Genomic DNA, 56,088 nt, shown 5'->3' with positions numbered 1-56,088 from the left:
GAGCAAGATTAGCCCGATAAGCGATCCCCTCCAACGGGTTTCGCGTGTATCGAAATGCTCCTGCGCCGAGCCTTGCCTGACCTGCGGCGTCACCTGTTACAGCGAAAAGCGCGCCAGCATCCCATCCAGCTCCACTGCCAGACGCCCCAGCTCCTGGCTGGCATTGCTGGTTTGCGCCGCACCGCTGGCGGTCTGCATGGACAGATCGCGGATGCGTACCAGGTTATGGTCCACTTCACGGGCTACCTGGGCCTGCTGCTCGGCGGCGGTGGCGATCACCAGGTTGCGCTCGTCAATGCCGGCCACCGACCTGGAGATGCTCCCCAGCACATCCTTGGCCACCTGCGCCCGCTGGCGTGTGCGACCGGCCTGGGCGGCGCTTTCGGCCAGGGCCACGACCGTGTCGCCGGTGCCCTGATGAATACCGTCCATCATCTTTTCGATTTCCCGGGTTGACGCATCGGTGCGCTGCGCCAGGCCGCGCACCTCATCGGCCACCACGGCAAACCCGCGCCCCGCGTCACCGGCCCGCGCCGCCTCGATGGCCGCATTGAGCGCCAGCAGGTTGGTCTGGGCGGCCACGCTGCGGATCACCTCCAGCACCTTGCTGATGCCCTGGGTCTCCACCGCCAGGGCCTGGGCACGAAGGCTGGCCTGTTCGACCTGATCGGCGAGGACGCTGATATCGGCCATGGTCTCGTCCAGTTGTTGCTGGCCTTCGCGCACGGCGGTGCTGGAGCTGCGGGACTCGCTGGAGGTCTCCACCGCATTGCGCGCCACTTCCTCCACCACCTGGCTCATCTGGGTGACGGCGGTGGCGGCGTGTTCAATCTCGCCGTATTGCTGGTGCAGGTCCTGGGCGCTGTCATGCATGATCGCGCCCATCTCCTGGGTGGCCGCGTTCAAGCGGCCGACGGCGCCACCGATCTGATTGATCACCGCGTGCAGTTGATCGCGCATATGCCCGAGCATCTGCAGCAGTTGCGCCACTTCGTCCTGGCCATGGGCGACCACCAATTGACTGAGATCGCCGGCGGCCACGGTCTTGGCCACCTGCAAGGCCTGGCGCAGCGGCCGGGTGATGCTCACGCTCAGGCGCCAGGCCTGCAACAGCATCAGCACCAGCGCCACGCCGATGACAATCGGTAGCAACAGCTGGACCTTCTTGAAGGTGCTGGCGGTGTTTTCCAGGGCCTGCGCGGTGGTCTGCTTGTTCAGCTCACGGAGCAGTTGCACCTGCATGTCCATCATCGAACCCTGGTTGGCCAGGTCGTTGTTGGACAGGTTGGTGGCCTCGCTCATTTTCTTCTGCTCGACCAGGTCGATGGCCTGCTTGAACAGGGTGACAAATTGCTGCGAAGCGTCCTGCAGCAACTTGATCGAGTCCCGTTCGGTGCCTTCCGGAACCTTGGCCAGGTACTCGGTAAACCCCTGGCTCACCTCGGCACTGAGCTGTTGCAGGTTGATCTTGCGGTTGGTCAGTTCGGCCGGGTCGTTGGCATACACCAGCAACAGCGCGGCTTCGGTGCGCATCTTGGCCAGGTCGATGGCGATGGCGTCGGCCTGGGCGATACTCGACAGCGGTCCTTGCTCGATCAACTCGCCGTCATGGCGAATGTGCTGCATGGCCGTCAGGCACAACCCGCCCAGGGCGACCAGCAACAGGGCACAGAGCCCGAAGCTGGCCAGCAGGCGCTTGCCGATACTCAGGCGGCGCAGCAGGGCAGGTCGTTGGGAGGGCTTGCGGAGAAAGGCGAAACGAAGGTTCACGGCGTCGGGCTCTTAATGAGGAACTACGCCAGCGGTTGTAACAATATTGCATGATGGCTTTATGACGCTTTTGTGGATGACGGGAATTTCATGTTCGAACGGTGATGGCATTGCCCCTTGCAGACGGAGAACGATCAGACGAGCTACGCTCTAGGGAATTTCCTACCCTATGTCCTGTTATCCCTACCCAAAAATAGGGATGCACCGATGGTGGAGGGGCACGCATGCAGCGATGATTTTTTAACGCCAGTCAGTGCTCACGGCCTCTATTGCGCGATCCGCCTGATTGCGTTTACGCATTTCGGAAGCACTGCGCAGGTGACGGACCAACGATATCCAACCACTCCCGACCAGTGTTGGCGGGGATTGGCAATTGAATGCTCAAGGGGGTGGTGATGGCAGGTCTGATGGATTCCGTGAACAGTCGAACCCAGCTGGTGGGGCAGAATCGCCTCGAATTGCTGTTGTTCCGCTTCGATGAACACCAACTCTATGGCATCAACGTGTTCAAGGTGCGAGAGGTCATGCCCTGTCCGGCGTTGCATATCATGCCCAAGTCCCACCCCGTGGTCTGCGGTGTGGCCAATATTCGCGGCACCTCCATTCCGATCCTGGACCTGGCGCGGGCTACCGGTTTGCCTGGGGTCCAGGACATGGCCTCGGCGTTTGTGATCATTACCGAGTACAACACCAAGACCCAGGGTTTTCTGGTCTCGGCGGTCGAGCATATTGTGAACCTGAACTGGGAGGACATTCATCCGCCACCCAAGGGCAGTGGCTCCGATCATTACCTGACCGCCGTGACCCGGGTCGATAACCGGCTGGTGGAAATCATTGATGTCGAGAAGGTGTTGTCCGAGGTGGCGCCCACCAGCGAAGTCATCTCCCTGGGGGTGATCGATGCCCAGACCAATGCCAAGGCCCCCGAATTCCTGGTACTGACGGTGGACGACTCGGTCGTGGCCCGCAAGCAGGTCAGTCGCTGCCTGGAGTCGGTGGGTGTGAAGGTGATAGCGCTCAACGATGGTCGCCAGGCCCTGGACTACCTGCATGGCATGCTCGACGAGGGAAAGTCGCCGGCGGACGATCTGCTGATGATGATCTCCGATATAGAAATGCCGGAGATGGACGGTTATACCCTGACGGCGGAGGTGAGAAATGATCCTCGGCTGCAGAAGCTGCATATTGTTTTGCACACGTCCTTATCCGGCATTTTCAACCAGGCGATGATCAAGAAAGTCGGGGCGGACGACTTTTTGGCCAAGTTTCGCCCCGATGACCTGGCCAGTCGCGTGGTTGAGCGTATACAGGCGGTCGGGAAGGGCTGATCGTCTGTCGTTGCTCAATGCAGGAGGAGGCCGTGGGCCTTGTGCGGGTGAGGCACCACTTATACTTGGCCGCTAAAGCCAGGTATTCACCACCCGCCGATCCAGCTCCTCCCACTCCGCCATGCCCAGCACCCGGGTGGTGTTCAAACCGCGCAAATAACCGCGCAACTGATTGGCTGTGGCCTGGAGAAGCTCGGGGTCGGCCGGGCTTTCGGCCAGCAGTACGGATTCGTACTGGACCAGGTAATCGGCCACCCGCTCACGGAAATCGGGCAAAACGGCGTCGCGGATCAGGTCGAATGTTCTCAAGGAGACCTCCTTATGAGTCTTTTATTGTGGTGATGGGGTGTGTCGCTGCCTGCACGGCGGACAACTATTGCTAGACGTAATACTCACCATCACGAAACGCAAGTTCTACTTTGTCGACAATAACCGGAAAATCGCCGCCATCGAACACATTGCTTATTTTCAGGAAGAGATTGATGCGCCCTTCATTTGTGCTTGCCATGGCCTTGGGCTCTTTGTTGCTGGCCGGTTGTGCCTCCGCGCCGAACGACCCGACCCTGACCTTGCAGACCAGCAAGACCCCAGCCCAATACGCCGACTGCGTCGTACCGAAATTGCAGCACAGCGCGTTGAACCCGACCGTCTCGCAGACCCAGCGCAGCTACCGGATCGTAGTGACGAGCAAGGTCTCGGCGGACAACGTGCTGGAAGCCCACAAGGCTGGGACGGGTGGCAAGGTGTTCGTCTACGAGCGGCATTTGCTGGCGTCGAACTTTCTGCCTTCGAGTTTTGAACGTGCGGCTCAGGATTGCATCTGACGTCGGCGAGTAAACGCTTTTTATCGCGCTCCTTTGGTTGGCCGCAACCGACCCATTTTTTTGCCCCGCACCGGATTCGGTTGTGGGGCTTTTTTTGTTATGGGATGAGCAATGTATGGCCTGCTGGTGGTACTCGGTGGACGAAACGCCGGAGGAGGGCGGCAACCTGAAGGCTACCGCCGGCTGCCCAGCCTAAGCCTTTTGGCGAGACAGTATTCTCTGGTTCAGATCATCGACCACCGCTTTGCCCATTTCACAAAGGTAGTGGGACGCCCAAGCATAACGTTCCCCATCCTTCTCCATGGCAGCGTCCAAGGCCAAGTGCTTTGCGCAGTAAAACAGATTGGAGGCGTATTCCATGGCGTCCTTTATCGGAATATCGGGGTTGACTCGGAACAACTCCTGATCCCCCGCGCCGCAGGAGGCAAAGGTAATGACGCCGAGGGTCTTGATCGGGGGATAGTCGTTCATTGGACACCTCCAGCAATTACGAAGGTGTCCGAGGTGTGAAGGTCGAGCGAAGCGAGTACGTGCATGGTAAAGCTCCTACGTCTAAGTGAGAGCCACCGCATTCGTCCCAGGCGATATACGCAGGTTGGAAGCTGGAGGCATAGATCTGGCAGGACCTGAGTCCTCCCACGCACTGATGCCATCAGCAAAGTTGCAGACGAAAAATGCCTGTAATCGTGACCGGTAGCGCCTGTGCGCTATGTCTTCGGGTTTCCAAGCCCGGTCGCCGAATAGGCGGCGACTACCGAAGACTAGTGTTCGGTCTCTACCGCGACAAGGTCAGGATTATTACCGATTGTGGCGAGGAGGCATTTTGGAGGACTGCGACCTCGGCGGGGGGGGCAGGTGGGCGACTATACGAAAGATGGTCATGACGGACTCAAGGCGGTGCATAGGCGTTCAACATAGGTCGGATTGCTGCACTATCCAGACCAGCACAATCAGTAGAATTGCCTTGAATACGGCAGTGGCTAATTAGTAGCATGCGGCCCCTGCTATGGACCCCCGTTCACACCCGAAACCCATTGGCCAATACAGGCCGCACCTCTTCAGAGTTTCCCGTTATGGCTCGCAGGACGCGTACCTTACTGATTATCCTTTTGCTGTTGTCAGCTGCTGCTCTCTGGCTCAATGTCGATTGGTCGAGGCTTGGAAGGTTCTACCATGGTCTCCGTCTGGCACAGGCATCGATGCTCACAGACGAGCAAAACAAGCAGATTCTCCAAGGCTTGAAAAAGGACTTCGGCGAACAGGCGAGTTTCTCTTACGCCGTCAGTAGCGACCACAACGGCACCGTCACCAAGACGGTCCGGGCTATACTGACGTGCAGCTCCATCAATCCTCCGCGCTACCTTGATGCGGTCGTTCACCGGGTGCATGACGCCGGGCTGGGTTGGCCCGACAAGGTCGAATTTGTCTATACCTGCGGCTTTGTCAGGCCACCGTCTTTCGAATTAACGCCTCGGGAAATGTCACAGGCCATGGAGGAGCGGGCTAAAGAGGACTTCACGTGCAGGGATGTTCGTGCCGGGACGTACTCGATACCGGGCACTCAGACACAGCAATCCATGTTTGTGCAGGACGGCGCTGTTGATATGAAGTTTTCCAAGGACGAAGACGGAAGGGTTGTAAAAGCACAATGGACGACAGGGGAGCAATTCATGCAACCCAAGGAGCAGCTCCGGCTGATGCGTTGCATGACCTATGCGTTGCTGCGAACCCTCGCGCCAGAATTGTCGACGCAAGAGGTTCAGACAGAGGCCGACGCCATCTGGCCGGCCAACGGCGATTCGGCCTCGGTGAAGATAGGTCGTTATACGGTCGAATCCAAGTCCAAGCCGTTGGAGATGATCGCCTATCCTGTGCGTTGAGCTTGGTTGGCGTCTATCACGAGCAAGCTTGCTCAAAAGGTATCAGGGAGCGGTTGATGGACGGGAACAACAAGTTTTTCTGGTATGCGCTGTTAGCTGGAACGGTTGCGCTCAGCGGTTGTACTTCACTACTTCAGGGTCAGCAGTATCTCTTCCCCCGGCCGGACGAACCTTCAGCGACGGTTCGTCTTGCATACGAACATGGCACCACCCTGGACGCCATGACCTTCAACGAATCAGGTTGTTACGCGGGCTTCACGCCATTGCCAAACACTGACGGTCTTATCGAAGCGCCGGTAGCCGTGGGCAAAGAGCTGGTATTGACGTACCGACGAGTACTCGCGGATAGCGTGTGTCAAATCCCTTTTTCCTTCACGCCTCAGGAAGGGGCTACTTACATCCTGAAGTCGGGCTTCTGGAGTGAGTCCAGAACGGGCATCCTGCCCATCTTTACCAGAGACCAACATTACTGCGGGCTTGGCGTTATTAAAAAAATCGGGACTCAGGAGAGCGTCGAACCCGTTCAACAGCTGCACATCAAGACGGGTTTTGCGTGTCTTAGGTTCGTCAGACAGGAGCAATAAGCTGGTTGTTTCGGTGGGTCAGTTTTGCATCGGTACTGACAGTTTCCAGGCGAAGGGTGGCAGCTGTACGCAGGCTGGAAACCGGGAAATCAGGACCCCGGCAGACCCGAAGGTCTCCCGCGCACAGCCGCCATGACACAGATAAGCGGGCACAAAAAAACGCCTGCAATCGTAATCCATGGAGGCGTCGAGCGCCTGATTTCTTGCCGGGTTTCCAGGCCCGGTCGCTGAATGAGCAGCGACATTCAAAGGCTAGTGCCCAGCCTTCACAGCGACAAGCCCGGGAGTATTACCGATTGTGGCGAAGGGATTTCATTGACGCAGAGCATCCAAACCCAGCAAACACTGAGGGTAGGGCGCCCAAACCCTTGCAGTGCGCATAGCGGGATAGTACTGTGGTACTGCAAATATAAATGCAAATCCTTCTTACTAATCGGCGCCGCACGATTTTATGGACCACCCCGTCTTGCAATCACCCCCCAAGCCCTACACGACCACCCGTATCTACCTGCATTGGATCTCCGCGCTGGTCATCCTCTGGGCTACGTTGAGCGGCTTTGGTGTGACCTTGCTTCCCGTGCATCACCCCGTTCGCCAGTGGGTGGAAAGCATCAATCCCCAAATAACCACGGTGTTTATTCCGCTCTTTGCCTGGCGCCTGTGGTTATACCTGAGCGTCTCGTCCGAACAGCCGACAGGCCCCCGAGACCTGCAGAAAAGCATCGCCAAGCTGACCCACACCCTGATCTATTTCTGCGTAAGTGGCGTACTGCTGACCGGTGTGGTGATGATGAACCATCCCTTGCTGTTGCTTGGGATCATGCCATTGCCGCAGTTGCTTCACTCGGTGCCAGCCTTGGCAGAGGTTCAGCAACTGCATCATCTGCTCTGCACGATGCTGGTCGCGCTGCTGGCATTGCACCTGGCCGCAGTGGTGCGGCATCAGTTCCGAGGCAACCCGGTGCTGCGCCGGATGCTATGAAGTTCAGCCACTGTGTTGCAGCACATTGATCAACGTACCCAGCGGATCACGCACGAAGAAGCGCCGAACGCCCCAAGGTTCGACGGTCAGCGGGTAGGGGATCTCATAACCCGCACGTTGCGCCCGCTCGAAGACCTCGTCGAGGTTGTCCACTTCGATGGACAGCTGCGGAACCGGCGCGCCGGAACCGCCTTCGCTGGCAATGCTCAGCTGTGCGAGGGCCTGGCTGTCGGAGGCCAGGGTGACGATCCAGCCGTGGTCCATCACCGGGGCGATATCAAACAGCTCGCTATAAAAGGTTGCGACTTCGGCGGGGTGCTGGCTGGTCAGGTTGGCGACGATACGGCGGACGGTCATGAGGGGCTCCAGATGGGGCAGGAGCGTTCAGCATAGTCGGATTGCCAATCTATCCAAACACCCGGCCCCGAGCCGTACGGCTTAACCCTTCAGCGCCGCCTCGATCACCGCGATATCGATCTTTCTCATGCCCATCATGGCCTCGAACGCCCGCTTGGCCGCGGCTCGATCAGGGCTGGCGATCGCTGTCGTCAATACCCGTGGGGTGATCTGCCACGACAGCCCCCACTTGTCCTTGCACCAGCCGCAGGCACTTTCCTCGCCGCCGTTGCCGATAATCGCGTTCCACAGGCGATCCGTTTCGGCTTGATCGTCGGTCGCCACCTGGAACGAAAACGCCTCGCTATGTTTGAACACCGGCCCGCCGTTCAGCCCGAGACAAGGGATGCCCATGACGCTGAATTCGACCGTCAGGACATCGCCCTGTTTGCCCGAAGGATAGTCGCCAGGTGCACGGTGGACGGCGCTCACCGCGCTGTCCGGGAAGGTCTCGGCATAAAACGTCGCGGCCTCCAGGGCGGTGCCGTCGTACCAGAGGCAAATCGTGTTTTTGCCGGTCATCTTGAGTCTCCACGATTGGGGAATGGTCCGTGGATTTTAGTCGATGACAGATTGGAGCGATTGCCGAGCATGCCGTGATGCCCGTTATCGATCAGCTTTCAGGGGAGATGATGGGGTCCTGACCGGCTTCAGCCGCCAGTTTCAATCGGTCAGCTTTACTGATGTACGTGTTTTTGCTCTTGGGTGCCAGTTTGGCACTGGCCTTTTTGGCGTTGGCCTTGAATAACTGCTTCAGCTTTTTTTGACGATTCATATTTTCCTACTCGGCTTGTCAATGCATCAATGGTATCAGCTCCTTGATCGGCTTGAGAAAACAAAACACCCCGCGAAAGCTGACCTTCGCAGGGTGTGGGGGGCTCTCATCAACCTGCATCAGACCCGGCAGGTTCTTCTAGCCAACAATCGAGCGCTTCAAGCTCGCCGTGAATCAGAACTTGTAGGTAAAGCCCAGGCCGTAGCCCCATGCGCTGTTTTGGTACTGGGCGCTGTAGGAGCCTTTCTGCGGGTTGTTCAGGTTGATGTTGACGTCTTCTTCCTTGAGGTAGGAGACGGCGAGGTCGATGGTCAGGTCGTCGGTTGGGCTGTAGCCGGCACCGACGCTGACAACACGGCGATCACCCGTTGGGATGCGCACGGAACGGTCGGTGTTGTTGGTCGGTGCCTGGTCGACCGACAGGCCGCTGCGCAGGACCCATTCCTTGTTGACCCGGTAGGACACGCCAATGGCCGAGGCCCAGGTGTCATGCCAGTTCTGCGGTTCGGTGCTGGTGGTGAGCTGACCGGCGAGCGGGCCGGTCACACCCTGGTTGTTGATGGTGATGTCTTGCAGGCGGCTCCAGCGGGTCCAGGTGGCACCGCCATAGACGGTCCACTGATCATCCAGTTTCTGGGTGATCGAGAAGTCCACGTTCTCTGGCGTGGTGATATCCAGGGAGGTCTTGTAGCGGGCGTTGGGAATAAAGGGCGTGAGGCCGGTGACGCTGGTGTGGCCGTCCAGCGAGTAGCTGACCTTGGAATGGTAGGTCAGGCCCAGGCGAGTGGTGTCGGTCGGTTGGACAATCACGCCGACGTTGTAGCCCACCGCTGTGTCGTCGCCCTTGACGTCGACAAAGCCGTTACCGATCGGCAGTGTGGAGCTCAGCTCGCCGTTGATACGGTTGAAGGTCGGACCGAAACCGATGGAAACCACGTCGTTGATGGCGTAGCTGACCGTCGGTTGCAGGGTCACAACCTTGACCTGGCTCTTCTGGCCGTAGTTGCTGCCGGCAAAGCCGCTTTCATAATCGGTGATCAGGCCGAAAGGTGCGTAGGCCCCCAGACCCACTGCCCAGCCGTTACCCAGCTGTTTGACGAAGAAGGCATTGGGTACGGACGTGAACGGGACCATATCACCGTCGTTGGTGCCGCCCGGGCGACCGCCGCTGGTGTTCTTGATATCGGTCTTGGCATCCAGCACCGCGACGCCGGCAGTGACTTGGTCGCGCTTGAGCAGCGACATGCCGGCCGGGTTACCGTAAAGGGTGCTGGCATCTTCGGCGGAAGAAGAACGACCGGCATAACCGGTGCCCATTCCGCTGATGCTTTGTTCGTTGATGGCAATACCACTGGCGAAAAGTGGGCTGGAAGCGAGGGTAACAGCAAGGCTGAGTGTGGTCTTGAGTATGACTTTTTTCATTATTAGAACTCTGGGGTAATCACGTGCGGCGCAAATTACCAATGTTTCAGTTTTGATGCTATAGGCTGAATGGCTTGAGATAGAGCGGCTTGTAGGGCAATCCGACGAGAAATTGCCAGGTTTTATGGAAAATAGGTGTTTGTGATAACGGTCGATAGAAGTGGCTGATGAGTCATGGCTTTTTCAGGTGCGGGGATCTCTCTGAGACTTTCTCCGCTCGCCACTGAGGATTGGTCGTAATACCTGGACAGATCATCCAGCCTTCACTGGCTTATCTTTGTGCAATGCCTCTCTAGACTGTGGCGTACTTTCATCAGCCAGGAGCTACGCCATGCCAGACCATTCCATCAAAGGTAAAGTGGTGCTTGTCGCCGGTGGCGCCAAGAATCTGGGGGGGCTTATCGCTCGGGACCTGGCGCAACAAGGTGCGAAGGCTGTGGTGGTGCATTACAACAGCGCCGCCAGCCAGCCGGATGCCGAGGCCACTGTGGCGGCGATCAAGGCCTTGGGCGCCGAGGCCGTGGCGTTGCAGGCCGATCTGACCACGGCCGGTGCGGTGGAAAAACTCTTCAAGGATGCGGTGGCGGCGGTGGGGCGGCCGGACATTGCGATCAACACTGTCGGCAAAGTCTTGAAAAAACCGATGTCCGATATCAGTGAGGCCGAGTACGACGAGATGATGGCGGTCAATGCCAAGTCCGCCTTCTTCTTTATCAAGGAGGCGGGTAAACAGCTCAACGACAACGGCAAGATCTGCTCCATCGTCACCTCGTTGCTGGGGGCGTTCACGCCTTTCTATGCGGCTTATGCCGGTGGCAAGGCCCCCGTCGAGCACTTCACCCGGGCCGCGGCGAAGGAGTTGGGCGCACGCGGTATCTCGGTGACGGCGGTAGGCCCGGGCCCCATGGACACCCCGTTCTTTTACCCGGCTGAAGGCCAGGACGCGGTCAACTACCATAAAACCGCAGCGGCTCTGTCGCCGTTCTCCCATACCGGGCTGACGGATATCGCGGATGTGGTGCCGTTCATTCGCCATCTGGTCAGCGACGGCTGGTGGGTCACCGGCCAGACGATCCTGATCAACGGCGGCTACACCACCAAGTGAGTCGATAAAAAACATTGCAACCCCGGCAAGGCGCGTTGACACTTTTTCCCGACACTACCAGGCCACGGGGTTGGACATGAGCGTAAACCAGCACGCGCCTCATCCTTTGCTTCGCCATCGCGACGGCCATCATGCGCGGGTGACCTTCGAAGAACTCATGTTCGATCTGGTGTATGTGTTCGCCGTGACGCAACTCAGTCACGGCTTGCTCAATCATCTGACCGGGGTCGGGGTGATGGAGACCCTGGTCCTGTGGTTCGCCGTGTGGCTGGGCTGGCAGTACACCGGCTGGGTCACCAACTGGTTCGATCCCGAGACGCCGTTGATACGGGGGCTGATCTTTGCCCTGATGATCCCGGCCCTGCTGATGGCCGCCAGTATCCCCGAGGCTTTTGCCGGGCGCGGACCGGTTTTTGCCCTGGCCTATGTCTCGATACAGGTCGGGCGCACGGGCTTTATCGTGTTGCAACTGCCCCGTGAGCATCCCCTGGCGCCCAATTTCAGACGCATGCTCGGCTGGGTGGTGGTGGCCGCAGTGTTCTGGGTGGCCGGTGCCTGTGTGGACGGGCCGCTGCGCATTGGCCTCTGGTTGATCGCCGTGTTGTGCGAGTACATCTCGCCCATGTTCGGTTTTGCCTTCCCCGGCCTGGGACGTTCGCGTACGAGTGACTGGACCATCGAAGGCGGCCATCTGGCCGAGCGCTGCCAGTTGTTCGTGATTGTCGCCCTGGGCGAAACCCTGCTGGCCAGCGGCGCGGTCCTGGGCGAAACCGGGCATTGGGACATGGCTATCCTGCTGGGCCTGGGAGCGACGTTCCTCGGTACCCTGGCGATGTGGTGGTTGTACTTCGGAACCGCCGGCAAGGACGCCACGCAGCGCATCACCAGCGCCGAGGATCCGGGCCGTATCGGCGCCTACTTTCACTATATCCACGCCATTCTGGTGGCGGGGATCATCACCACGGCCGTGGGTAACGATCTGGTGATGCTGCATCCCGACAGGCACCTGTCGATGGTCGATGCCATTACCCTTGTGGCCGGTCCGATGATCTACCTGTTCGGCAGCATTCTGTACAAGCGTGTGGTGTATCGGGTGGTGCCCAAATCCCATCTCGCCGGGCTGCTGTTACTGCTGGCGCTGGTGCCCGTCGCCTATACCACGGACCTGCTGATGATGAGCTGGCTGACCACGGCGGTGATGCTGGTGGTGTGTGTTATTGAAGGACGCGTGGTCAGGCGCTATCGAGCCCGGCACGCCCACGCAACCCTCAAGCATTGACGGCCTATGGACAGAATTGAGCAATACCGGGTCTTTCTTCAGGTGGCCGAGCTGGGCAGTTTCATCCAGGCCGCGCGGGTGTTGAAACTGCCACGGGCGACGGTGTCCGCGGCTGTGCAGAAACTGGAGGCGGATGTCGGCACGCGCCTGCTGCATCGCACCACGCGCAAGGTCAGCCTGACCGCCGACGGCAGCCAGTTGCTGGAGCGTGCACGGCGGGTGCTGCTGGATATCGATGATATCGACCAACTGTTCCAGACCCATCAGCAGCACGTCTTGGGGCGGCTGAGTGTCGATGCACCCAGTCGCATCGCCCGGCGCCTGATCATCCCGGCATTGCCCGACTTGCTGCGTCGCTACCCAGGACTTCAACTCTGTTTGGGCTCCACTGATCGGGCCATCAATCCGATAGAGGAGGGGGTCGATTGCGTGATCCGTTTCGGCACGCCAGAGAGCAGCAGCCTGGTGGTAAAACCCTTGGGGCAGGTGCTACTGGTCAACTGCGCGAGCCCGGGGTATCTGGCCGAATGGGGTGTGCCGGAGCATCCTGATGATCTGGAGGACGGTCATCTGTGTATCGGCTACGCGCCCACCCTCGGTGGCCAGGAGTTACCTTGGGAATACGTCCTCGAGGGTGTCGAACAGTCCCGGGCACTGCCCAGCCAGGTCGTGGTGAACAACGCTGAAAACTATATCGCCAGCTGCTGTGCCGGGCTGGGACTGATCCAGGTACCGTTGTTCGATGTCCGGCATCTGCTGGAGGCCGGGGTTCTGGTTGAAGTCATGCCCGCGTACCGAGCGGCACCCATGACGGTTTCGGTGTTGTATCCTGATCGGCGACAGCGCTCGCGCCGGCTCGGCATGTTTATCGAGTGGTTCGCGACGCTGATCGAGCCTTTTCTAGCGCGATGATCGAAGGCTGCTTCAGCCGGGAATTGACGCCGGCCAGTTTCCGCTCCCCATCACCTATCTCCGAGTGGTCATGCAATGGATGTACAGACGAGTATTCGCAAGGCCACTCAAGATGATGTCGAGCAGATAACAGCCCTGGTGGCCGAAGCCTATTCGTCTTACATCCCGCGAATCGGCAGGAAGCCCGGTCCCGTGCCTTAAGAAAGGTTTTTTACCATTCACTGAAAAGTATCAGTGACTAAAAAGAAATGATCCCCACACGGTCGCGCTGAAGAGATCGCTTCATTGTGTCCCGATTGTTCGGGCCGATTAAGTGGGTTGTCCGTTTCATCGTAGACAAGACTGTGGAAGATATTTGCGCTGCCAGCTCCACCGGTTTCACCCCAGTCCCATTCCTGATACTTGGGAGACGGTCCGGGCAGGTTGCGCACCAGTTCCGTGTAATGACTGCGGGTCAGCTGAAAATGAATCCATTCGGGGCTTATTTGATAATGGGTCGATGCCGCCAGTAGCCCGATCGTCACGGCGGGTGCCGCGACAACAGACATCAACCTTCGCCATCGACGGGCCCATAGATTGGCCACAAGGCCTATGACAAAAGCACACGAGGCGATCAGGGCAGGGATAACGAGCAGGGGGACCAGGAGAAGATAAAGTCCAAAGATCCGGTCCAACTCGTGGCCCAGATAGAAAACAGTGCCGAACACCAGCCAGACGCAGAAGTGGCCCATGGCAAACCCGTTCCGGTTCCTCGACGGAGGAGTCTGCCCGATTTTACTTTCAGCCCGGTTCAAGAAATTCAGCTTCTTTGCTCTTAAAAAAGGCGCATAGAAATACCGGCAAATAGCCAGCATTTCAAATGAATTATGAGCGTTAGGGCATCTATGGCTGCTGATAAGGCTCGCAGTAGATGCCGCCCCCTCCCGCCGCCCCCTTATAAGGGTGTCAAGGCGCTATATCGGCCTTGAACCATTTTTCCGAGAGTTTCTTGACTGTCCCGTCCGCCAAGGCTGCGCTCAAAGCCTGGTTAAACCGGGCCTTCAAGTCCGCATCGGACTTTCTGAACGCCAGCGCCTCACCCGGGCCCCAGATCGGTCCGCCAATCTTCGGGCCGACCATCTGCACCGCCTGGTTCTCGGGATTTTGCAGCGCGGAGGAAAAGAACGTCACGTCGTCAAAGGCAAAATCAATGCGGCCGGCGTTCAGGTCCATCATGTGCTCACCGGACTTCTTGTAGGTCCTGATGGTCGCCACGCCTTTGAAGTTTTTCTCCACGAAGTCCGTGTAGGCCGTTCCCGACTGGATGCCGATGGTCTTGCCTTTGACCAGGGCCTTGAGCTTCTCGATGGCGGCTTGATCCTGGATGGGGTCACCGCTGAGTTTTACCGTCTGCGTGCTTGGCGCGGTTGCGATCATCGCCGGCGTGGCACTGACGAACACACCTTGTGTGGCCGCATAGGGCCGCGAGAAATCGACGATGGCCTGGCGCTCTGGCGTAATAACGATGGCGTCCATCAGCATGTCGAACTTGCCGGCATTCATCCCGGCGATCATGCCGTCCCAGTCCTGGGCCTGGAGCTTGCACTCAAGCTGGATTCTCGCGCACAGGTCCTTCAGCAACTCAGGTTCGAAACCGGAAATCTCGCCGTTCGGCAGGGTGCTGTTCCAAGGTTCATAAGCCCCCTCGGTGGCCACCCGGACGGTGGTCCAATCCTTGGCCGTGGCCATGCCGGTGAACAGCACGCCGCTCAGGGCGCAGCAGGTAAAAAGGGTGCGGGTGGAGCGAGTGATGGCGTGCATGTGTTTCCCCAAAGAGTTCGAAAAGGTTCGGCAGGGGCAAGCAGTGACGGGTGATCTTCTTGTTTGAGTGGTACGGATGGATCAGGCCGTTCGGCCATAGAAGCCCAGCTGTTCCTCGACGCTGAACAGCACGTCGGGTTTTTCGTAGTAGGAGAACACCGCCACCATGCGTTCCCGGGCACCGTGCACGGGGGTGACGCGATGGGCCGTGTTCTTGCCGCGAAACACATTCAGCGTGCCCGCGCGCAAGGTGAGTGTCTGCACCTGCGGATCACGCCCTTCGAGCAACTCGGCGACGCCGGCATAGTTGGGATCATCGGCGCTACGCAAGTCGCTGCGGTACTGGAACTCACCGCCCTCGTCGGGCGCTTGGAGCATCAGCGTGGTGGTGAACTCAGAGCGATCGAAGTGCCAGTTCAAGGTCTCGCCGTGGCGATAGCTCATCACGTTGACGCGGGCCAACGGGTCGGCCATCAGGTGCAATTGCGGCTTTTCCATCACCGCGGCCAGAAAGGCCAGCAGCGGCGGGTACTCGTACACCTCGTTCACCAGGCTGCCCTTGAGTTGATCGGCGCACAGGGTATGGCTGACCGTCTCGACCTGGCGCAGCGCCGGGTGATCCGCCGGCAAACCCTCGATTGTCGGTTTGAAGTAAATATTGTGGGTGCGGCTGTGGGTATGGGATTCACGGCTCATGGTTGGCCGAATGTGCTCAGCCGCCTGACGCACCGCGTCGGCCATGATGAAGCCTTCCAGGTTGAACATGCCGTTGCGCTTCAATTCGGTACGGCACCTATCGACCAGTTCATTCCACCCATTGCTGCCTTCGCGGTCGAGTGGAAAGCGCTCAAGATCCATGACGTTGTTCATGATGACCCTCTCGTTGTAGATGGCCCCAACTTACCCCACGAAAAACTTCGCAACAACGGCACAAATTGTTAGGCTCCCCCTAGTAAAACTTATGGGAAGAGCGCTTATGCAACGCTTACCACCGCTCAATGCCGTGCGTACATTCGAGGTCGCCGCGCGCCTGGGCAGCTTCGTGTTGGCGGGGGCTGAGCTGGGGGTGTCATCCGCGGCCGTCAGCCAGCAAATCCGTCATCTGGAAGACTTCTTCGGCAAGAAGCTGTTCGTCCGCAACGGCAATCGCCTGGCCCTGACCGATGCAGGCTTGGCGATGTACCCGCAAACCTCGCGGGCGTTGAACGAAATTGCCGCGATGACCCTGCGCACCCTGGAAGGCGAGATTCGCACCCGGCTGATTGTCAGCGTGCCGTTTTCCCTGGCGGAATGTTGGCTGGCGCCCAAGCTCATGGAACTTGTGGAGTTCTACCCGCAACTGTCGGTGGATGTCCGTGTGGAGGACGACCCCGTTGACCTCGCCCGACATGACGTGGACCTGCGGGTCAGTTACGGGGACTATCACTATCCTGCGTGTGAGGCCATTCCCTTGTTCCATGACGAAGTGCTGCCGGTGTGCGCGCCGGAGTTGTGGTACCGACATGGGAACAAGGACTTTGACCTCGCGCTTGTTCACGAGAGCCTGTTTATTCATACGCAATGGGGGGCCAATTATGCGTCGCACCCTACGTGGAGCGACTGGTTTGCCGCCGAGCGGTTGGACAATCCGCCGGACCCTGCCCATGGTCGGCGCTCGGGGTTATCGAGTTTGTCGGTGACGTTGGCCAGGTTGGGCATGGGCATTGCGCTGGGGCAGAAGGCGATTGCCCAACGGGAGTTGGAGGCGGGGCGCTTGATCGCGCTTTCCGCTGTTTCGTTGAAGCTTGGGCATGGGTATTGTGCGTTTGTGCCGGGGGCCAAGCGGGGGCGGGGGGATGTCGAGCGATTGTTGGCGTTGTTGGGGAAAAGCTGAACCCTCCGCCCCGACCGAACAACACACTCCGAGACCGGCATCGCCAGTCGCTGCGCTGTTCATGTAAGCTGTTTGCGCTGTAGTAAACGTTGGCAAAAAATGACCCCGGGTTGCTTGGCGGATGCCAGGAGCGTTCTCTGCAGCCCTTTCTGTATTGCGAGGATGTATGCGACGTTGGTTGAGCCGGTACCGTTACGCCATTATTTTCTGGCTGTGCTTTGGCGTTTTCCGCACATCCTTGGCCGATTGGAATCCCATCCCTTCCGGATCCATGCGCCCGACCTTGGTTGAGGGGGATGTGGTGCTGGTGAATCGGGTGGCTTACGACCTCAAGTTGCCTCTCACTGATATCTCCCTGGTCAAGGTTGATAATCCTCGCCGGGGCGATGTCGTGACCTTCACCTCACCCAAGGATGGCATCCGCCTGATCAAGCGGATCGTGGGTATTCCTGGCGACACGCTGGAAATGAGGGATGAGGTGCTGTGGGTCAACGGTACCCCTGCAACCTACCTGAATGCGCAGGACATCATCGAACCTATCGCCTCTGGCCAGTCAGTCCCGGGTATCAAGTTGACTGAGCTCGCGGACAAGAGTCAGCGCTCCGTTCAGTTTATGCCGACGGTACGCGCCTTACGGAATTTCGGTCCTGTTGTGGTGCCTGCCGACCATTACTTCATGTTGGGGGATAACCGTGATGACAGCGCGGACTCAAGGTATATCGGCTTTGTGCCACGCCGGCTATTGATCGGGCATGCGCACCATATCCTGGCATCGGCTGAGATCTTGGATCACTGGATGCCGCGATTTCGCCGATTTGGCTCGCCGATATTGTGATGCTTGGAGGACATGGCGAGACATCAGGCCGTTTAGGTCTTCTCTTTCGGTGAGCTGTTGTAACAGCAATGACCTTAGCCATGAGTCTTACCAAGGCAGTACGGCTACGTTCTCATTTTCGAGAGAGTAGAATTGGTTGGACGGCGGTGCGCTTTTAACAAGATCAAATAATCGCTTTGCCGAGCGGCTGGGTTCCAGTGTGGCTTCCGCGACCCCGATGCCCGTTTTCAATCTGCCAGGATGAACGGCATAGCAGGCAACGCGATCGCCAAATTCGTCCGCTATGCAAAGAGACAGCATGTTCAACGCGGATTTGGAGATTCTATAAGCATAAGAGCAGCCTTTTTTGGAAATGTCGCGGGCTGCGTTGTGCTCCACGGAGCCTCTGCGCGACGAAATGTTTACAATGGTTTTGAGTGAAAAGATGTTCATCAAGCGTGCTGATAATGCAAAAGGGGCTATGCAGTTGACACTTAATGAGTTTTGAATATTTTGTGCGGTTTCACTGAGCAATGACGCTCCCTTGCTGCCCATGCCGGCATTGTTGATCAGCAGGTCGATGTTGTTGATGTTGTTTCTTTTCAGGGTGTGCTCCAGGTCGCTTATTTTTTCTTCGATGTTTTCATCCAGAAAATCTATTTCATGGTGTCGGTCAGCGAGCCCCTGTGCCTCAAGCGTTCGAAGTTTTTCGGCGGACCTGCCAAGCGCTATAACAAAATGCCCTTCAGCCCTGGCCTGCTGGCACAGTGCGCGGCCGTATCCACCCGTGGCGCCGGTAATCAAAACTATCATCTTTCCTCCCTGGTTCTTTTGAGGTATCGCGATGCTTTAGCCGATAGTGCTGCACCCTTTGTGTCAGTAGCAATAGGGGGGGCCTGCAGGCAGGGCTTGTTCAGATGTGGGGAAGGCATACATAGTCTTGGGGCCGCCAGCATCTATGGAGTGGAAAAACAAAATGCTCGCTTCTGGCAACTACTTGAGCCAATTAGTCCTGGCTGTATTGCTCTGCTTGTCCGCGGCGATGGCGCAGGCAGCGGGTATAAGGATCGTTCAGATTCCCTCCGATGCCAGCGGCCCGGCCTTGAAGGCGATTATCTGGACACCCTGCGCGGATGCCGTTCAGGAAGTATCGATGGGACCTTTTGTTTTGAAGGGGCGGCGCGACTGTCCGGTAGTGGGAGAGAAGCTACCCTTGGTGGTGATTTCCCACGGTCACGGCGGCTCCTTCCTTGGCCACCATGACCTTGCCGAGACACTGGCTGATGCCGGCTTTATCGTGGCGGCCATTAATCATCCGGGGGACACCTTTTCCGATATGAGCCACGGCGTCGATTTTTCTCCGTTCGTCGAACGGCCGACCGATATAAAACGCCTGATCGATTACATGCTGGGCGCCGCGCCTGACGCCGCCAGGATTGACCCGCAGCGGATAGGCTTCTTTGGGTTTTCACGTGGTGGCTACACAGGCCTTGTACTGGCCGGCGGCAATCCGGATTTCCTCAACGCCAACGTGCCGTGTCCAGATCCGGCATGGCCCATTTGCCAACAACTGCGTAACAAGGATGTCCCCACGCAGCCGTTGACCCATGACCCACGGATCAAAGCCTTTGTGTTGGCGGATCCGCTCAACGAGTTTCCAAGCCCTGGCAACCTGACGAATGTGAAAGCCCCGATGCAGCTTTGGGCTTCAGAGTTTGGCGGCGATGGCGTGCTGCCTGAAGCCACGCCTGCACTCGCCAAGGCACTGCCCCGGAAACCGGAGTTCCACCGTGTTTCCGGCGCCGCGCATTTTGCCTTTCTTGCCCCGTGTCCTGTGGCGTTGAAACAGGATGCGCCGCAACTCTGTGTCGATGCCAAGGGATTCGAGCGGGTTGCCTTTCACAAGCAGCTTAACGAAAGCGCGCGGGATTTTTTTGCGACGCATCTCCGTTAGCGTATTGATCTCGTCGAGTCCCCCCACTGGAGCGTTTATGACCGATACCCCTTCTGATTACTGGTTACTCGTTGCCAGTGCCGGCGTACGAGGCGGGATCAAGCGCTTGGTCCCGGTCGATTCAAACGCCGAAGCGAGATGAAGCAGCGCTGAGTCGTCATACGCCCGGCCAGCGAAGGTCAGGCCGACCGGCATGCCGATATCCGCCATGACGCCCATCGGCACAGTGACCGTGGGCACACCCAGATGGCGGATGGCGAGGTTGCCGTTGGCGACCCAGATGCCGTTGCTCCAGGCGATATCCGCCGACTGCGGATTGATATCGGCATCCGCCGGACCGACGTCGGCCACCGTCGGGAAGAGCACCGCATCGAGCCCCAGGCGATCCATCCACTCCTCGAGATCGATACGACGGGTCTGTTCAAGCCCACGCAGTCCGTCAGCCAGGGTGCTGATCTCGTTCCAAGGGGTAATGCCACGCTCGGCCATCCGCACATACTCGTCCATGCCGGCGGCCAGGTCGCCTTCGCGGTTGGGCAGGGTGCCGGGGTCGTGGGGGAAAATCTTCGGCCCGTCCACGTCTACCAGACGGTTCAACGCGGGATCGCCGTTGGCCCGCAGGAAGTCATCGAAGGCCCAGGCCGACAGATCCCACAACTCATGGTGCAGGAACTCCTTGGACACCAGGCCCCGGGTGAACACCGTCGGCGTACCGGGACGATCACCTTCGCAATTGGAGACCAGCGGGAAGTCGACTTCCACCACCTCGGCACCGGCCGCTTCGAGGGCCTTGCGCGCGGCTTCCCAGAGATCGATCACGGAAGCCCGGGTGTTGATGCGTTGCCCCGTCGGACCACCGATCCCCGGGGCCTCGCTGGTGCCCGCTTCGGGATCGGCATTGATGAACATACGCGGCACACCGAAGCGTTTGCCGGCGAGTGCATCGGTGCCGGCGGCCAGTGCGCCATAGGACGCGGGACGCACCGAGGCCACGTTCGGAATCGGTACCCAGGGTTGCATTCGCCACAGATCGCCACGGGTATCGGGATCTTCCGCTACCACCACGTCGAGCACTTCGAGCAGGTCGGCCATGGTCCTGGCATAGGGCACGACCACATCCATGGTCGGGGTCAGCGGCCAGTTGCCGCGCACCGAGATCACGCCCCGGGAAGGGGTATAGGCACACAAGCCATTGTTCGAAGCCGGTCCACGTCCGCTCGACCAGGTTTCTTCCGCAAGGCCGAAGGCCGCGAAGCTGGCCGCGGTTGCGGTCCCGGCGCCATTGGATGAGCCCGAGGCGAACGGTGCGGTGAGGTAGCCGGCGTTGTACGGGCTTTCCGCCCGGCCGTAGACCCCGCGCTGCATGCCGCCGTTGGCCATGGGCGGCATATTGGTCTTGCCCAGGCAGATGGCACCGCCGGCGCGTAGCCGTTCGATGGTGAACGCGTCGCGATGGGCGATCAGCTTGGCGAAGGCCGGACTGCCGGAAGCGGCGGTAAGCCCCTTGACCAGATAGCTGTCCTTGGCTGTATAGGGAATGCCATCGAGTGGCCCCAGTGTTTCGCCCTTGGCCCGGCGAGCATCGGAGGCCTGTGCTTCCTTGAGGGCATCGGGGTTGCGAACCACTACCGCGTTGAGGGCGGTAGGCGTGTCGGGGCCGTCGTAGGCGTCGATCCTGGCGAGGTAGGCCTGGACCAGCTCAACCGCCGTGGTCTGGCCGGATTCGAGCGCAGCACGCAGCTGGGCAATGGAAACTTCGGTTACTTCGATCATGTTGTTAGCGCCGACTGCGGAGGGGGCGTGATGGGGATTGGCATTACAGGGGATGCTGGGCCACTCAATCAGCCCGATGGAAAACGCAGTTTAAAATAAAGGCGGCAGGCCACCAACTTTCATTGAAGGTGGCCTGCGCGGCGGGGTTTAGATCCGTGCCAATGCCTGTGCCAGATCCGCCCGCAGGTCTTCGACATCCTCGACACCGACCGACAAGCGCACCAGTCCATCACCGATGCCAAGTTGCGCGCGGGTTTCAGCAGGGATGCTGGCGTGGGTCATGATCGCCGGGTGTTCGATCAGGCTTTCCACGCCGCCCAGGCTCTCGGCCAGGGCGAAGATCTCCACGCTTTCGAGGAAGCGCTTGGCCCCGGCCAGGTCGCTTTTCAGGTCAACCGAAATCATCCCGCCGAAGCCACGCATCTGCCGACGCGCCAGTTCGTGCTGTGGGTGTGACGGCAGGCCCGGGTAGTAGACGCGCGCCACCTGTGGCTGACGCTCCAGCCAGGTCGCCAGGTCCAGGGCGTTGCTGCAATGGCGCTCCATGCGCAGCGACAGGGTCTTCACGCCGCGCAGGGTGAGGAAGGCGTCAAAGGGCCCGGCAATGGCACCCACCGAGTTTTGCAGGAAGCCCAGGCGTTCGGCGAGTTCGGGGTTTTGCCCGACCACCGCGATGCCGCCGATCACGTCGGAGTGGCCGTTGAGGTATTTGGTCGTGGAGTGCACCACGATGTCGAAGCCCAGCTCCAACGGACGCTGGATCCACGGACTGGCAAAGGTGTTGTCAGCGACGCAGATGATGCCGCGATCGCGACAGATGCGGGCGATGGCGGCAAGGTCGGTGAGGCTCAGCAGGGGATTGCTCGGCGTCTCGACCCAGACCATCCGCGTAGTGTCCTGCAGCGCCGCTTCGAAGGCGCCGAGGTCGGTCAGGTCGACGTAGCTGAAGCGATGCCCGGCGCTGCGTTGGCGAACCTTGTCGAACAGGCGGAAGGTGCCGCCGTACAGGTCATTGCCGGAGACCACATGGGTGCCGGCGTCGAGCAGTTCGAGCACGGTGGAAATCGCCGCCAGTCCGGAGGCAAAGGCGAAAGCCTGGGTACCGCCCTCAAGGTCGGCCACGCAGCGCTCCAGGGCAAAGCGTGTCGGGTTGTGCGAGCGACCGTAGTCGAAGCCCTTGTGCACCCCGGGGCTCTCTTGCAGATAGGTGGAGTTGGCGTAGATCGGCGGCATCAGCGCACCGGTGGTCGGGTCCGGCGACTGCCCGGCATGGATGACACGGGTAGCAAAGGCGCGGGGAGCGGCGGACTTGTCGTGCTGACTCATGCAAGGGATCTCCGTAAGTGATTGAGCAGGTCGACGCGGGTAATCAGGCCATGGAAGCCCGAGGCGTCGGCAATAATCGCCACCAGCCCGCGAGCCAGCTCGGCCTGCAGTTCAGCCAGGCTGGCGGTGGGGGCCAGGGTTTGCAGTTTGTTGGTCATAACGCTGGACACGCTCAGACGGAAGTGTGTCGCGTCGTCATGCATACCCAGCAGGATATCCGATTCGTCGATCACGCCCACCAGTTGTTGGCCGTCCACCAGCACCGGCAACTGCGACACGTCCGCCAGGCGCATGCGCTGGAAGGCGGTGAGCAGGGTATCGTCCGGACCGACGCTGATCACCCGGCCATCCTCGAAGCGCCGTGCGATCAGGTCGCGCAGATCGCCGTAGTGCTTGTACTTCAGCAAGCCCTGGTCGTTCATCCACTGGTCGTTGTAGACCTTGGACAGGTAACGGGTGCCGGTGTCGCAGACAAAGGTGACGACGCGCTTGGGTTCGGTTTGCTCGCGACAATAACGCAGCGCCGCGGCCAGCAAGGTGCCGGTCGAGGAGCCGCCGAGAATGCCTTCGGCGCGCAGCAGTTGGCGGGCATGGTCGAAGCTTTCTTCGTCGCTGATCGAATAGGCCTTGCGCACGCTGGACAGGTCGGCAATCGACGGGACGAAGTCTTCGCCGATGCCTTCCACGGCCCAGGAACCCGCGGTGCCGATGGTGCCGCTGCGGCTGTATTCGGCCATGACCGAGCCGACGGGATCGGCCAGGACCATGGCCAGGTCCGGTTGTACGCGTTGGAAGAAACGGGTCAGCCCGGTCAGGGTGCCGGCCGAGCCGACGCCGACGACGATGGCGTCCAAGTCGTGTTGGGTTTGTGCCCAGATCTCTGGCGCTGTACTGGTTTCATGGGCCAGCGGGTTGGCCGGGTTGTTGAATTGATCGGCGAAGAACGCGTCGGGAATATCCCGCGCCAGCCGCGCGGCGACGTCCTGGTAGTATTCGGGATGGCCCTTGCCGACATCGGAGCGGGTGATATGCACCTCGGCGCCCATGGCCTTGAGGTGCAGGACTTTTTCGGTGGACATCTTGTCGGGGACCACCAGCACGACCCGATAGCCCTTGGCCCGGCCGACCAGGGCCAGGCCGAGACCGGTGTTGCCGGCAGTCGCTTCGACGATGGTGCCGCCGGGACGCAGGCGCCCATCGCGCTCGGCCGCATCGATCATTGCCAGGCCGATACGATCCTTGATCGAGCCGCCAGGGTTCTGCGATTCAAGTTTGAGGAACAACGTGCACGGGCCGGTATCGAAGCGGCTGACGCGCACCAGCGGCGTATTGCCGATCAGTTCGAGTACGGCGGGGCGGGAGTTGTTCGGCATGTGTCACCTCGTTACGGGGGCGTTCGTATTGGATGGACAGCAGGCTGGGGCGGCTGGTCGCAGATAAATGTATCGCTTGGAACATAGGCCGGGATTGCCCCGGCCGCAACCTGGAGGCGGCCAATCATGGACAGACTGGTGACGGTGAATGTGTTCACCCGATCGGGTTGTTCAAGGTTTCATCGGGCCAGTGATACGCTCATTGGCCTCCCTGCGGCGTTGAGCGTGCCGCTGGTGATCAGCAGGCTCGGGGATGGCCGCTTTCAATGACGCCCACCTTGCTTGTTGGCCGCGGCCAGTTGCTGAAGCACGGCGATCTGTTCCATCGAGTCACTCTTGAGCGTCTTGACCTGGGCCAGCAATGCCGGATCCGGAGTGGGCTCGCGCGCGATCATCATTGAGCTCAGGCGACACATTTTTCGCATGTCGTCGAAGTAGCGCAGCATGGCTGACTTGACCACGATTTGCGGCGAATTGGCGGGTAGGCGGGCGTTGTCAACGGCGGTATACAGTTTGTTCCATTGCGGGACGACCTCTCGTGAGATGGCGATGGCTATCATCGCTCTTTTGCCTGGCGTATCCGTAGGTTGGCGCAGGAGCGCGGCCATCTCTTTCATGGTTTTTTGCTCGGTCGGCCCAAGGCTGAGAACCAGTGCCCTGAATTGAATCTCTTCACGGGCAGTCTCGCTGGAACGCGCCAACGGGTAAACCGATGCGATCAGGACGGCGAGTACCAGTGCACAGGAAAACAAGGTGCTTTCAAGCGCCACTTTTGTGCGAGCTGTCGGGTTGAGCGAGCTGGCCAGGGTCAAGCCAAGTAACACGCCGCCCAGCAAGCCGCCGAGATGGGCGCCATTGTCGATGCCCGGGTGGGTAAAACCGTAGAGCAGGTTGTACCCGATGAGTACCAGTATGGAGACGCGTTGCTGTACGGCAATCGACTTCGGTAACTCGTGGCGGTATTTCAGTACGAACACCAACAGTCCACCGAACACCCCGAAAATCGCCCCCGACGCCCCCGCACTGTTGATCATCGGATGCCATAGCAAACTGGCAATGCTGCCGGTGACACCGGCAAACAGATACAACATCAGGAATCGCCCGCTCCCGTACAGGCGTTCGGCCAGTCGGCCGATCTGGTACAGCGTGAACATGTTGAGCATCAGGTGGATCAGGCCGAAATGGACGAACACCGATGTGAGCAGGCGCCACCATTGCCCCGTCAGTGTGTCAGGGCCGAAGTTCGTGCCCCATTTGACGGTCATTGCCAAGTTCTGCGCCATGACACCAACACCACCCGCGCACATCGCGAGGTAAACCAGCACGTTGATCGCGATCAGCCCGTAGGTGGCCCATGTGATCGGTGCCAGTGTCCGGATCCGTTCGGAGTAGCTGGACAGGGCTATTTGCTCGGCCTCATGGGCAGGCGTTGCGTGTCCGGGGAGCCATTCGAGGATTTGTTGTGCTGCGTCGCGGCTGGATGCGATCAGGAAGACGTGTTGGATGCCGTCGGGCCCATGAATGTCGAAATAGACATACTTTCTGATGGTTTTGGCATCAAAGATCTGGCTGCGCGGGATGACCCGTTTCGTTTCGGTGGAACGTCGGAACAGCCTGCGACTCGACTTGATGAGTACGACTTCCTCATCGGTGATGCAAAGCTCTCCTTTCCTGAGCATGGAGCGCAGAACAGCACCGCGTTGCCCTCGCTTGGGCCTGACGGCGAACCGGGCCCTGAACGTTCCCATGAGCTTGCTGCCCGGAATATCCGGGAGTTCCGGGGGGAGGGTGAAGACCATTGTTGGCTCGATCCGCTCCATGTTCCTAACCCCGCTCACAAAGGTTGTAGGCCCCGGAGATGATTGCATTCACCGCCCTCCGAGCTTGTTCTTTTGCAAGGACTGGCGGGACACCGAAGTGGCTTGAATAGTAGGTCGCCAGCTCATAGGCCGCGTCACGAATTGACACCTGATGCCCTGCGATAAAGCTCGGTTTGTCGACGTTTTTCCCCGGTTCGCCATTGTTTTCGTTCTCGGCACGGGAGTTGGTATTGAGTGCTTGTGCCTCCCATGCTTCAGTGCGGTGTAAACGAAGGAGAAGCAGTGTTTTGTCAAAGTCACGTTCGAGGCTGAAGCGAATGGTGCCTGGACAGTTGGGTTGTACCGCAACCGCTGCTTTTGTCAGTTGATCCGCCTTCTGCAAGCGTGAGGTCATCGCTTCGCAGTCACTGCGGATCAGTCGACCGTCGATGGCTCCGGCGTAGACCGAGTCCAATACGTCGATCAATCCGGGCCGTCGTACAAACGCCGAACACGGCATCGTCAGCGCATAATCGCTGACCGATGCGACATTCAGAAACGTGGAGAAGTTTTTGTCCGATGACACCACGTCATGTGTGTCTTTGATATCGGACAAAGGCGTTGCCCATGGTTTGTCGTGAATCACTTCGAAAGCCGGAGCAATCAGTTTCTCCACCGCTGTCGCACGATCGGCGTCATTCTCGATGGTCGCGTAGCGATAGATGGCTTCGTACAACAGGGCGGATCCAGGGTTCTGTCGGGTAAGCTCTGCCAGTGCGACATCCGGTGCCTGGAAAAGCGCCGCAATGGCCAGTGTGTTCAGCCGCTCATCGTAGGTGCTGACAAGACACGCGTGCATATCGCCACTCGAACATTGCTTATCGCGGGTCTTTAGCCATTGTCGTTGCAGGGGTTGCTGCTGTGATAGACCCCGACCTGACGCGTCCGTACGGGACGCGGCAAACAGCACGGCCATTGTTCGATCCTGTGTGGATAGCCCTGGATCACTACAGATCAGCTTTTCGATGGCGTTATTCGCCGCCCTACATGAAAAGCTCGGGCCGGGCGTCGCTGGATTCTGTGCAGAATGCGCAATGGGCACTCCTAACGCCGCACTTAGCAGGGGTAGGCCGATAATCAGGCGTGCTATCCGGTTCGCGTATGCTGTAATCAGCAGTCCTTTTTTGCTTTTCAAAACGCGCTTCCTGTCGACTTATTGGTATACGGCAAAATGCTATCAGCAAGGCTCATCCCACATGATGAAAGATGACTGGACTTCATCCTCGAGGGCGGGTACCAAACAGGGACTGTCACCAGAGGAGTTTCAATGAAAGTCCATTTCGTCGTTCACGAAGCATTCGAGTCGCCGGGTGCCTACGAGGCCTGGGTTGAAGAACGTGGCTACGAGGCAAGCTACTCGCGGGTTTATGAGCGTCATGCTTTCCCGGACGTGGATAACATCGATCTGCTGGTGGTGCTGGGCGGTCCTCAGTCACCGGCCACCACCCGGGAAGAGTGTCCGCACTTCGACTCCGCCGCCGAATGTGCGTTGATCGCCAAAGCCGTTACGGCGCAAAAGGCCGTGGTGGGTGTCTGCCTCGGTGCCCAACTGCTTGGCGAGGCCCTGGGGGCCAGGTTCGGTCACAGCCCCGAGAAAGAGATCGGCAAGTACCCGATTACCCTGACCGAGGCGGGGAAGGGCAACGACAAGGTCGCTCATTTCGGCGATGCCCTGGAAGTCGGGCATTGGCACAACGATATGCCCGGTCTGACCGAGAACGCCAGGATCCTGGCCTATAGCGAAGGCTGTCCCCGGCAGATCATCGAGTACAGCCCGTTCGTATATGGCTTTCAATGCCATATGGAATTCACCCGCGATGTCGTGGAGCGGCTTATCGCCGCGTCCGAGAGCGAACTCGCGCAGGCCACTGGCCGCCGTTTCGTCCAGCAACCGGCAGCCCTTCGGGCCAATGATTATGGGCAAATGAACCAGAAGCTCTTTGGGTTTCTGGACAAACTGATGGCGCAGTACAGGCTGCGCCAAGACCATCCGAGGTAGAGGTGCTGTTTCCCCTGGGGATCAACCACCGGGGACTATGGCACTGGCCATCTGCTGGGGTTTGCAGTTGAGATAGGCCGAGGATTTCAGCCAGTGCTTGTCGGGGTACCAGACAAACATGAACTGGCCGTCCTTGAGTTTGTCGACCACCTGCCGCGCCACTTGCGGGCGGACGGCGGGGCAGCCCTGGCTGCGGCCGAGACGGCCTTCGCGCTTGCTCCACAGGGGGCTCACGTAGTCGGCTGCATGAATCACGATGTCACGGTCGCGGGCGCGGTCATTGAAACCGGGCTCCAGGCCGTCCATGCGCAGGGAATAACCATGGGTGCCCTCGTAACTTTCCTGGGTGCGGAACAGGCCCAGGCTGGATTGATAACTGCCCACCTGATTGGAAAATTGGGTGGCGAAGTTCTCTCCGGATTTTTGTCCATGGGCGACCAGGTCGCGCAGCACCAGGGTCTTCTTGCGCAGGTCGAAGATCCACAGGCGCCGCTTGGTCGAGGGTTGCGAGTAGTCGATCACCGCCAGGCGCTCGGATTGTTCGAGGCCGCTGTTGATGGCGCATTGCATGGCGCTCAGGGCGTTTTTCAGAACCAGGGGGTTGAGTTCCGGCGCGGCGTGGGCGAGTCTGCGGTACAGCGTCGGTTCATGGCCCTTGGCGGCCAGGGCAGAACTGCAGGGTGCAGCCAGGGTCAGAATAATCAGGCAGAGTCGGGAGCAAGAAGTCAGCATGTTGAAGAGTGCCTCGGCCGTCAATCCAGGCTCGCGCCTCCCAACGGTCTTCGGGCAGCGTGGTCACAGGCTGCCTGAAGGTTTTTCGCTTCTGTTGCAGCTGTGAACTATCAATGCGACGACCGTGGATTGGAGTCAAGCCGTTGTTCAAAAAACACGCATATTACTTGAGCATTTACCTGCTCGTGGCACCACTGGTCGCGACAGCAGAAGACCTGCTCACCGATCTGCCCATGCCTTTGCCGTCGTTCCTGACGCAGTTGTCGACCGAGTGCCCGGGCCTGGTCGCACAGTTGGACACGTCGGCACAGCAGCGTTTGCAGGCGTTTTACCAGTCTCAGAATGATGCGCCTGTCTGGTCCGTCAGCGGGCGTCTGTCGGCCTTGCAGGCGCAGTTGCCGTTGTTGGCCGATGACGGCCTGGACCCGGCGCGTTACCCGTTGCCCCAGGACACGGGAGCCGGCAACGCGCTGTGTACCGATGTCGAAATCAGCCGGCAGTATCTGCAAGCCTTGCAGGACCTGCGTTACGGTCGTTTGCAGCAGGCGCGCTTCGAGCCGCTCTGGCATGCACAGCCGTCGACCCGGGACGTCGACGCCGAGGTCCTGACGCTGGCGGCGACGGGGCTGCAGGATATGGCCCTGGCCTTTGATCAGGCGCGGCCGAATATCGAGTTGTACCGCAGCCTGCGGCGGGTCTACGCGGAGCAGCGTCTGCAGCCATTGGCCCATTGGCAAGCGATCGCGGGTGGAACCTTGCTGCGTCCCGGCATGGAGGACGCTCGGATACCCGCGCTGGCGCAGCGAATGCTCGCCGAGGGCTATCTGGAGAGCCTGCCCGGCGGTCCTGAAAAAACCTACGGCGAGGAACTGAGCAGCGCGGTCAAGCACTTCCAACTGAGCCATTCGCTACAGGGGGATGGGGTGATCGGGCCAGGCACCCTGACCGAGCTGAATATCAGCCCGGCACTACGGCGCGAGCAGCTGCGGATCAACCTTGAACGCTTTCGTTGGCTGGCACCGGATCTGGAGCCCGAGGGGGTGCTGGTCAATGTCGCGGCGGCCCGGTTGAGTGTCTATCACGACGGCGCGCCGGTGTGGCAGACACGCCTTCAGGTAGGACGTGCCGATCGGCAGACACCGCTATTGAAATCCCGGGTCACCCGGCTGACCCTGAACCCGACCTGGACCGTGCCGCCGACCATCATGCGTGAGGACAAGCTGCCGGCTATCCGTCAGGATCCGGCCTACCTGAGCCAGCAGAACCTGCAGATCCTGGACAGTGCAGGCAATCCCCTGGCAGCGGACGCCATCGACTGGGAGCGGCCCGGCAATATCATGCTGCGCCAGGAGGCCGGTCCACGGAACCCGCTGGGCAAGATCGTCCTGCGGTTCCCCAATCCCTTTTCGGTATACCTGCACGACACCCCCAGCCAGCCGCTGTTTGCCAAGGGGCCGCGGGCTTTCAGCTCGGGTTGTGTGCGGGTCGAGCAGCCGATGCACCTACGGGACCTGCTGCTGACCCCGGCCGAGCGTGCCCGGACCGAGGAGTTATTGGCCAGCGGCACCACCCATGAATTCAGACTGGTCGCGCCGGTGCCGATCCTGCTCGGTTATTGGACGGTGCAAGTCGCTGGTGACGGAACCTTGCTCTATGCCCCGGATATCTATGGGCATGATCCGGTACTGTTGAAGGCCTTGGGAGGTGCGTCGAGTCATTGAGTGCGGCGATTGAAAGCACAAGACTTCCAACTGAAAAACCGGATAATGGCGGCCAATTATTTGTCTCGTTATTTTGGTAATCCCGCATGGAAATCAAGGTCAATTTTCTCGACAACCTTCGGCTTGAAGCCAAATTCGATGACTTCACGGTGGTGGCCGATCAACCTATTCGCTATAAGGGCGATGGATCGGCCCCCGGCCCGTTCGATTATTTTCTGGCTTCGTCGGCGTTGTGTGCGGCTTACTTTGTGAAGTTGTACTGCGAAACCCGCAATATTCCCACCGACAATATCCGTCTTTCGCAGAACAATATTGTTGATCCGGAAAACCGCTACAACCAGATTTTCAAGATTCAGGTCGAGTTGCCGGCGGATATCTCCGCCAAGGACCGCCAGGGCATTTTGCGTTCCATCGACCGTTGCACGGTAAAGAAGGTCGTGCAAACCGGGCCTGAGTTTGTGATCGAGGAAGTGGAGAACCTGGATGCCGATGCCCAGGCATTGCTGATGCTCGGCCCGGTTTCGGACGCCGCTACCTATATTGCCGGCAAGGATCTGCCGCTGGAACAAACCATCGCCAATATGTCGGGCATTCTGGCCGGCCTGGGCATGAAGATTGAAATCGCTTCGTGGCGCAATATTGTTCCCAATGTGTGGTCGCTGCATATCCGCGATGCGCATTCGCCGATGTGTTTTACCAATGGCAAGGGCTCGACCAAGGAAGGCGCATTGGCCTCGGCGTTGGGCGAGTTTATCGAGCGACTGAATTGCAATTTCTTCTACAACGATCAGTTCTGGGGCGAAGACATCGCCAATGCGGCGTTTGTGCATTACCCGAACGAACGCTGGTTCAAGCCTGGCCGCAAGGATGAGCTGCCGGCTGAAATTCTCGACCAGCATTGCCTGGCGATCTACAACCCCGATGGCGAGTTGCGTGGCTCGCACCTGATCGATACCAACTCCGGCAATGAAGAGCGTGGTATCTGCTCGTTGCCGTATGTGCGTCAGTCGGATGGCGAGGTGGTGTATTTCCCGTCGAACCTGATCGAGAACCTGTTCCTCAGCAATGGCATGAGCGCCGGTAATACGCTGGCCGAAGCGCAGGTTCAGTGCCTGTCGGAAATCTTCGAGCGCGCGGTAAAACGCGAAATCCTCGAAGGTGAAATCGCACTGCCGGATGTGCCACAGGAAGTCCTGGCGAAATACCCCGGTATCCTGGCCGGTATCCAGGGTCTGGAAGAGCAGGGCTTTCCGGTGCTAGTGAAGGATGCGTCGCTGGGCGGGGAATTTCCGGTGATGTGTGTCACCCTGATGAACCCGCGTACTGGCGGTGTGTTTGCTTCGTTCGGGGCGCACCCAAGCCTTGAGGTGGCGCTGGAGCGCAGTCTCACGGAGCTGTTGCAGGGTCGCAGTTTTGAAGGTCTGAACGATCTGCCCCAGCCGACCTTTGAAAGTCACGCGGTGATGGAGCCGAACAACTTTGTGGAACACTTTATCGACTCCAGCGGCGTGGTGTCGTGGCGTTTCTTCAGTGCCAAGTCGGATTTCGAATTTGTTGAATGGGATTTCTCCGGCCAGGGTGAAAACTCCAATGCCGAGGAAGCCGCGACCTTGTTCGGTATTCTTGAAGACCTGGGCAAAGAGGTCTACATGGCCGTGTATGAGCATATCGGTGCAACGGCCTGCCGCATTCTGGTACCGGATTACTCGGAAATTTATCCGGTGGACGATCTGATCTGGGATAACACCAACAAGGCGCTGTTCTTCCGCGCCGATATCCTGAATCTGCACAGCCTCGACGATGCCGACCTTAAAGCCCTGGTCAAGCGTCTGGAAGAAAGCGAGCTGGACGACTACACCGATATCACCACCTTGATCGGCATCGAGTTTGACGACAATACGGCTTGGGGTCAGTTGACGATCCTGGAGTTGAAGCTGCTGATCTATCTCGCTTTGAAGCAATTTGACGAGGCGAAAGAGCTGGTGGAAACCTTCCTGCAGTTCAACGACAACACGGTCGAGCGCGGGTTGTTCTACCAGGCCTTGAATGTGGTGCTGGAGGTGCAGATGGACAACGAGCTGGAATTGAGCGATTACGAGGTCAATTTCCGCCGGATGTTTGGCAACCCGCGGATGGACGCCGTGATCGGTTCGGTCGAGGGCCGCGTGCGCTTCTTCGGCTTGACGCCTACCAGCATGAAGCTGGAGGGGCTTGATCGGCACCTGCGCCTGATCGACAGCTACAAAAAACTGCACGCGGCGCGGGCCAGGGTGACGGCGTTATCCAGCTGAAATAGTGCTGACAAAAAAGCACCTCAGGTGCTTTTTTTGCGGCCAGTCTCTAGAGCGAAAGGATGAATAGATATTCATCCTTCGTCTTGTCCATACCGAGTTCATGTTCAAGCAGAAACCCGCACCGGCTCAGTACTTTTTGTGAGCCAATATTGTTCTTGTAGACAATGGCCAGCAGTTGCGTAAGGTTCCAGTGCGTCTGTGCCTCCTGGATAAGATGCTGCAATGCCAGGGTGGCGAGTCCCTGCCCGCAAAAGCGTTGATCAATCCGATAACCGACTTCTGCACAACCCTCTGGTGAGTTGATGTTTTTCAAGTTGGCTCGACCGACTATTCCCTCACTGGCTTCTTCGATAACAAAGGGATGCCAGATACCGAGAGCAAAGTCGGACAAATAGCGCTCAATATGATCGGTAACCCCTTGCCGTGAGTAGAAGGAAGGGGCACGGGCGTCAATTTGAGATTCGAACCATTCACGGTTATGGGTTTCGAATCTCAGCAAGGCTTCAATATCCGTTTCTTCTAGCGTGCGAACACTGAATGTCTGCATTGGTTCGCGCCTCCTTGCTTGAATGCTCTTGGGCTTGGGTCTTCGCTTGCGAGTATTATCAGCCTCACTTGAGTAATCAACGCTTTTTTGTACAGCAATGCTCAGTTTGTGCCGCGCTTCAGCGGTCTTCGCATCGCCGCGAGTTGCGGCTGTTCGAAGCCTTTGAAATTCACAGCACGATCCTCGGCTGGGACCACAAGTGGAGCTTTATGGAGCACCATGACTTGCCTTTTCCATACAGTGGCCGCACTTTGATACTCACGTTGCCACAGGGATGCACTGGAGCTTTTTGTCCTGTAGCTGTCCTGCCAACCCAGTATCGAGTACGTATTGATGAGCTTCTCGGAAGACGATCGAAATGAGCTGCAATGTGCAAAGAACCTGCTGGAGAACCCCGGCTTCGTCGCCAAGCTGACGAATATTATCGGCATGCCCATCGAGGTCGCACTGGCGCAGTTACCCAAAAGCATCACCAAAAGAATTGCCGGTATCACTCAATCAGCACTGGTGAAGGCCCTCGATGCCGCGGTGTTTACCATGAAGGATATTCCGGGTGAGGGGCCTTCCAATCTCTGGCACAAGACCGGCATCGCCGTCAGCGGGGGCGTCGGCGGCTTTTTCGGTTTTGCCGGGCTCAGTGTCGAGTTGCCGCTCTCAACCTCAATCATGCTGCGCTCCATTGCCGATATCGCCAGGAGTCATGACGAGCGCATTGATACCGACGAGGCGAAACAAGCCTGCCTGGCGGTCTTTGCACTCGGCGGTCGATCAACCAAGGACGATGATTCGGAAACCGGCTATTACACCGTGCGGGCTGCGTTGGCGAAGTCCCTGTCGGATGGCTCGATACTCAAGCTGATCGCCACCATTGCCGAACGCTTCAGCATCCACGTGGGGGAGAAGGCCGCCGCGCAAGCCATACCGGCGATCGGCGCGGTGGGCGGCGCGCTGATCAACCTGGCCTTTATCAACCACTTCCAGGACATGGCGCGCGGGCATTTCATTATCAGAAAGCTGGAGCGGCGCTACGGACAAGAGGCGGTCCAACAGCTGTACCAGTCCCTTCCAGCGCGCGGATAGCCGATCACCCACGCATGTCTCGCGGACTGACGCCCAAACGCTGCCTGAACGCCGTGGCCATATGGGCCTGGGAGGCAAAACCGCAGGCCTGGGCGATGTCCGCCAGGCGCTCCGCCGGGTTGCGCAACAGGTCCCGGGCGCGGACCAGGCGTCGATCGATCAGGTAGCTGTGGGGGCTCTTGCCCGTGGCGTCCTTGAACGCCCGTATGAAGTAGCCTTCGGATAACCCCAGCACCGCCGCCATCGCCTGCACACTCAACGCCCCGTCGAGCCCGGCGTCAATGAACTCATCGAGCAGGCGCAACCGCTGGGTAGTCATCGAACCCCGCAGAGGTTCCGGCAACCGATCCTCTCCCGCCGCTCGTTGAACCAGGGCCAGTGCCCAGGCCTCCCAGTCGTCCTCCACCGAGGCCCGCAACAGCGCACTACGCATTCGTTGGGCGAGGGCAATGGCCTGCCGATCGATGCGATTGTTGAACGCATGGTCCCCCGCCAGCGGCGTGCCGTCGGTGCGAATCAGCCGCAGGTACTCACCGCCCTTGGGCGATTCGGAAAACACATCACACCCCGGTGGTATGAACGCCAGGCCGTTGGGCGTGGCGACAAATGGGCGGATCCGGTCGCTGCCAATCGCGTGCTGGCCGCGCTGGCTGTCGAAGGCAAAACCAATGGCGGCCTGGGTTGCGATATAGCGGGTTTCGTAGCTGGCCGCCGGTAGCAATTCGATCGCCCACGGCCCGGCCTCGGCCCGACGGACCGGTTCGCGCAGGGGCGGTGACGGCAAGCTGTTTCGGCGATTCATAGGCACCATCTTACTGAAGGGCACGCCTGAAGGTCAGGTCAATTTTCTGAAAGCCCGCAGCTTGTGCGTCTGCCTAGACTGGGCAAAACCTCAGAGAGAATAGCCATGCACGGACTGACTCGCGACGACATCGAAAACGCTGCCCGCCAGGTATACCAGGTGATGCCCGCCACCGCCCAATATGCCTGGCCATTGCTGGCCGAACGCTTGGGGTGCACGGTTTGGGTCAAGCACGAAAACCATACCCCCACCGGGGCTTTCAAGGTGCGCGGCGGCATTACCTTCATGCACTGGCTCAAACGTACCCACCCGGACACCCGAGGCGTTGTCACCGCCACCCGCGGCAACCACGGCCAGAGCATCGCCCTGGCGGCCCGGGCGCTGGGCTTGAGGGCGTTGATCGTGGTGCCGCGGGGCAATTCCGTGGAGAAAAACAACGCCATGCGCGGCTTTGGTGGCGAGGTCGTCGAGTTTGGCTGGGATTTCGACGAGGCCCGTGAAGAGGCCGCGCGCCTGGCTGAGGGGCAAGGCCTCTACCTGGTGCCGCCGTACCATCCCGAGTTGATCAAGGGGGTTTCCACTTACGCGCTGGAGTTGTTCAAGGCGGTGCCGGACCTGGACACCGTTTATGTGCCCATCGGTTGCGGATCGGGAGTTTGTGGGGTGATTGCCGCCCGCGATGTGCTGGGCCTCAAGACCCAGGTGGTGGGCGTGGTATCGACTGAAGCGGACGCCGCGAAGTTATCCTTCGAAGCCGGAAAAATACTGGAAACCGCATCGGCCAATACCCTGGCCGACGGTATGGCCGTGCGCAAGCCGATCCCCGAAGCCTTTGCGGTTTATGCGGCGGGTGCGGCGAGGATCGTATCGGTGACGGACGAGGAGGTCAGCGAGGCCATGCGCGTGTATTACAGCGACACCCACAACCTGGCCGAAGGGGCAGGGGCGGCGGCGCTGGCGGCGCTGATGCAGGAGCGTGGGGCCATGGAAGGGACGAAGGTGGGGATCATTCTGACCGGTGGGAATGTCGACCGGCCGGTGTATGCGAAGGTGATTGGCTGAGACGCTAGCCGGCTGCGAGGCCGATTGTTGCCTGGAGCTTCTTCAGGCACGCTCGACCAGCGCCTTGATTTTCTCTGCGGTGCTGTCGTTGAGCGGGGTGTAGACGATCATGCCCAGATCCGGCCGACCGTCGATGGAAAACGCCGAGTGCTCCAACTCGATGTGCCCCAGTTCAGGGTGCAGCAAGCGCTTTACGCTTTCTCCCTCTGCATAACCGTGCACTTCATGATGGCGCCATAACGCTGCGAATTCCGGGCTGACGGTGCAAAGCTCGTCCACCAGTTCGCTGACCTCGGATACCAACCCGGCGCGTGCCACATCCGCTCTGAACGCACCGACCACAAAACGCGACACACTCTCCCAATCATGCTGTTTGGCGCGGACCGCCGGATCGCAGAACAGGAACCGCAGGATATTGCGTTGTCCAACCGGCAGCGTGCTGTAGTCCGTCAGCACGACAGCGGCGGCCCGGTTCCAGGCAATGATGTCCCAAGTGGCACTCTTGATGATGGCCGGGCTGGCCGGCAGGGAATCAAGCACGCGCTGCAGCCTGGGGTTGATGCCTTCCACAGGCGTGTAGTGGACTTCCGGTGGCCGACCCAGCGCCAGCATGTAAAGGTGCTCGTGCTCCGATTGCGTGAGCATCAAGGCGCTGGAGATCCGCTTCAATACGGCGGCAGACGGCGCGCCGCCACGCCCTTGTTCCAACCAGGTGTACCAGGTCGGGCTGATATTGGCCCGCTGGGCCACCTCTTCACGGCGCAGGCCGGTTGTTCGCCTGCGTCCGGTATAGCCCAGGCTGGCAGGGTCGAGACGTGCCCGGCGGCTTCTTAGAAAATCCCCGAGAGAGCTGCCCATATTGGCTGGCATGAGAAGTCCTGTTAGTCATCTTAATAGGATAACGTCACTACTTTAACGGGATAAAGAATGCTCCGATAGTGAATGGGAAACCACCCAGGAGACTCTGCTATGCGAATATTTCTGACGGGCGCGACCGGTTTTATCGGTTCGGCGATTGTTCCTGAACTGCTCAAGGCCGGGCACGAGGTCATTGGCATGGCCCGTTCGGAGGCGGGCGCACAGGCACTGCTCGACGCAGGGGCTGAAGTGCATCGCGGCGATTTGGAGGACCCCGAGAGCCTACGCGCCGGTGCGGCGAAGGCCGACGGTGTTATCCATACGGCTTTCGACCATGATTTCTCGAGGTTTGTCGCCAATTGTGAAAAGGACAAGCGTGCCATTGAGGCGCTGGGGTCCGCACTCGCGGGTTCCAATCGTCCCCTGATCATTACCTCCGGGACCGGGTTGGGCAGCTCCGCACATGGGGTACTGGCGACCGAAGATGTCTGCAATACCAGCCATCCCAATCCACGCGTCGCGTCCGAGCTGGCGGGAAATGTTTTGTTGGAAGCAGGCGTCAACCTGTCGGTGGTGCGATTACCCCAAGTCCACAACACGCTCAAGCAGGGCCTTATCACACCGCTTGTTGCCGTTGCGCGCGAAAAGGGCATCTCGGCGTACGTGGGTGAAGGCCGTAACCGTTGGCCGGCGGGCCATCTCTTCGATGCCGCGCGTCTATACCGCCTAGCCCTGGAGAAAGGCGAGCCGGGGGCGCGTTATCACGCCGTCGGCGAAGAAGGCGTCGGCAGTCGCGAAATAGCCGAGGCGATTGGCCGGGGTCTGAATGTACCGGTGGTGTCGATCACGGCTCAGGAAGCCGTGGCGCACTTTGGCTGGCTGGAGATGTTCGTCAGTCTGGATATGCCGGCTTCCAGTGCCCAGACACAAGCACGCCTGGGTTGGCATCCGACAGGGCCGCTGCTGATCGCCGATCTTGACGAAGCACATTTCTAAGAGCCATTCAGGGGGCAGTTTTCTACCCCCCCCCCTTGCGATCTGTCGCGGAACCTGTGGAAGCGCCCTGGAGCGGGCGATCGTACTGACACATGGGCTGCGCGACAGTCACCTCGCACGATGAAATTGCGATCCCGCACCGTTATCGACTAATATACGATTCATATATATTTCATATTGGATAAGTCGATGGGCATCGTAAAAATTTCAGAGGGTATGCATGAGCATCTGCGCGTCGCCAGCGATGCCTTGAGTCGTTCGATCAATGCCCAGGCCGAGCACTGGATGCGCATCGGCATGCTGGCGGAGCTGTATCCCGACCTGGATCACCGCGACATCAGTCGTTTGCTGATTCGGGCCGAACTGGCCGGCGGCCTTGATTTGAAGCAGCTGTGTGCGCTTGCCGATCTTTCCCAAGGCTCCCAGGTCCATGCGGCACCAGGAGCCCAGCAATGAAAACCAACGTCAAGATCAATACCCAGGCGGAAATAGCCCTGTCCGGCGCGGCGGGCAAACTGGCCGCCGAGGTGCTGGCCATGATCACGCCCCACGTCAAGGCGGGTGTTACCACCGACGAGCTGGATCAGCTTTGCCACGATTACATCGTCAATGTGCAGAAGGCCATTCCCGGTAATGTCGGCTACCACGGCTTCCCGAAAACCGTGTGTGCCTCTGTCAACGAGGTGGTCTGCCACGGCATTCCTTCGGCCAAGGTGCTGAAGGATGGCTGGTATGGCGACACCAGCCGCATGTACTTCGTCGGTGAGCCCAGCCCGCAGGCTCGGCGTCTGGTCAAGACCACGTATGAAGCCATGTGCGCGGGTATTCGCATGGTCCGCCCCGGCGCGACGCTGGGCGATATCGGTCACGCGATTCAGAGCGTTGCCGAGCGCGACGGCTTCAGTGTGGTGCGCGAGTACTGCGGCCATGGTATCGGCAAGATCTACCACGATGAGCCACAGGTCCTGCATTACGGCTATCCGGGTCAGGGCCTGACACTGAAAGCCGGGATGATTTTCACCATTGAACCCATGCTCAATGCCGGCAAGCGCCATGTGAAAACCCTGAGCGATGGCTGGACGGTGGTCACCAAGGATCAGACCCTCTCGGCCCAGTGGGAACATATGGTGGCGGTCACCGACGACGGCTTCAAGGTGTTGACGCCTTGGCCTGACAGCGTCGACGACTATCCCGCCATTGTTCAGGCGCCTATCAGGTCATCGTAAGCAGGCAGCGCCTGCGGGAAGTGTGACTGGTGACGCCCAATGATACGATTGTGGCGTGCTCACTTCCCTCTAAGGCAGTAATGGTTCATGAAGCCCAGTTTCGAGAAGGTACCCAGCGCAGCGGATACTTCCTGGACCTTGCTGAACAGGCGCCTTGCGCAGGCGATACCCTTTGAGTGGCACCATCATCCTGAGTACGAGCTGACCCTCACGTTGAATAGTCGAGGGCATCGCTATATCAGTAATGATGTGGCGCTGTACGACGATGGCGATCTGGTCCTGATCGGCCCTAACGTCCCACACAGTTGGTCCTCCGCCGAACTTATTGATCCGACCGGACCGCACATTGCCTTGGTCATCTGGTTCTCCGAGGCTTGGGTGCAGGCTCTGGTCAAACTGTGCCCGGAGATGGGGGCTGTCCGCGCCTTGTTGGTAGCCGCTCGGAATGCCCTGCGTTTCAGTGACGCCGCTTCTGGCGAACTGCGCCCTATCATCGAAGCGATGGTGGATCAGGACGCTACGCAACGGCTGATCTCACTGCTGACGGTGCTGAACAGGCTCGCCCGGGATGTGCATGCCGAGAAAATTGCCCCCGCCTGCAGCACTCAGGCCTTCACTGCAATCACCGAAGATGCTCGTATCCATCGGGCCCTTGATTACATTCACGACCACTATGCGAGTGCGCTGAGTCTTTCAGCGTTGGCGGAGATGGCCTGCGTCAGCGTTTCAGCCTTTCATCGAATGTTCAGGAGGCACACGCGGTGTACGGTGTTGGAGTACATCGTCCGGTTGCGCGTCGGACACGCCTGCGCATTGTTGATGCAAGGCAACGTGGCCGTTTCGATCATTGCCGGGCGGGTGGGGTACTCGTCCCAAGCGCTTTTCAACCGGCAGTTCAAGGCGCAAAAGGGCATGACCCCTTCGGAGTTCCGGCAGCGGCACGGGCACCATTTCCAATAAGCCTGCCCATGGCGACCTGTCAGGCCGTTAATCGAATGGCGCCATGGGCGCAAGGAAGGAAGCCAGAATCGTATTGCTCAACGCTTGAAATGTGGCTGCCGCCAAGCACCGCCCAATGTTTTGATGCCTGTACGAACAATAAGACGCAGGTGTCTCATGAATCAGTATCAAGCATTCGAAAGCGCGACGCTCCCGGACAACTACAAGGACAGCATCGTCAAAATGAAAAAGACCTTGCGCGCGCAGATAGGCGATGTGGAGTCCTTGTTTGCCGAAGTCTGTGGGTTCATTACGGCCGAGATCGCCTCGATCAAGGCGCAGGAGGCTCTGACCGGTTCCGGATGGCCAGTCCTAGAATTTGACGCCATCGCCGCGGGTGAGGTGAGCGAAGAGCAACTTGCAGGAATCAGGCGCCGGGGCTGTCTGCTGATCAAAAATCACTTCCCCAGAGAGCAGGTCCTGGCATGGGACAAGGGGCTTCTGGAGTACTTGGACAAGAATGACTTCGACCGGATTTATCGCGGGCCGGTCGATCAATTCTTTGGCAACCTCGAGGCCTCGCGGCCGGAGATTTTTCCGATCTATTGGTCGGTTTCACAGATGCAACTGCGCCAGGATGCGCGCATGGGCACCGCGCAGTCATTTCTGAACCGGCTGTGGAAAATTCATTCCCAAGGTCAGCAGTGGTTCAACCCGGATATCAACGCGCTTTACCCGGATCGCGTACGCCGTCGTCCACCCGGAACCACTTCCCGGGGGCTGGGGCCACATACCGACTCGGGGGCGTTGGAGCGCTGGCTGCATCCTGCCTACTTGAAGGTCTTCGACAAAATCTACCGCAATGACTTCAAGTCTTACGACCCTTGGGATGCAGCGTATCGTACCGAGGTAGACGAGTATGCCTACAAAGACACGGTGAAATGCTCCGCATTCAGGACCTTTCAAGGCTGGACCGCATTATCCGATATGCGCGCCGATCAAGGTGTATTGCATACCTTGCCGATCCCCAAGGCCATGGCCTACATGCTCCTGCGTCCCTTGCTCGATGATGTGCCGGAGGATGAGCTGTGTGGCGTCGCGCCGGGCAAGGTACTGCCGGTTTCGCAACAGTGGCATCCGCTGCTGGTCCAGGGGCTGACGCCCATCCCCGATGTGCAGGCGGGGGACTCGGTTTGGTGGCACTGCGATGTTATCCATAGTGTTGCGCCCGTGGAGGATCAAGAGGGCTGGGGTAACGTCATGTATGTGCCCGCAGCCCCGATGTGCCCGAAAAACCGCCAATATGCCAAGGACGTTTGCCGAGCGTTCGAGGCCGGCGAGTCGCCGGATGATTTTCCGCCTGAACACTACGAAGCGTCATGGAAGGGCCGTTTCACGGTTGAGCAGTTGAACGCCTTCGGGCGCAACGGTTTGGGCCTATCCTGAAGGGGGGCTTGCATCGTGAGCGCCTCTCATGACCAGAAATGTGAGGTGTCGGTGAAAATCGCATAAGCTACATCACATCATTTCAACCACACGGAAGGGTTTCATGATCACAAAAGCGACCTCGTTTCTAAGGACCGAATGGGCGAATGCCAAGCTCAAGCTCGGCCATGTGGTGCTTTTTGTGGCAGCGGTCTGTATCTCATTGATCGCGATCAGCATCTGGGGGATGTTCAACTCTTTGGAGTACCACTTGCATGACAAAGAGATCCAGATGTCAAACCTTTCCAAGGCCTTGTCATCCAGTATCGCGGCGACGCTCACTCAAGCTGACACGGTGATATTGGGTATTCAGGGACAAGTGGAAGTTGAGGGCACCGGGGCGCAGACCCTGGAAAGGTTGGGGGCGATACTGAAAAACCAACAAAAAAGCCTGCCGCAAGTCCATGGTTTTTTTATTTATGACGAGCAGGGGCGCTGGTTATTCAACTCAAACGGCGCAACTCCGCCGGGCCTCAACAATTCGGATCGCGACTATTTTATCTACCATCGCGATCATGCCAGCTCGGCGCCCTATATTGGCCCCTCCATACGCAGTCGCTCAACAAATGAATGGGTCATGACCATCTCGCGGAGGCTCAATCACCCGGACGGCAGTTTTGCCGGAGTGACCATCGCCACGATCTATCTTAACTATTTTCTCAGTCTCTATGACGGCATCGACATGGGAGCCAATGGGCTGATCAATCTGGCTTCCTCCACAGGGCGTATCGTCGTACGCAAACCTTTTCGCGACGCTGATATCGGCACCGATATTTCAACGGGGGAAGTCTTTGCGTTGCTAAAGCCTGAGATCAGCTCGGGCACTGCTACCATAAGGTCATTTATTGACCACGTTGAGCGGGTCATCAGCTTTCAGCGGGTCAATGGCTACCCCCTGGTGGTGATTGCGGCCTTTGACAGAAGTGAAATACTGGCGGATTGGCGTAACGAATCCTTTGCCAGCTTTCTTATTTCATCGGTATTGCTGATTGCGCTCAGCGTTCTTGGCTATCGGCTGATCAAACTCATGAGCCAGCAGATTCAGGCGCAAAAGGAATTGCTGCGCTCTGAAAAAAATTATATCGAGGCCAACAAGGCGCTCGGGCAACTAGCGCTCGAGGATAGCCTGACGGGCCTGCCGAATCGCCGTAAGTTTGACTTGTTTATCAGGGCGGAGGTCAACAAGGCAAGACGCAGACCTGATGACATTGCCCTGATCATGATCGACGTGGATCTGTTTAAAAAATACAACGATCATTACGGTCATGTGCAAGGCGATGAGTGTTTGAAGGTGGTCAGCGCCATTATCAAGAAAAACATCACACGAGAAGGCGATCTGGCCGCGCGGTATGGAGGAGAGGAGTTTGCCATCGTCCTCTCGAATACAGACTACGTGGGTGCCTTTATTATCGCCGAAAGAATTCGAACTGAAGTGGAGGGTTGTTCCATTCAACATGATGAATCGCCGGCCAAAGTCGTCACCATCAGTGTGGGCATCAGTGCGTTATCAGGCTCAAGAATGGACACGCCTGAGAACTTGATCGATATCGCTGACAAGGCACTGTATGTCGCCAAGACCAGTGGTAGAAATCGGACCGTTATTTCCAATCATCTTTCGGATGCGACGGTTTGAGCTGAAACGGCCAAGTGCCGACGGCATTCAAGCGCTTGCCAACCACGCCTGTTGGCGGGCCCGAAGCGAATCCGCGGACTCACCCACCAGCTTCGCTTAGACGCCGGTGGCCTGTGGTTTTCGGGGAGTACTACAGCTGGACGTTCAGGCGATGGTTGACCACATCCAGGAGCACCTCGGCACCTTTGATCAACTGATCGTCATCGGTGTGCTCGCGCGGGTTGTGGCTGATGCCGCCACGGCTGGGTACGAAGATCATCGCCGACGGGGCAATTCTCGCAATCATCTGTGCGTCATGGCCCGCGCCCGAGGTCATGCGCTTGTGGCTGAAGCCGAAACTCTGGGCGCTGGCTTCGATCTCGTCGGCCAGGCCGGCGTCGAATATCACCGGTTGGAAGCGCACCAGTTGTGTGGTGCTGATATGCACGCCCTCGGCCTCCGAAATTTTGGCAAGGAACCGGGAAAGTCGTTGTTCGGCGGCTGCCAGCCGTGCTTCATCGGGGTCACGCAGGTCCACGCTGAAGCTGGCCTTGCGCGGTATGACGTTGATCACATTCGGCTCGAAATTCATGCAGCCGACGGTGGCCAGGGTGGTGTCGTCCGAGTCCATGGCGATCTTGCGCAGTTCGGCCACCACCGCGCTGGCGACGTAGCCGGCGTCATGACGCAAGCGGGTAGGGGTGGTGCCCGCGTGGTTGGCATTGCCTTGCACGATCACCTGTTGCCAGGAGATTCCCTGGAGGTTTTCCACCACGCCGATCAAGGTGTTTTCCGCCTCGAGGATCGGCCCCTGCTCGATATGCAGTTCCAGGTATTCGTGGGGGACGATGGCGCCCGGTTGCAGGTCGCCGGCATAGCCGATGCGTGCCAGCTCTTCGGCGAGGCGCGTGCCGTCCGTGCCGATGGTGGCCAAGGCGTCCTCAATCGACAGTCCCCCGGAGTACACCAGTGAGCCCATCATATCCGGCTGGTAGCGAACACCTTCCTCATTGGTAAACGCACCGATGACAATGGCGCGCGCCGGCAGCACCCCGGCCTCGCGGAAGGCGCGCGCCACGGCCAGACCGGCCAGCACCCCATAGCAGCCGTCCAGCGCCCCGGCATTGGTCACCGTGTCGATGTGCGAGCCGATCATCAGCGGGGCTTGTCTACCTTGATCGGCAGCGCTACGGAGTGTGCCGAAGATGTTGCCGATTCGGTCAATCTGGATCTCCAGATCCAGCTCTTTCATCCAGGCTACGAGTTGGTCGCGCGCGGACTTATCCGCATCGGTCAGCGCAATTCGGGTGCGTCCGCCGTTCAAGGGATCAGTGCCGACTTCGCCCAAGGTACGGAGTTGCTGAAGGAGAATCGTGCCGTTCAGGCGAAGGTCGGGAAACGGGCTCATAGGGCTCTCCGGGCAGTTGATGGTCCGGCCTGTTCATGAGTGGACGGCGGTTATCGGGTAAATATTATTTCAAGGGTACGCACTTATTTATTGATTTTTGGTGGATAAATGGATTTTTATTCCATTTTTAGCGCTGTCCCCGAAGAGCCTGGGTTACGGGCTGACGGTCATCGCGGCGGTGGAGGTGGAGAATGAGCGCTTGAGCGCCTACAACCCCTGGCTGCTACGAATCAGATCATAGGCCCGGCGCACCAGTGGATTGACCGTGTTGGGGCGGATCCACAGGTGATAGGTCACATCCGGCAAACGCGGCAAGCCATCGTTTTCCCCCAGTACCCGCATATCCGGCCCCAGCAGCTCCATGCTGCGCGGCGTCACCCCGAGTCCGGCACGAATCGCCGCCTTGATGCCGATCAGGTTCGAGGCCAGGTAGGCCTGGCGCCAGGCAATCCCCTCACGCTCCAGTGCTTCCATGGCATAGCGCCGGTAGATACTCGGTTCTTCCACCAGGATCAGTGGCAGCGGTTCGCTGGGGACATGGATGTACTGCGCCGAACAGATCCACCACACCGGCGAGGTGCGCAGGGCAAAACCTTGCAGCCGCGAGTCTTCGCGGGTGGAAATGACCATGTCGATCTTGCCCCGGTGCAGGTCTTCCATCAGGTAGGGGCTGCGGCCGACATCGATTTCCAGGCGCAGGCGCGGTGCCGAGCGGGCGATATGGCTGAGGATCGGCGGCAGGATGGTGTCGGCGATATCGTGGGGCGAACCGATGCGCAGCACGCCACTCAAGTGGCTTTCCTGCAGGGCATTGAGCGCCTCGTCATTCAGCGACAACAGTTGCCGGGCATGACGCAGTAACTGCCGCCCCGGCTCGGTCAGCTGTTTCTGCCGGCCCTGTTTCTGGAACAGGCTGACGCCCACCTGCTGTTCCAGGCGTTGCATCTGCTGGGTCACGGACGATTGCGTGCGCGCCAGGTGCTGGCCGGCTTCGGCAAAACTGTGATGGTCCACCACCGCGACGAAGGTGCGCAGCAGTTCCAGGTCCAGGGTCGGAGAGGGCATGGCGGCTCGAATTCATATCAAGGGCGTTCGCCAATAGATTACAGATGCTGATGTATTTGGCGAGTCTAAATTATTCGGATCGCTGAAAGCCCCAGTAAACAGGGGATATGCCGTTTTTCTCAAAAGCTAATAACCAGAAAGTTATAACAATATTAGATATTTGAATTTCCGTTCGTCCCTGGCGCTCCCTAGCATGCAGGTCAACAAGGTCGGGATACGCCGATTGCCATCGAGGGGATAGTCATGTCGTTCAAGCGCACACCGGGCCAACGCCTGCTTCCTGCTGTTATCGGCGCCGTGCTGGCGTTGGGGGCGGTGGCTGCGGCCCAGGCCGATGCCACCCTGGACAAGATCGAGCAGCGCCACAAACTGGTGGTCGGCGTGCTGTTGTCCGGCGGGCCCTTCGGTTCCATCGATCCGTCGACCCAGGCGCCCAAGGGCCTCAATGTCGATTTGGCCAATGCCCTGGGCCAGGACCTGAAGGTTGATGTCGAACTGGTGCCGGTGCTGCCGGCCAACCGCGTGCAGTTTCTGCAGCAGGGCAAGGTCGACCTGCTGATCGCCAATATGGAATGGACGCCGGAGCGCGACGGCCAGTTGGGGCATGTGCCGACGCCGTTCTACAGGGTCGGCGGTACCGCGGCGGTGTTGAAGAGCAGCAAGGTCACTCGCTGGGAAGACCTCAAGGGGCAGCCGGTGTGCACTTCCCAGGGCAGCAGCTATGTCAAGCCGTTGAGCGAGCTGGGCGCGCAGTTGAAAGCCTTCAAGAGTTCTTCGGAGTCCCTGCTGGCACTGCGCGGCAACAACTGCGTGGCGGCGGTCCACGATGCGACGCTGATCAATCCGCTGCTGGCGGGCAACCCGGAGTGGCAGGACTATCGCGCCATCACTCCGGAGTTGAACCCGGCCCCGTCGGTGATCTGGACCCGTCAGGGCGAGGTCGATACGCAGAAGCGCTTGGACACGGTGGTCCAGGGCCTGCACCGCAGCGGCTGGCTGATCGAGGCCGAGAGCCGTAATCAGATCTCGCCGAAGTCGCCGGCGCTGGTGGAACTGCATAACCAGTTCAAGGGTTGAGCGTACGCGTAACGTTTTTGGCGCACTTGAGGGCCTCTTCGCGGGCAAGCTCCGCTCCCACAGGTTTTGTGTCATACGCATGATGTGTGTTCGACGCGAACAGTGTGGGAGCGGAGCTTGCCCGCGAAGGCGGACTCCCGATCGCCCGACTTCTCAAGGATACCCCGCAATGTTCAAGTACTTGCCCATCGCCCTGGCGCTCTTCGCCTCCCTGGCCCAGGCCGATGCCACCCTCGACAAGATCCAGTCGCGGCACAAGATCAGTATCGGCGTGATCCTCAGCGGTCCACCGTTCGGCACCATCGACCCGGCCACCGGTGCTCATCAGGGCTATAACGTCGAGCTCGCCAAGGGCCTGGCCCAGCGCCTCGGCGTGGAGCTGGAAAGCGTCTCGGTACTGGCACCCAACCGCGTGCAGTTCCTGCAACAGGGCAAGGTCGATGCGCTGATCGCCAATATGCAGTTCACCGAAGAACGCGCCGAGATCCTCGACTATGTGCCCACGCCTTACGAAGAAGTCGGCGGTGCGGCGCTGATTCGCAAGGGCGCCGGCATCACCCGTTGGGAAGACCTCAAGGGCAAGCCGGTCTGCGTTTCCCAGGGCAGCAATTTCACCAAGCCATTGCAGGAAGTCTATGGCGCGCAGATCAAGGCCTTCCGCAGCCAGTCCGAATCGCTGCTGTCCCTGCGCGGCAATGGCTGCGTGGCCGCGGTCCACGTCAGCCCGACCATGCACAGCCTGCTCGACGAGGCCGAATGGTCCGGCTACGAGATCCCGCTGCCCACCGACCTGATCCCGTCGAATTCGGTGATCTGGGTGCGCAAGGGCGAAAAGGATATCCAGGCCCGTCTCGACGCGATTGTCCGTGACTGGCACCGCAGTGGCTGGCTGATCGAGCTGGGCAAGCGCACCGGCATGCCGCCCTCTCAAGCGCTGCTGCAGTTGCATGAGCAGTTCAAGGATGCGGCTCCACTGGCGCAGCTTCCATGAGTGGGTTGTTCGCGCAGTTGCAACAACTGCTGGGCGCGGCCCATGTCCAGGACTCCATCGCCGGGAGCGCGTTCCTCAGCGACAAGCACCGTGTCTACCATGGCCGGGTCGTCGCCGTGGTGCATCCGGCCAGTACCGAGGAAGTCGCCGCCGTGGTGCGGGTCTGCGCCCACCATGGTGCGCCGCTGGTGGTGCAGGGTGGCAATACCGGCCTGATGGGCGCGGCCACTCCGGACGCCACGGGCAACAGCGTGTTGGTGTTGCTCGACCGCATGAACCGCATCCGCCAGATCGATACCGACAATGACACCGTTACCGTCGAGGCCGGCTGTATCCTGCAGAACCTGCAGGACGCGGCCCGTAACGCCGGGCGCCTGTTTCCCCTGAGCCTGGGTGCGCAAGGCAGTTGCACCCTGGGCGGCAATCTCGGCACCAATGCCGGCGGCATCGGTGTGTTGCGTTATGGCAATACCCGCGAGCTGACCCTGGGCCTGGAAGTGGTGACCGCCGACGGCGATATCTGGAACGGCTTGCGCGGTCTGCGCAAGGACAATACCGGCTACGACCTGCGCGACCTGTTTATCGGCAGCGAAGGCACCCTGGGCATTATCACCGCCGCCACCTTGAAACTCTTTCCGCTGCCCAAGGCCCAGAGCACTGCGTTGCTGGCATTCGACTCCCTGGAGCAGGCGGTGACCTTCCTGTCCCATGCCCGCGCCGGTTTTGGCGCCGACCTGACGGCTTTCGAACTGATGTCCGCCGCCTGCCTGGCGTTGTTGCGCCAGCAATTTCCCGATGACCCGCAACCCTTCGCCCAGGCACCGCAAGCCTGGTTCGCGTTGCTGGAGCTGTCCGACAACCACAGCGCCGAACATGCCCGTGATGCTTTCGAGCGGGTGCTGGGCGAGGCCTTCGAGCTGAATCTGTTGGCCGATGCGCTGATTGCCGAAAGCCTGGCCCAGAGCGCCGCGCTGTGGCAGTTGCGGGAAAACATGAGCGAAGCCCAGGCCCGCGAGGGGCGCAATATGAAGCACGATATCTCGCTGCCGATCTCGCGCATCGCCGACTTCGTCCGCGAGACCGATGCCTTGTTGCAGGAACATTTCCCCGGCGTGCGCAACCTGACTTTCGGCCACCTCGGCGACGGCAACCTGCACTACAACGTCGCCGCGCCCCTCGGCCAGCCGGTCGAAGCGCATATGGCCCACTATGCGGTACTCAGCGCCCTGGTGCATCGCAATACCCACGCCCACGGCGGTTCCATCAGCGCCGAGCACGGTATCGGCCAACGCAAGCGCGCGTTGCTGGCCGAGGTCAAGAGCCCGGTGGAGCTGGACCTGATGCGCCGAATCAAACAGGCCCTCGATCCCCGTGGGTTGCTCAATCCAGGCAAGGTGCTGCCATGACTGTTCGACTGTCCAAACGGGTGCAGAAGGTCTCGCTGTCGGCCAATGCGGCGGCCAAGTCCCGGGCCACGGCCTTGCGCGACGGCGGTCGCGACGTGCTTGACCTGACCACCGGCGAGCCGGATTTCGATACCCCGTTGCATATCAAGGAAGCGGCCTGTGCGGCCATCGCCGCCGGCGCGACCAAATACACCGCGACCCCGGGCGTACCGGCGCTGCGCGAGGCGGTGCGGCGCAAACTCCAGCGCGAAAATCGCCTCGACTATGGCGTGCCCCAGATCGTGATCGCCAACGGTGCGAAACAGATCATCTTCAATGCCTTCGCCGCGACCCTCGACGAGGGTGACGAAGTGCTGGTGCCGGTGCCGTACTGGCCGTCTTTCCCGGACAGCGTGCGGATCAATGGCGGCGAACCGGTGTTTATCCACTCGACCCTGGAGCAGGGCTGCAAGCTGACTCCGGCGCAGCTCAACGGCCTGATTGGCGAGCGCACCCGCTGGCTGATCCTCAACAGCCCGGGCAACCCCAGCGGTGCGGTCTACAGCGCCGATGAACTGAGTGCGCTGGCCGAGGTGCTGCGCCGCCATCCCCAGGTGCTGGTGCTGCTCGACGAGCTGTACGAGCACATTCGTTTCGACGGCCAGGCGCCGCTGAACCTGCTCAATGTCGCGCCGGATCTGCAGGAGCGCTGTCTGCTGGTGGGCGGGGTGTCCAAGACCTATGCCATGACCGGCTGGCGCATCGGCTTTGGCGCCGGTCCCCAGGCACTGACCACGGCCATGAGCGTGGTCCAGTCGCAATCGGCGTCCGGTGCTTCGTCGGTCAGTCAGGCGGCGGCCCTGGCGGCTTATGAAGGCGGGCTGGATTTCCTCAAGCCGCAAGTGGCGGCCTATCAGGAGCGCCGCGATCTACTGGTGGCCGCCTTGAGCGAAGTCGACGGGCTCGAAGTGCTGCAACCCGAGGGCGGTTTTTTCGTCTTTGTCCGTTGTGCCGGCCTGATCGGCCGCCTGCGCCCGGACGGCCAGGTCATCGGCAGCGACAACGAACTGGTGGATTATCTGCTGGAGGAGGGCGTCGCCGGGGTCGCGGGGAGTGCCTATGGCTTGTCGCCGTGGTTCCGTCTGTCGATCGCCACGGCCACCGACAGCGTGCGTGAGGCCGGCCGCCGGATTGCCGCCGCCTGTGCCCGGCTGGGCGAGGGCCCGGCGTGATGGAAACCTTTGTGCAGTGGGCCGCCCACCTGGGGCTCAACTACCGCTTCCTGCTGGACGGCTACCAACGCGGCAGCCTGATCGACGGGGCCTGGACCACGCTGCTGCTGTGCGTGCTGACCATTATCGGCAGCCTGCTGGCGGGGCTCACCCTGGCGGCGATGCTGACCAGCGGGAACAAGGCGCTGTCGCGTCCGGCGCGGCTATTTATCGAGGTCACGCGCAATACGCCGACCCTGGTCCAGCTCTACTGCGCCTTCCTGGTGCTGAACATGCTGCTGACCCAGGCGGTGGGCGCGGCCAACCCGCTGACGCCGTTTGCCTGGGTGGTGATCGTGATTTCCCTGCACAAGGGCGCCTTCCATGCCGAAGCCCTGCGCGCCGGGATCGAGGCGGTGCCGGCGGTGACAATGGAGGCCGCCAGTTCCCTGGCCTTCAGTCGTCGCCAGTTGCTGTGGAATGTGCAGTTGCCGCTGGCCCTGCGCTTTGCCCTGCCGTCACTGGTGAACAACCTGATCGACCTGGTGAAGATGACCGCCGTGGCCTCGGCCATTGCCGTCGGTGATATCACCTACGCCTCGATCATGATCTGGACCCAGAGCGACAACGTGCTGGAACTGATGATTCTGATGCTGAGCTTTTTCGGGATCCTGAGTTTTATCGTCAACTGTGTGGGCCGGGCGTTGGAAGCGCGGTTGAGGATGCCCGGTTATGGTCATTGAATCCTTGTGGCAATGGTCGCCGGCGCTGGCCGTGGGCTTTGCGCAGAATATCCTGATCAGCCTGCTGGCGATTGTCATCGGCTCGCTGCTGGGTTTGCTGATCGGTGCGCTGGGGCTGTCGCCGCTGCGGATCCTGCGCCTGCCGGCACGGCTGTGGGTGCAGCTGTTTCGCAACGCGCCCTGGCTGGTGCTGATCTACTTCACCACCTACGTGTTTCCCTTCGAGATCCATATCGGCGGCACCTACCTGCCGTTTCCCGACTGGCTGAAAGTCACCGTCGGCCTGGCGCTGCCGGCCAGTGCCAACGTCGCCGAGATCTTTCGTGGGGCCATCGGCTCGATTCCCGGCACCCAGTGGGAAGCCGCGCGCTCCCTGGCCTTCAGTCGCGGCCAGTTGTTTCGCTCGATCATCCTGCCGCAGTGCTTCAAACGCATGCTACCGCCATGGATGAACCTCTACGCGGTGATCACCATGGGCACGGCGCTGGCGTCGCTGGTGGGCGTGCATGACCTGATCGACACCGCGCAGATCGCCAGCAACACCGTCAACCGCACCGGCTTCACCGTGCTGATCTACTTCAGCGTGCTCGCCTTGTTCTTTGTCTATTGCTACCCGATTTCCCGTCTGACCCAACGCCTGGAGCGACGCTATGCCTTCTACTGAACCCCTCGTCAGCCTGCGCGACCTGCACCTGTCGTTCGGCGCCAACGCGGTGCTCAAGGGCATCGACCTTGATGTGCAGCGTGGCCAGGCAGTGTCCATCATCGGGCCTTCGGGTTCGGGCAAGTCGACGATCCTGCGTTGCATCACCGGGCTGCTCAAACCCCAGCGCGGGACCATTCGCGTCGGCGCCACCGAGGTGCACCAACTGCACCGCGAGGCCGAGCTGATCGAGTTGCGCAAGCGGGTCGGCTTCGTTTTCCAGCAATACAACCTGTTCCCGCACCTGTCGGTGCTGGACAACCTGTTGATCGCCCCGTGCAAGGTGCTGGGCCGCAGCCGTGCCGACGCCGAAAAGGAGGCCCGGCAGTTGCTCGCCAAAGTGCGCATGGAGCACAAGGTCGACGCCTTTCCCGGGCAACTGTCCGGCGGCCAGCAACAGCGGGTGGCGATTGCCCGGGCCCTGGCCATGCGCCCGGAACTGATCCTGTTCGATGAAGTGACCTCGGCCCTCGACCCGGAAACCGTCGGCGAAGTACTGACGGTGATTCGCGAGCTGACCGAAGAGGGCATGACCTGCGTGCTGGTGACCCATGAAATGCGCTTTGCCGAGGAGATCAGCGATCGGGTGTATTTCACCGAAAACGGCCTGATCGTCGAATCCGGCAGCGCCCACCAGGTGTTCCAGCAGCCGCAAAGCGAGCGCACCCGCGAATTCCTCCGGCATGCCCTGGGCGATGCCGGCCGTCGCTATCTGCAACCCGATCCGTATTTGCTGAGCAATATCAGCCGCTACAGCCTGTCCGTCTGACCGTGATCCACCCGATAAGGAGCCTGCCCATGAGCACCACCGAACGCGCCAACGTGATCGAATCTTTCCTGGTGAAAATCCGTACCATCCATCAGCGCGGTGTTGACCGTGCCGCTTTGCAAGAGATCGTCGCCCTGTTGGAAGACCTTGCCGAGCGCCGCGACCTGTTCAACTTCGAAGCCTTTCCGGCACCGGTAGCGGGTGAGGGCAATACTGCCTTCCGCTATCGCCTGAACGACGATGGCGAGACCCCGACCCTGTACCTCAACTCGCTGCTGCCGGGCAAGAACACCATCGCCCACAACCACGAAACCTGGGCGGTGATCAGTGCCGTCGAGGGCCAGGAACTCAACCGCGTCTATGCCCGCGGTGACGACGGCAGCGACCCTCGGCGTGCCGAGCTCAAGCTTGAGCGCGAAGTGGTGGTCCAGCCGGGCACCTCCATCGCTTTCCTCGGTGAAGACCTGCACAGCATCCGTGTCGATGGCGAGCAGGCGACCCTGCATTTCCATCTCTACGGGCGTCCGCTGGAATCCCTCAATGGTCGCTATGGCGTGCAGGACGACGGCAGTATCCTCAACTACAACGCTTCGCAGATGGCGCCTTCGATCAAGGCCTACGCGGCATGATCGACCTCCATTACTGGCCGACGGCCAATGGCTTGAAAGTCGGGATTCTGGTCGAGGAGCTGGGGTTGGAATATCGCCTGCTGCCGGTGAACATCCGCCAGGGTCAGCAGCGTGAAGCGGCGTTCCAGCAGATCAGTGCCAATGGCCGGATTCCGGCCATTGTCGATCACCGGCCGGCCGACAACGGCGAGCCCCTGAGCTTGTTCGAGTCCGGGGCGATTCTCAACTACCTGGCCGACAAGACCGGGCAGTTCCTCCCGCCGGCCGGCAGCTGCGAGCGGCGGCGGGTGCAGGAGTGGCTATTCTGGCAGGTGGGGCATATCACGCCGTACCTGAGCCAGTGGCAGCTGTTCCGGGAAAAGGCCCCGGAGCCGATTCCCTTTGCCCTCGACCTGCTGCGGGGCGAAGCCACCCGGCTGTATGAAGTACTGGAGCGACGCCTGGCCCAGCAGGACTTTGTCGCGGGTGAATACAGCATTGCCGATATGGCGATCTTCCCCTGGATCCAGCCTGCCCGGCAGGGTTTCGACCTGGGCGACTACCCGGCGATCAACGCCTGGCGCGAACGCATCAAGGCCCGTCCGGCGGTGCAGCGTGCCTACGCCAGGGGCCGTGAACTGGCCGCGGGCGAGCGCTCGTTGGTGCTGGAATGAGCTCTTCACTGGAAAGCGGGGTTTATGTGAGTAAAACCATTACACCGGCACAGTTGCAGCAATGGCTGTTCGACGGGCGGGAAATCGCCCTGTTCGATGTGCGTGAGCACGGTCAGTACGGTGAGGCCCATCTGTTTCACGGGGTGCATTTGCCCTATAGCCGCCTGGAGCTGGAGGTCCGTCGTCTGGCACCCGAGCCGCGAGTGCGGTTGGTGATCTACGACCAGGATGGCGGCGAACTGGCTGCCCGTGCCGCGCAACGCCTGCAGGCATTGGGTTATGAGCAGGTGCATGTGCTGCAGGGCGGTGCCGACGGTTGGCAGGCGGCGGGCCTGCAGTTGTTCGCCGGCGTGCATGTGCCGTCCAAGGCCTTTGGCGAATGGGTGGAAGAAGCCTGTCATACGCCGCATATCAGCGCGACCGAACTGGCTGACTGGCAGGCCCGGGGCGAACCCTTGGTACTGCTGGACGGCCGACCCTTCGACGAATACCGCAAGATGACCATTCCGGGCTCGGTCTGCTGCCCGAATGGTGAGTTGGGCTATCGCCTGCACGACCTGGTGGCGGACGAGTCGACGCCGATCGTGATCAACTGCGCCGGGCGCACCCGCAGCATTATCGGGGCCCAGACGCTGATCAATCTCGGGGTGAAAAACCCGGTTTATGCCCTGGAAAACGGCACGCAAGGTTGGTTCCTGGCCGATCTTCAGTTGGAGCATGGCAGTACCCGACGCTACAGCGATGTGGCGCCGCCGGTGGGTATCGAGCAGCAGCGCGAGGCGGCCCGCACGCTGGCCCGGCGTGCCGAGGTGCCGACGGTCACGGCGGCCCAGGTCACGGCCTGGGCACAAGCGGGTGACGGCAGTTTGTTCCTCTGCGATGTGCGCAGTGCCGAGGAGTTCGGTCTCGGCAGCCTGCCGGGCGCGCAACACACGCCGGGAGGCCAGTTGATCCAGGCCACCGATTTGTATATCGGTGTGCGCCAGGCGCGGGTGGTGGTGTTCGACGACGATGGCGTGCGCGCACCCATCGTTGCCAGTTGGTTGCGCCAGTTGGGGCACGATGCCCGGGTCCTGGAAGACGGGTTGTATAGCGGTTTGCGCTTGCCGCTGGCGGGCACCTTGCCATTGCCCGAGTTGCCCGCGCTTGAGGCGCAGGAGCTGTCCCGTGAACTGGCCGAAGACGCGCTGGTGCTGATCGACCTGCGTCCGAGCATGGTCTTTCGCAAGGCCCATCTGGCCGGTTCGCGCTGGTCGATCCGCTCGTTGCTCGCCGCTGAAGTCGCGGGCGAAGAGCGGCCCCTGGTGCTGCTGGCGGACGATATCGCCGTGGCGCAGTTGGCGGCCCTGGAACTGCCCGAGGCCCAGCGCCAACAGGTGCGGTTTTCCAGCGCGGACCTGTCGGCCTGGCAAGCGGCCGGGCTGACGCTGGTCAACGATGCGTCGGTGTTGCCTGACGAGCGTTGCATCGACTTCCTGTTTTTCACCCACGACCGCCATTCCGGCAACAAGGACGCGGCACGCCAGTACCTGGCCTGGGAAACCGGCCTGCTGGGGCAGATGACGCCGGCGGAGATCGCCAGCCTGAAACCGCTGGCACCGGCCAAGGCCCCCGTGGATGTGCGGACCCGGCTGGTTCACGCGGCCCGTACCCTCAAGGGCAGCGGCCCGCGCTCGGTGAACGTGCCGGTCACCCGCTTGAGCACCGTGCTGTTCGACAATCTGGCGGATATGCGTGACGCCCGTCGCCGTCGCGACAGCGAACGGGTCCTGAGCTACGGCGCTCGGGGCAATCCCACGGCCTTTGCCTTGGAAGACCTGGTGACGGAGCTGGAAGGCGGCCATCGCACGCGTCTGTTCGGAACCGGGCTGGCGGCGGTGGCGCAGACCTTCCTGGCCTATCTGCGTCCGGGCGACCATGTGCTGATTACCGATGGCGTCTACTTCCCGGTGCGGCGCCTGGCGAAGGAGTTCCTGGCGCCCTTTGGCATCGAGGTCGTTTATTTCCCGGCGGACGGCCGGGATATCGAGTCGCGTCTGCAGGCCAATACCCGCATGGTCTATTGCGAGTCG

General features: G+C 60.1%; 54 protein-coding genes and 1 pseudogene (1 of these 55 running past the window's edge). 33 read left to right on the top strand and 22 right to left on the bottom strand.

Going from position 1 to position 56,088, the window contains the following annotated elements:
- Positions 1-96: 96 nt before the first annotated feature.
- Positions 97-1,770, bottom strand: coding sequence for a methyl-accepting chemotaxis protein (locus HX830_RS04960; RefSeq protein ID WP_177099150.1), 1,674 nt, complete (start codon positions 1,768-1,770; stop codon positions 97-99).
- A gap of 395 nt (positions 1,771-2,165) precedes the next feature.
- Between HX830_RS04960 and HX830_RS04955 the strand changes: the two genes are divergently transcribed.
- Complete coding sequence (locus HX830_RS04955) at positions 2,166-3,098, top strand: chemotaxis protein CheV (protein ID WP_152739630.1); 933 nt, start codon at positions 2,166-2,168, stop codon at positions 3,096-3,098.
- 72 nt (positions 3,099-3,170) lie between these two features.
- Here the strand turns inward: HX830_RS04955 and HX830_RS04950 are convergent, their stop codons facing one another.
- Positions 3,171-3,407: a hypothetical protein gene (locus tag HX830_RS04950; RefSeq protein ID WP_103496201.1), complete on the bottom strand. Its 237-nt coding sequence runs from the start codon at positions 3,405-3,407 to the stop codon at positions 3,171-3,173.
- Between the two features lie 173 nt (positions 3,408-3,580).
- Here HX830_RS04950 and HX830_RS04945 point away from each other — a divergent pair, with 173 nt between their 5' ends.
- Positions 3,581-3,922 carry a hypothetical protein gene (locus HX830_RS04945; protein ID WP_152739631.1) on the top strand — a complete coding sequence of 114 codons (342 nt, stop codon included), beginning with the start codon at positions 3,581-3,583 and terminating at the stop codon, positions 3,920-3,922.
- A 192-nt stretch (positions 3,923-4,114) separates the two neighbouring features.
- Here the strand turns inward: HX830_RS04945 and HX830_RS04940 are convergent, their stop codons facing one another.
- Complete coding sequence (locus HX830_RS04940; protein WP_177099149.1) at positions 4,115-4,393, bottom strand: DUF3077 domain-containing protein; 279 nt, start codon at positions 4,391-4,393, stop codon at positions 4,115-4,117.
- Between the two features lie 728 nt (positions 4,394-5,121).
- On the opposite strand from HX830_RS04940, the gene HX830_RS04935 reads away from it, so the two are divergent.
- The 3 genes from HX830_RS04935 (at position 5,122) to HX830_RS04925 (ending at position 7,368) form a co-directional block, all read left to right on the top strand.
- Positions 5,122-5,802 carry a hypothetical protein gene (locus tag HX830_RS04935; RefSeq protein WP_177099148.1) on the top strand — a complete coding sequence of 227 codons (681 nt, stop codon included), beginning with the start codon at positions 5,122-5,124 and terminating at the stop codon, positions 5,800-5,802.
- Between the two features lie 56 nt (positions 5,803-5,858).
- Entirely contained in the window at positions 5,859-6,386 is a 528-nt protein-coding gene (locus HX830_RS04930; RefSeq protein WP_152739635.1) for a hypothetical protein, read from the top strand.
- A 466-nt stretch (positions 6,387-6,852) separates the two neighbouring features.
- Complete coding sequence (locus HX830_RS04925) at positions 6,853-7,368, top strand: cytochrome b (RefSeq protein ID WP_256350395.1); 516 nt, start codon at positions 6,853-6,855, stop codon at positions 7,366-7,368.
- Between the two features lie 3 nt (positions 7,369-7,371).
- Here HX830_RS04925 and HX830_RS04920 read toward each other — a convergent pair whose 3' ends face one another.
- From HX830_RS04920 to HX830_RS04905, 4 genes are all read right to left on the bottom strand, one after another.
- On the bottom strand, positions 7,372-7,725 hold the full coding sequence (locus HX830_RS04920; protein ID WP_177099146.1) for a VOC family protein: 354 nt from the start codon (positions 7,723-7,725) through the stop codon (positions 7,372-7,374).
- 81 nt (positions 7,726-7,806) lie between these two features.
- A complete protein-coding gene (locus HX830_RS04915; protein WP_103496207.1) occupies positions 7,807-8,286 on the bottom strand; it encodes a VOC family protein in 480 nt (159 codons plus the stop codon).
- Between the two features lie 91 nt (positions 8,287-8,377).
- Positions 8,378-8,539, bottom strand: coding sequence for a DUF2986 domain-containing protein (locus tag HX830_RS04910; protein ID WP_152739638.1), 162 nt, complete (start codon positions 8,537-8,539; stop codon positions 8,378-8,380).
- A 174-nt stretch (positions 8,540-8,713) separates the two neighbouring features.
- On the bottom strand, positions 8,714-9,961 hold the full coding sequence (locus HX830_RS04905) for an OmpP1/FadL family transporter (protein WP_152739639.1): 1,248 nt from the start codon (positions 9,959-9,961) through the stop codon (positions 8,714-8,716).
- A 331-nt stretch (positions 9,962-10,292) separates the two neighbouring features.
- Here HX830_RS04905 and HX830_RS04900 point away from each other — a divergent pair, with 331 nt between their 5' ends.
- The 3 genes from HX830_RS04900 to HX830_RS04890 all read left to right on the top strand — a co-directional run bounded on the left by HX830_RS04900 (position 10,293) and on the right by HX830_RS04890 (position 13,257).
- Positions 10,293-11,066: an SDR family oxidoreductase gene (locus tag HX830_RS04900; RefSeq protein WP_152739640.1), complete on the top strand. Its 774-nt coding sequence runs from the start codon at positions 10,293-10,295 to the stop codon at positions 11,064-11,066.
- Positions 11,067-11,142: 76 nt separating this feature from the next.
- Entirely contained in the window at positions 11,143-12,345 is a 1,203-nt protein-coding gene (locus HX830_RS04895; protein WP_177099145.1) for a low temperature requirement protein A, read from the top strand.
- A gap of 6 nt (positions 12,346-12,351) precedes the next feature.
- On the top strand, positions 12,352-13,257 hold the full coding sequence (locus tag HX830_RS04890) for a LysR family transcriptional regulator (RefSeq protein WP_177099144.1): 906 nt from the start codon (positions 12,352-12,354) through the stop codon (positions 13,255-13,257).
- 218 nt (positions 13,258-13,475) lie between these two features.
- Here HX830_RS04890 and HX830_RS04885 read toward each other — a convergent pair whose 3' ends face one another.
- From HX830_RS04885 to HX830_RS04875, 3 genes are all read right to left on the bottom strand, one after another.
- On the bottom strand, positions 13,476-13,988 hold the full coding sequence (locus HX830_RS04885; RefSeq protein ID WP_177099143.1) for a hypothetical protein: 513 nt from the start codon (positions 13,986-13,988) through the stop codon (positions 13,476-13,478).
- A 214-nt stretch (positions 13,989-14,202) separates the two neighbouring features.
- Positions 14,203-15,057: a transporter substrate-binding domain-containing protein gene (locus tag HX830_RS04880; protein ID WP_152739644.1), complete on the bottom strand. Its 855-nt coding sequence runs from the start codon at positions 15,055-15,057 to the stop codon at positions 14,203-14,205.
- An 81-nt stretch (positions 15,058-15,138) separates the two neighbouring features.
- A complete protein-coding gene (locus HX830_RS04875) occupies positions 15,139-15,927 on the bottom strand; it encodes a HalD/BesD family halogenase (protein WP_177099142.1) in 789 nt (262 codons plus the stop codon).
- Positions 15,928-16,033: 106 nt separating this feature from the next.
- On the opposite strand from HX830_RS04875, the gene HX830_RS04870 reads away from it, so the two are divergent.
- On the top strand, positions 16,034-16,930 hold the full coding sequence (locus tag HX830_RS04870) for a LysR substrate-binding domain-containing protein (protein ID WP_177099141.1): 897 nt from the start codon (positions 16,034-16,036) through the stop codon (positions 16,928-16,930).
- Between the two features lie 166 nt (positions 16,931-17,096).
- Positions 17,097-17,765 (top strand): signal peptidase I, encoded by a 669-nt coding sequence (gene lepB, locus HX830_RS04865; protein WP_177099140.1) that lies wholly within the window; start codon positions 17,097-17,099, stop codon positions 17,763-17,765.
- A gap of 87 nt (positions 17,766-17,852) precedes the next feature.
- On the opposite strand, the gene HX830_RS04860 is transcribed toward lepB, so the two are convergent.
- The gene (locus HX830_RS04860) at positions 17,853-18,557 is read right to left on the bottom strand and encodes an SDR family NAD(P)-dependent oxidoreductase (RefSeq protein WP_177099139.1); all 705 of its coding nucleotides are present in this window, start codon (positions 18,555-18,557) and stop codon (positions 17,853-17,855) included.
- A gap of 163 nt (positions 18,558-18,720) precedes the next feature.
- Between HX830_RS04860 and HX830_RS04855 the strand changes: the two genes are divergently transcribed.
- Positions 18,721-19,698 (top strand): alpha/beta hydrolase family protein, encoded by a 978-nt coding sequence (locus HX830_RS04855; RefSeq protein ID WP_218171196.1) that lies wholly within the window; start codon positions 18,721-18,723, stop codon positions 19,696-19,698.
- Between the two features lie 57 nt (positions 19,699-19,755).
- Here the strand turns inward: HX830_RS04855 and HX830_RS04850 are convergent, their stop codons facing one another.
- The 5 genes from HX830_RS04850 to HX830_RS04830 form a co-directional block, all read right to left on the bottom strand.
- On the bottom strand, positions 19,756-21,471 hold the full coding sequence (locus HX830_RS04850; protein ID WP_177099138.1) for an amidase: 1,716 nt from the start codon (positions 21,469-21,471) through the stop codon (positions 19,756-19,758).
- A gap of 147 nt (positions 21,472-21,618) precedes the next feature.
- Positions 21,619-22,797, bottom strand: a complete 1,179-nt coding sequence (locus HX830_RS04845) for a cystathionine gamma-synthase (protein ID WP_177099137.1) — start codon at positions 22,795-22,797, stop codon at positions 21,619-21,621.
- Positions 22,794-24,170 (bottom strand): pyridoxal-phosphate dependent enzyme, encoded by a 1,377-nt coding sequence (locus tag HX830_RS04840; protein ID WP_103498720.1) that lies wholly within the window; start codon positions 24,168-24,170, stop codon positions 22,794-22,796. The genes HX830_RS04845 and HX830_RS04840 overlap by 4 nt, the downstream gene beginning before the upstream one ends.
- 263 nt (positions 24,171-24,433) lie before the next feature.
- A complete protein-coding gene (locus HX830_RS04835) occupies positions 24,434-25,990 on the bottom strand; it encodes a rhomboid family intramembrane serine protease (protein WP_177099136.1) in 1,557 nt (518 codons plus the stop codon).
- 4 nt (positions 25,991-25,994) lie between these two features.
- Entirely contained in the window at positions 25,995-27,164 is a 1,170-nt protein-coding gene (locus HX830_RS04830) for a lysozyme inhibitor LprI family protein (protein WP_177099135.1), read from the bottom strand.
- Positions 27,165-27,296: 132 nt separating this feature from the next.
- Between HX830_RS04830 and HX830_RS04825 the strand changes: the two genes are divergently transcribed.
- The gene (locus HX830_RS04825) at positions 27,297-28,028 is read left to right on the top strand and encodes a type 1 glutamine amidotransferase (protein ID WP_177099134.1); all 732 of its coding nucleotides are present in this window, start codon (positions 27,297-27,299) and stop codon (positions 28,026-28,028) included.
- Positions 28,029-28,049: 21 nt separating this feature from the next.
- Here the strand turns inward: HX830_RS04825 and HX830_RS04820 are convergent, their stop codons facing one another.
- The gene (locus HX830_RS04820) at positions 28,050-28,760 is read right to left on the bottom strand and encodes a murein L,D-transpeptidase catalytic domain family protein (protein WP_177099133.1); all 711 of its coding nucleotides are present in this window, start codon (positions 28,758-28,760) and stop codon (positions 28,050-28,052) included.
- 143 nt (positions 28,761-28,903) lie between these two features.
- Here HX830_RS04820 and HX830_RS04815 point away from each other — a divergent pair, with 143 nt between their 5' ends.
- On the top strand, positions 28,904-30,481 hold the full coding sequence (locus HX830_RS04815; protein WP_152739654.1) for a L,D-transpeptidase family protein: 1,578 nt from the start codon (positions 28,904-28,906) through the stop codon (positions 30,479-30,481).
- A gap of 86 nt (positions 30,482-30,567) precedes the next feature.
- The gene (locus HX830_RS04810) at positions 30,568-32,772 is read left to right on the top strand and encodes an OsmC domain/YcaO domain-containing protein (protein WP_177099132.1); all 2,205 of its coding nucleotides are present in this window, start codon (positions 30,568-30,570) and stop codon (positions 32,770-32,772) included.
- A gap of 49 nt (positions 32,773-32,821) precedes the next feature.
- Here the strand turns inward: HX830_RS04810 and HX830_RS04805 are convergent, their stop codons facing one another.
- Positions 32,822-33,322 (bottom strand): GNAT family N-acetyltransferase, encoded by a 501-nt coding sequence (locus HX830_RS04805; protein WP_177099131.1) that lies wholly within the window; start codon positions 33,320-33,322, stop codon positions 32,822-32,824.
- A 134-nt stretch (positions 33,323-33,456) separates the two neighbouring features.
- Here HX830_RS04805 and HX830_RS32035 point away from each other — a divergent pair.
- Positions 33,457-33,543, top strand: a pseudogene (locus tag HX830_RS32035) (thioesterase); the annotation flags it as partial.
- 112 nt (positions 33,544-33,655) lie between these two features.
- Entirely contained in the window at positions 33,656-34,402 is a 747-nt protein-coding gene (locus HX830_RS04800; protein WP_152739656.1) for an EcsC family protein, read from the top strand.
- Positions 34,403-34,406: 4 nt separating this feature from the next.
- On the opposite strand, the gene HX830_RS04795 is transcribed toward HX830_RS04800, so the two are convergent.
- The gene (locus HX830_RS04795; protein ID WP_177099130.1) at positions 34,407-35,213 is read right to left on the bottom strand and encodes a helix-turn-helix transcriptional regulator; all 807 of its coding nucleotides are present in this window, start codon (positions 35,211-35,213) and stop codon (positions 34,407-34,409) included.
- Positions 35,214-35,309: 96 nt separating this feature from the next.
- Here HX830_RS04795 and HX830_RS04790 point away from each other — a divergent pair, with 96 nt between their 5' ends.
- The gene (locus HX830_RS04790) at positions 35,310-36,266 is read left to right on the top strand and encodes a threonine dehydratase (protein ID WP_177099129.1); all 957 of its coding nucleotides are present in this window, start codon (positions 35,310-35,312) and stop codon (positions 36,264-36,266) included.
- Positions 36,267-36,308: 42 nt separating this feature from the next.
- On the opposite strand, the gene HX830_RS04785 is transcribed toward HX830_RS04790, so the two are convergent.
- Entirely contained in the window at positions 36,309-37,124 is an 816-nt protein-coding gene (locus tag HX830_RS04785; protein WP_218171209.1) for a helix-turn-helix transcriptional regulator, read from the bottom strand.
- A 111-nt stretch (positions 37,125-37,235) separates the two neighbouring features.
- On the opposite strand from HX830_RS04785, the gene HX830_RS04780 reads away from it, so the two are divergent.
- From HX830_RS04780 to HX830_RS04755, 6 genes are all read left to right on the top strand, one after another.
- Positions 37,236-38,120, top strand: a complete 885-nt coding sequence (locus tag HX830_RS04780) for an SDR family oxidoreductase (protein ID WP_177099127.1) — start codon at positions 37,236-37,238, stop codon at positions 38,118-38,120.
- Between the two features lie 189 nt (positions 38,121-38,309).
- On the top strand, positions 38,310-38,576 hold the full coding sequence (locus HX830_RS04775) for a ParD-like family protein (RefSeq protein ID WP_103494412.1): 267 nt from the start codon (positions 38,310-38,312) through the stop codon (positions 38,574-38,576).
- Positions 38,573-39,346, top strand: a complete 774-nt coding sequence (gene map, locus HX830_RS04770; RefSeq protein ID WP_177099126.1) for a type I methionyl aminopeptidase — start codon at positions 38,573-38,575, stop codon at positions 39,344-39,346. Before HX830_RS04775 ends, map begins: the two co-directional genes overlap by 4 nt.
- A gap of 87 nt (positions 39,347-39,433) precedes the next feature.
- Entirely contained in the window at positions 39,434-40,306 is an 873-nt protein-coding gene (locus HX830_RS04765) for a helix-turn-helix domain-containing protein (RefSeq protein ID WP_103494410.1), read from the top strand.
- Between the two features lie 156 nt (positions 40,307-40,462).
- Positions 40,463-41,731, top strand: a complete 1,269-nt coding sequence (locus tag HX830_RS04760) for a DUF1479 domain-containing protein (protein ID WP_177099125.1) — start codon at positions 40,463-40,465, stop codon at positions 41,729-41,731.
- 103 nt (positions 41,732-41,834) lie between these two features.
- Positions 41,835-43,403 carry a sensor domain-containing diguanylate cyclase gene (locus HX830_RS04755; protein ID WP_177099124.1) on the top strand — a complete coding sequence of 523 codons (1,569 nt, stop codon included), beginning with the start codon at positions 41,835-41,837 and terminating at the stop codon, positions 43,401-43,403.
- Between the two features lie 130 nt (positions 43,404-43,533).
- On the opposite strand, the gene HX830_RS04750 is transcribed toward HX830_RS04755, so the two are convergent.
- Together HX830_RS04750 and HX830_RS04745 are read right to left on the bottom strand one after the other, a co-directional pair.
- Positions 43,534-44,790, bottom strand: coding sequence for a Zn-dependent hydrolase (locus tag HX830_RS04750; protein ID WP_177099123.1), 1,257 nt, complete (start codon positions 44,788-44,790; stop codon positions 43,534-43,536).
- A gap of 207 nt (positions 44,791-44,997) precedes the next feature.
- Entirely contained in the window at positions 44,998-45,855 is an 858-nt protein-coding gene (locus HX830_RS04745) for a LysR substrate-binding domain-containing protein (RefSeq protein WP_177099122.1), read from the bottom strand.
- A gap of 243 nt (positions 45,856-46,098) precedes the next feature.
- Here HX830_RS04745 and HX830_RS04740 point away from each other — a divergent pair, with 243 nt between their 5' ends.
- The 10 genes from HX830_RS04740 to metC all read left to right on the top strand — a co-directional run.
- Positions 46,099-46,932 carry a transporter substrate-binding domain-containing protein gene (locus tag HX830_RS04740; RefSeq protein ID WP_177099121.1) on the top strand — a complete coding sequence of 278 codons (834 nt, stop codon included), beginning with the start codon at positions 46,099-46,101 and terminating at the stop codon, positions 46,930-46,932.
- Positions 46,933-47,101: 169 nt separating this feature from the next.
- A complete protein-coding gene (locus HX830_RS04735) occupies positions 47,102-47,923 on the top strand; it encodes a transporter substrate-binding domain-containing protein (RefSeq protein WP_152739666.1) in 822 nt (273 codons plus the stop codon).
- Positions 47,920-49,329 carry an FAD-binding oxidoreductase gene (locus HX830_RS04730; RefSeq protein ID WP_177099120.1) on the top strand — a complete coding sequence of 470 codons (1,410 nt, stop codon included), beginning with the start codon at positions 47,920-47,922 and terminating at the stop codon, positions 49,327-49,329. The genes HX830_RS04735 and HX830_RS04730 overlap by 4 nt, the downstream gene beginning before the upstream one ends.
- The gene (locus HX830_RS04725; RefSeq protein ID WP_177099119.1) at positions 49,326-50,540 is read left to right on the top strand and encodes an aminotransferase class I/II-fold pyridoxal phosphate-dependent enzyme; all 1,215 of its coding nucleotides are present in this window, start codon (positions 49,326-49,328) and stop codon (positions 50,538-50,540) included. Before HX830_RS04730 ends, HX830_RS04725 begins: the two co-directional genes overlap by 4 nt.
- Positions 50,540-51,262: an amino acid ABC transporter permease gene (locus HX830_RS04720; RefSeq protein ID WP_177099118.1), complete on the top strand. Its 723-nt coding sequence runs from the start codon at positions 50,540-50,542 to the stop codon at positions 51,260-51,262. Before HX830_RS04725 ends, HX830_RS04720 begins: the two co-directional genes overlap by 1 nt.
- A complete protein-coding gene (locus HX830_RS04715; RefSeq protein WP_103494401.1) occupies positions 51,252-51,926 on the top strand; it encodes an amino acid ABC transporter permease in 675 nt (224 codons plus the stop codon). The genes HX830_RS04720 and HX830_RS04715 overlap by 11 nt, the downstream gene beginning before the upstream one ends.
- On the top strand, positions 51,913-52,734 hold the full coding sequence (locus HX830_RS04710) for an amino acid ABC transporter ATP-binding protein (protein WP_152739670.1): 822 nt from the start codon (positions 51,913-51,915) through the stop codon (positions 52,732-52,734). Before HX830_RS04715 ends, HX830_RS04710 begins: the two co-directional genes overlap by 14 nt.
- A gap of 29 nt (positions 52,735-52,763) precedes the next feature.
- Positions 52,764-53,363 carry a cysteine dioxygenase gene (locus HX830_RS04705; protein WP_177099117.1) on the top strand — a complete coding sequence of 200 codons (600 nt, stop codon included), beginning with the start codon at positions 52,764-52,766 and terminating at the stop codon, positions 53,361-53,363.
- A complete protein-coding gene (locus HX830_RS04700) occupies positions 53,360-54,016 on the top strand; it encodes a glutathione binding-like protein (protein ID WP_177099116.1) in 657 nt (218 codons plus the stop codon). Before HX830_RS04705 ends, HX830_RS04700 begins: the two co-directional genes overlap by 4 nt.
- 26 nt (positions 54,017-54,042) lie before the next feature.
- Positions 54,043-56,088, top strand: the 5' portion of a protein-coding gene (gene metC / locus HX830_RS04695) for a cystathionine beta-lyase (RefSeq protein ID WP_177099249.1). It continues 711 nt past the right edge of the window; 2,046 of the gene's 2,757 nt are visible here — the first part of the coding sequence; the start codon lies at positions 54,043-54,045; the stop codon falls past the right edge of the window.

It is taken from the genome of Pseudomonas gingeri (assembly GCF_013385425.1).
Classification (GTDB): Bacteria; Pseudomonadota; Gammaproteobacteria; order Pseudomonadales; family Pseudomonadaceae; genus Aquipseudomonas; species Aquipseudomonas gingeri_D.
The sequence above is the reverse complement of the archived record's forward strand: the minus strand, read 5'-3'. Positions and strand labels throughout refer to the sequence as shown.

What these genes read in the sequence shown, in the direction of transcription:
- HX830_RS04955 (WP_152739630.1), top strand. Translation starts at nt 2,166, where the DNA reads ATGGCAGGTCTGATGGATTCCGTGAACAGTCGAACCCAGCTGGTGGGG.
- HX830_RS04945 (WP_152739631.1), top strand. Translation starts at nt 3,581, where the DNA reads ATGCGCCCTTCATTTGTGCTTGCCATGGCCTTGGGCTCTTTGTTGCTG.
- HX830_RS04940 (WP_177099149.1), bottom strand. Translation starts at nt 4,393, where the DNA reads ATGAACGACTATCCCCCGATCAAGACCCTCGGCGTCATTACCTTTGCC.
- HX830_RS04935 (WP_177099148.1), top strand. Translation starts at nt 5,122, where the DNA reads ATGCTCACAGACGAGCAAAACAAGCAGATTCTCCAAGGCTTGAAAAAG.
- HX830_RS04930 (WP_152739635.1), top strand. Translation starts at nt 5,859, where the DNA reads ATGGACGGGAACAACAAGTTTTTCTGGTATGCGCTGTTAGCTGGAACG.
- HX830_RS04920 (WP_177099146.1), bottom strand. Translation starts at nt 7,725, where the DNA reads ATGACCGTCCGCCGTATCGTCGCCAACCTGACCAGCCAGCACCCCGCC.
- HX830_RS04915 (WP_103496207.1), bottom strand. Translation starts at nt 8,286, where the DNA reads ATGACCGGCAAAAACACGATTTGCCTCTGGTACGACGGCACCGCCCTG.
- HX830_RS04910 (WP_152739638.1), bottom strand. Translation starts at nt 8,539, where the DNA reads ATGAATCGTCAAAAAAAGCTGAAGCAGTTATTCAAGGCCAACGCCAAA.
- HX830_RS04905 (WP_152739639.1), bottom strand. Translation starts at nt 9,961, where the DNA reads ATGAAAAAAGTCATACTCAAGACCACACTCAGCCTTGCTGTTACCCTC.
- HX830_RS04900 (WP_152739640.1), top strand. Translation starts at nt 10,293, where the DNA reads ATGCCAGACCATTCCATCAAAGGTAAAGTGGTGCTTGTCGCCGGTGGC.
- HX830_RS04895 (WP_177099145.1), top strand. Translation starts at nt 11,143, where the DNA reads ATGAGCGTAAACCAGCACGCGCCTCATCCTTTGCTTCGCCATCGCGAC.
- HX830_RS04890 (WP_177099144.1), top strand. Translation starts at nt 12,352, where the DNA reads ATGGACAGAATTGAGCAATACCGGGTCTTTCTTCAGGTGGCCGAGCTG.
- HX830_RS04885 (WP_177099143.1), bottom strand. Translation starts at nt 13,988, where the DNA reads ATGGGCCACTTCTGCGTCTGGCTGGTGTTCGGCACTGTTTTCTATCTG.
- HX830_RS04880 (WP_152739644.1), bottom strand. Translation starts at nt 15,057, where the DNA reads ATGCACGCCATCACTCGCTCCACCCGCACCCTTTTTACCTGCTGCGCC.
- HX830_RS04875 (WP_177099142.1), bottom strand. Translation starts at nt 15,927, where the DNA reads ATGAACAACGTCATGGATCTTGAGCGCTTTCCACTCGACCGCGAAGGC.
- HX830_RS04870 (WP_177099141.1), top strand. Translation starts at nt 16,034, where the DNA reads ATGCAACGCTTACCACCGCTCAATGCCGTGCGTACATTCGAGGTCGCC.
- lepB (WP_177099140.1), top strand. Translation starts at nt 17,097, where the DNA reads ATGCGACGTTGGTTGAGCCGGTACCGTTACGCCATTATTTTCTGGCTG.
- HX830_RS04860 (WP_177099139.1), bottom strand. Translation starts at nt 18,557, where the DNA reads ATGATAGTTTTGATTACCGGCGCCACGGGTGGATACGGCCGCGCACTG.
- HX830_RS04855 (WP_218171196.1), top strand. Translation starts at nt 18,721, where the DNA reads ATGCTCGCTTCTGGCAACTACTTGAGCCAATTAGTCCTGGCTGTATTG.
- HX830_RS04850 (WP_177099138.1), bottom strand. Translation starts at nt 21,471, where the DNA reads ATGATCGAAGTAACCGAAGTTTCCATTGCCCAGCTGCGTGCTGCGCTC.
- HX830_RS04845 (WP_177099137.1), bottom strand. Translation starts at nt 22,797, where the DNA reads ATGAGTCAGCACGACAAGTCCGCCGCTCCCCGCGCCTTTGCTACCCGT.
- HX830_RS04840 (WP_103498720.1), bottom strand. Translation starts at nt 24,170, where the DNA reads ATGCCGAACAACTCCCGCCCCGCCGTACTCGAACTGATCGGCAATACG.
- HX830_RS04835 (WP_177099136.1), bottom strand. Translation starts at nt 25,990, where the DNA reads ATGGAGCGGATCGAGCCAACAATGGTCTTCACCCTCCCCCCGGAACTC.
- HX830_RS04825 (WP_177099134.1), top strand. Translation starts at nt 27,297, where the DNA reads ATGAAAGTCCATTTCGTCGTTCACGAAGCATTCGAGTCGCCGGGTGCC.
- HX830_RS04820 (WP_177099133.1), bottom strand. Translation starts at nt 28,760, where the DNA reads ATGCTGACTTCTTGCTCCCGACTCTGCCTGATTATTCTGACCCTGGCT.
- HX830_RS04810 (WP_177099132.1), top strand. Translation starts at nt 30,568, where the DNA reads ATGGAAATCAAGGTCAATTTTCTCGACAACCTTCGGCTTGAAGCCAAA.
- HX830_RS04805 (WP_177099131.1), bottom strand. Translation starts at nt 33,322, where the DNA reads ATGCAGACATTCAGTGTTCGCACGCTAGAAGAAACGGATATTGAAGCC.
- HX830_RS04800 (WP_152739656.1), top strand. Translation starts at nt 33,656, where the DNA reads ATGAGCTTCTCGGAAGACGATCGAAATGAGCTGCAATGTGCAAAGAAC.
- HX830_RS04795 (WP_177099130.1), bottom strand. Translation starts at nt 35,213, where the DNA reads ATGGTGCCTATGAATCGCCGAAACAGCTTGCCGTCACCGCCCCTGCGC.
- HX830_RS04790 (WP_177099129.1), top strand. Translation starts at nt 35,310, where the DNA reads ATGCACGGACTGACTCGCGACGACATCGAAAACGCTGCCCGCCAGGTA.
- HX830_RS04785 (WP_218171209.1), bottom strand. Translation starts at nt 37,124, where the DNA reads ATGGGCAGCTCTCTCGGGGATTTTCTAAGAAGCCGCCGGGCACGTCTC.
- HX830_RS04780 (WP_177099127.1), top strand. Translation starts at nt 37,236, where the DNA reads ATGCGAATATTTCTGACGGGCGCGACCGGTTTTATCGGTTCGGCGATT.
- HX830_RS04775 (WP_103494412.1), top strand. Translation starts at nt 38,310, where the DNA reads ATGGGCATCGTAAAAATTTCAGAGGGTATGCATGAGCATCTGCGCGTC.
- map (WP_177099126.1), top strand. Translation starts at nt 38,573, where the DNA reads ATGAAAACCAACGTCAAGATCAATACCCAGGCGGAAATAGCCCTGTCC.
- HX830_RS04765 (WP_103494410.1), top strand. Translation starts at nt 39,434, where the DNA reads ATGAAGCCCAGTTTCGAGAAGGTACCCAGCGCAGCGGATACTTCCTGG.
- HX830_RS04760 (WP_177099125.1), top strand. Translation starts at nt 40,463, where the DNA reads ATGAATCAGTATCAAGCATTCGAAAGCGCGACGCTCCCGGACAACTAC.
- HX830_RS04755 (WP_177099124.1), top strand. Translation starts at nt 41,835, where the DNA reads ATGATCACAAAAGCGACCTCGTTTCTAAGGACCGAATGGGCGAATGCC.
- HX830_RS04750 (WP_177099123.1), bottom strand. Translation starts at nt 44,790, where the DNA reads ATGAGCCCGTTTCCCGACCTTCGCCTGAACGGCACGATTCTCCTTCAG.
- HX830_RS04745 (WP_177099122.1), bottom strand. Translation starts at nt 45,855, where the DNA reads ATGCCCTCTCCGACCCTGGACCTGGAACTGCTGCGCACCTTCGTCGCG.
- HX830_RS04740 (WP_177099121.1), top strand. Translation starts at nt 46,099, where the DNA reads ATGTCGTTCAAGCGCACACCGGGCCAACGCCTGCTTCCTGCTGTTATC.
- HX830_RS04735 (WP_152739666.1), top strand. Translation starts at nt 47,102, where the DNA reads ATGTTCAAGTACTTGCCCATCGCCCTGGCGCTCTTCGCCTCCCTGGCC.
- HX830_RS04730 (WP_177099120.1), top strand. Translation starts at nt 47,920, where the DNA reads ATGAGTGGGTTGTTCGCGCAGTTGCAACAACTGCTGGGCGCGGCCCAT.
- HX830_RS04725 (WP_177099119.1), top strand. Translation starts at nt 49,326, where the DNA reads ATGACTGTTCGACTGTCCAAACGGGTGCAGAAGGTCTCGCTGTCGGCC.
- HX830_RS04720 (WP_177099118.1), top strand. Translation starts at nt 50,540, where the DNA reads ATGGAAACCTTTGTGCAGTGGGCCGCCCACCTGGGGCTCAACTACCGC.
- HX830_RS04715 (WP_103494401.1), top strand. Translation starts at nt 51,252, where the DNA reads ATGGTCATTGAATCCTTGTGGCAATGGTCGCCGGCGCTGGCCGTGGGC.
- HX830_RS04710 (WP_152739670.1), top strand. Translation starts at nt 51,913, where the DNA reads ATGCCTTCTACTGAACCCCTCGTCAGCCTGCGCGACCTGCACCTGTCG.
- HX830_RS04705 (WP_177099117.1), top strand. Translation starts at nt 52,764, where the DNA reads ATGAGCACCACCGAACGCGCCAACGTGATCGAATCTTTCCTGGTGAAA.
- HX830_RS04700 (WP_177099116.1), top strand. Translation starts at nt 53,360, where the DNA reads ATGATCGACCTCCATTACTGGCCGACGGCCAATGGCTTGAAAGTCGGG.